Here is a 56064-nt window from a genome sequence, read left to right as displayed (position 1 = left end):
ACCGTGGACGGGCTGGTCGCGATGGGTTTGCGGCGGATCGGGGACCTGCACGCCATCCCCCGCGCCACGCTGGCCGCCCGCTTCGGGCCGGAGCTGCTGCGGCGGCTCGATCAGGCCTACGGGCGGCTGGACGAACCGCTGTCTCCCCGCCTGCCGGTGCCGCCGCACAGCGTCCGCTTCGCCCTGCCCGAGCCGGTTACCACCGCCGAAGCCATCGCCGAGGCGCTGCGCCGCCTGCTGACCCTCCTCTGCGCCGGGCTGGAGCGGAGCGGCGAGGGTGCCCGCCGCCTGCTGCTGGACCTGCACCGGGTGGACCGCCGGCTGGAGGACGCCCCTCAGACGCTGGCCATCGGCACCAGCCGCCCGGTGCGCCGCCCGGACGCGCTGATGCGGCTGTTCGCCCAGACGCTCGACCGGGTGGAGCCCGGCCCCGGTTTGGAACTGATGGTGCTGTCGGCCACCGAGGCCGGGCCGCTCTCCGCCGCGCAAGCCGCGCTGGACGGCGCATCGGTTGGAGGGGCGGGTGGAGGGGCGGACGGGCAGCCGGAGCTGGGCGAGCTGGTGGACCGGCTGGGCAACCGGCTGGGAGAGCGGGCGGTGCTGCGGCTGGTCCCGCGGCAAAGCTGGCTGCCGGAGCGCAGCGTGGCCCCCGCCCCGGCCTTCGCCGATGCACTTGGCGGTTTCCTTGGCGGTTCCCTGTGGCCCGCCGACCGTCCCCGCCCGGTGCGGCTGCTCGCCCCGCCGGAGCCCATCGAGGCGATGGCTCCGGTTCCTGACGACCCGCCGGTGATGTTCCGCTGGCGCGGCGTCCAGCATCGCATCCGCCTCGCCGACGGGCCGGAGCGGATCGAGGCCGAATGGTGGCGGCGCGACGGAAAGCCCCGTGATTATTACCGCGTCGAGGACGAGGCGGGCCGCCGCTTTTGGGTCTTCCGCCAGGGATTGTACCGGCCCGGCGTGAAGGCGCTGTGGTTCCTGCACGGCTTCTTCGGATAACGGGGCCGCCATGACCCCCTACGCCGAACTCCAGGTCTCCACCAGCTTCACCTTCCTGGAGGGCGCGTCCCACCCGGACGAGCTGGCCCTGACCGCCGCGGCGCTCGGCCACGCCGCCATCGCGGTGACCGACCGAAACTCGCTGGCCGGGGTGGTGCAGGCGCACGCCGCCGCCCGCAAGCATGGCCTGCGCCTGATCGTCGGCTGCCGGCTGGACCTGACCGACGCGGACAGCCTGCTCGCCTACCCCACCGACCGGGCGGCCTACGCGCGGCTGTCGCGGCTGCTGACGCTGGGCAAGCGGCGGGCGCCCAAGGGGGCCTGCTTCATCGCGCGCGCGGACGTGCTGGACCACGCGGAGGGGATGCTGTTCCTGCTGGTGCCGCCGGACCGGCGTGACCCCGCCTTCGCCCATGCGCTGCGCGGCTGGCGCAACGATCTGGGGAAGCGCCTGCACCTCGCCGCCAGCCACCGCTACCGCGGGGACGACCAGCGGCGGCTGTCCTGGCTGGCCGGGCTGGCGGAGGCGGAGCGCGTGCCGCTGGTGGCGACCAACGACGTGCTCTACCACTCGCCCGCCCGCCGCCCGCTGGCCGACGTGATGACCTGCATCCGCACCGGCACCACCATCGACGGCACCGGTGGCGAGGGGGCCGGCTGGCGCCTGTCCGCCAACGCGGAGCGGCACCTGAAGGCCGGGGTTGAGATGGCCCGCCTGTTCCGCCGCCACCCCGAGGCCGTCGCCCGCACGGTGGAGATCGCCGGCGCCTGCCGCTTCTCTCTGGAGGAGCTGCGCTACGAGTATCCGGACGAGGTGGCGGAGGACGGGCGCAGCCCGCAGGAGACGCTGACCGGCCTGACCTGGACCGGCGCCGCCCGCCGCTATCCGGACGGCGTGCCGGAGACGGTGACGAAGGCCCTGCACCACGAGCTGTCGCTGATCGGGCAGTTGGGCTACGCGCCCTATTTCCTGACGGTCCACGACATCGTGCGCCACGCCCGCTCGCGGGGCATCCTGTGCCAGGGGCGGGGGTCGGCGGCCAATTCGGCGGTCTGCTACTGCCTGGGCATCACGGAGATCGACCCGGCGCGTTTCGACCTGCTGTTCGAACGCTTCATCTCCGCCGCCCGCAACGAGCCGCCGGACATCGACGTGGATTTCGAGCATGAGCGGCGCGAGGAGGTCATCCAGTACATCTACGGGAAATACGGGCGCGAGCGGGCCGGGCTAACCGCCACCGTCATCCGCTACCGCGCGCGCGGCGCCATCCGCGAGGTCGGCAAGGCCATGGGCCTGTCCGCCGATCTGGTGGCGCGGCTGTCCGGCTCCGTCTGGGGCTGGAGCCGCCACGGCGTGGACGAGGAGCGCGCCCGGCAATACGGCTTCGACCCCGACGACCCGCGGCTCCGCCGGACGCTGGAACTGGCGCAGGAGCTGATCGGCTTTCCCCGCCACCTGTCGCAGCATGTCGGCGGCTTCGTCATCACGCGCGGCCCTTTGAGCGACCTGTGCCCCGTCGCCAACGCCGCGATGGAAGGCCGCACGACCATCGAGTGGGACAAGGACGACATCGACGCGCTGGGCATCCTGAAGGTGGACGTGCTGGCGCTGGGGATGCTGACCTGCCTGCACCGCGGCTTCGATCTGCTGGAGCGGCATTACGGGCGCTCCCTGACGCTGGCGGCGGTGCCGCAAGAGGACCCGGCGACCTACGACATGCTGTGCCGGGCCGACAGTCTGGGCGTCTTCCAGGTGGAAAGCCGGGCGCAGATGTCCATGCTGCCCCGCCTGCGGCCCAAGACCTTCTACGATCTGGTGATCGAGGTCGCCATCGTGCGCCCCGGCCCGATCCAGGGCGACATGGTCCACCCCTACCTGCGCCGCCGCACCGGCGAGGAGCGGGTCACCTACCCGTCTCCCGAACTCGAAAGGGTTCTGAAGAAGACGCTGGGCGTGCCGCTGTTCCAGGAGCAGGCGATGAAGATCGCCATCGTCGGCGCGGGCTTCAGCCCGGAGGACGCCGACCGGCTGCGCCGCGCCATGGCGACCTTCCGCAAGACCGGGCTGGTCCACACCTTCCGCGACCGTTTCATCGAAGGGATGGTCGAGCGGAACTACGACCGCGCCTTCGCCGAGCGCTGCTTCCAGCAGATCGAGGGTTTCGGGGAGTACGGCTTCCCGGAAAGCCACGCGGCGAGCTTCGCCCTGCTGGCTTATGTGTCGGCCTGGATGAAGTGCCATCATCCGGACGTCTTCGCCGCGGCGCTTCTGAACAGCCAGCCCATGGGCTTCTACGCCCCCGCCCAGATCGTCCGCGACGCCCGCGAGCACGGGGTGACCGTGCTGCCCCCGGACGTGAACCGGTCGGATTGGGATTGCACGCTGGAACCCCTTTCCAAAACGGGGACGCATACCCTCTCCCCCCCGGGGAGAGGGGAGGGTGAGGGGGATGCCCTTGTGCCGGACGTTCCAGAGCCGCGAAGCCCCCTCACCCCAACCCTCTCCCCGGGGGGGAGAGGGAGCATCGGGAACATCCGCCACGCCCTGCGGCTCGGCCTGCGGCTCGTCCGGGGGATGGACGAGGAGGACGCCCGGCGGCTCGTGCTGTGCCGCGGAGCGGGCTACCGCGATCCCTACGACCTGTGGCGCCGCGCGCGGATGCCCGTCGCGGGGCTGGAGCGGCTGGCCAGGGCCGACGCCTTCCGCTCCGTCGGGCTGGACCGGCGGGCCGCGCTGTGGGCGGTGAAGGCGCTGGGGGCACAGCCGCTGCCGCTGTTCGCCGGTCTCGCCGACTCCGCCCAGCGGGAGCCGGAAACGCTCCTGCCCACGATGGCCCTGGGCGAGCATGTGGTGATGGATTACGGCAGCCTGTGCCTGTCGCTGAAGGCGCATCCCATGGCCCTGCTGCGGGACGGCTTTGCCGGGGTGGTCCCGGCGGAGCGGCTGGGCTCGGTGCGGGCCGGCACGCGGCTGACCGTGGCGGGGCTGGCGCTGGTGCGTCAGCGGCCCGGCAGCGCCGAGGGCGTGGTCTTCATCACGCTGGAGGACGAGACCGGCATCGCCAACCTCGTCATCATGCCGGACATGTTCGAGACATTCCGCAAGGCGATCCTCGGCGCCCGCCTGATCGCCGCCACCGGGCGGGTGGAGCGCACCGGCAAGCCGAACCCCGAAGGCGGCGAGGTCATCCACCTGCGCGTGGAGCGGCTGACCGACCTGACGCACCGCCTGCGCGACCTGACCGACCCCGACGCCTCCACCGGCCCCTCCACCGCCGCCTCCGCCGCCGCGGTCTTCCCGGAGGGCCGGAATTTCCGGTGAGGGATGGGGGCCCGACCGCTCAGTCGATCAGGTCCGCGACCTCGCGCACACGCCCGTTGTCGATCATGAACTGGACCAGATCGGGCCGCTCCCGGCCATAGCTGGCGTGACGGGCGCGGACGGCGGCGACCAGTTCGCCCCGGCGGTCCAGGATTTCGTCGGCGAACTCGATCATGCGCAGGTTGGGCCACGCCTTGTGGCGGATGCCGACCACGGCGGCCATCGCCTCGGCGGCGGGGCGGTCGGGGCTGGCCTGGGCCAGGATCATGGTCAGGGCAGCGGTCGAACGCGAAATGCCCGCGTGGCAATGGACCAGAAGGCCGCCCACCCCGGTCGGCTCGGTCATCAGGTCGCGCCCGAAGGCGAGGATGCGCTCCACGTCCGCGCGCTGCGGCAGGCTCTGGCCCATGTAGGGGTCGATGATGTCGTGGAAGCGCAGTTCCAGCCGCTTGTGCTCGCCGTAGGCGCCGAAGGCGGTCGGCTCCGGGTGGCCGGGGTCGAGGATCGACAGGACGTGGGTCACACCGGACTCGCAGAAGCCGTTCAGCTCCTCGATGCCGCAAACGGTCAGTCCGAAGGGAACGAAATCGCGGGCCATGGTCCTCGTCTCTTGCCTTTACCGCGCGGAGGGCGGCGCGGTTCGCATGTGGCGCCGCCGGTCCGTGCCGTCAAGCCGATCGGAGGACCCGATCAGAGAACGTTGAACAGATACAGCAGAAGAATGATCGGAATGGGAAGCCCGATAAGCCACAGCAGCACGCCCTTCATGGATCGCTCCCTTGGTTGAGGCCGGAACGGCCGACGCAATCCCCAACAGCGCAAGAGCGCATTGGTGCCGCAGCCGCCCCCGTCGAGAGGGGCTTACCCGGAAAGAGCGATCCCGGAAGAGGCGCGGATTATTCCGTCCCGTCCGATTCCGGTGCCGGTCCCTCCGCCGGGGCGCGGGGCGGCAGCACGGGGCGTGGGCGCGGCGCCCGCAGCTTCTTCAGCAGCAGCGAGAAGGGCTTCAGCGCGCGGTCGAGGATCGCCGGCTCGGCCTCCAGCCGCGACAGCAGGAAGGCGGCGGCCTCCAGCGTCGACACGCTGTCGCGCCGCGGCTCCTTGCGGGCCTGCCCGTAGAGGGAGCGGAAATTCGGGTTCAGCACGATGCGGCGGCACTTCAGAAGCCACGGGTTGCGCCACCACAGCGTCTTGGCCTGGCTCCAGGTGCCGTCCAGGACGATGACGCCCTCCAGATCGGCCAGCACCAGATCGCTGTCCTTCTGGGGATTGCCGCCCTTGTCCACCACGGCGACCTCCGGCTGGGGACCGGCGCCCTGCTTGACCGGGCCGAGATAGAGCACGCCCCAGCGCTTGTAATCGACCTCGCGCCCCAGGATGCGCTTCAGGTTCGACCAGCTCAGCCCCACCTTCAAGGCGGAGTTCCTGAACTGGAGATGGGCGATCTGCGCGGTGCCCAGCGTCTCGCGCTTTTCCTGCGGGTGCTGGAGGATGAGCAGGAAGACGGCGTTGTCGATCGGCTCCACCGCCTCGCAAACGCACAAGTGCACAGGTTTCAGGCAGGTGGGGCAGGGTTCGGCGTGCATGATCGGTCTCGGAGAAGGGAACATCCGCGGAAGACGGGACGGCGGGGACTATGGGCCGCCCGCTTGGAAAAAGGAACCGGCCTGGAAAAAGAAACAGGCGGCATTAAAGTTTGCATAACGGGTGATCTGCATCACTTAGAGGCCTGGACCTTGCATGATAGCGTTCAGGCACACAGGACGGGTTGGGCCGAGGGCGGCCGACAGGACCGCTCCCCAGGCTCTCCCGCCGCTCAGAAGGAGGCTTGCCATGCTGCCCGCTCATCTGGCCGCCCGCTTGCTGGAGCAACGCCGGGCCGAGCAATCGGCGGAATTCGCCCGGCAACTGCCGCTCTATGCGGACGACGCGCCCTTTCCCCTCGACGCCGAACCGGACGGCGAGACCCCGCGCACGGAACCCGACTGGGCCACCAACTACTGACGGGAAAAGCGACGGGCGGTTCCATCACGCAACCCGTCACGCCACCTCGGCCCAGGGCTGTCCGCTTCGCTCCACCGCGACCGGACGCCGGACGGGGGTGGAAACGGCCCGGTCCGTCGCGGCGACGAGGGCGCCGTCGCGCCATTCCAGCAGCCACACCCCCGGACGCCCGCCCCGGCAGCGTTCCAGTTCGGCGCGCCAGCGCGGGTCGCCCACGCCCGGCTCCTCCGGTTGGCTGGGGGCCGGCGCGATCCGCCAGCGGGTGACCGCCGCGCTCGCCGCGGACCGGCGGGCGGCGCTCTGCAACAGGACTCCGGTCACACCCGACGACTCGGCGGCCAGTTGAAGCCGGCGGCTCGCCGTCAGGTCCAGCCCTCCCACCTCCCCCAGCACGGCGGACAGCCGCTTGCAGCGCAAGGCCTCCTCCATCGCCCACAGCGCGTCGGCGTCGCGCGTCGCGCGCACGGCGATCAGCCGGTCCGGCGTCAGCCCATAGGCGGCCAGCCCGGCGGCGTGCAGGTCGCGTCCCCGGACGATCCACAGCGCGGGCGCCGATTCGCTGGCGATGCGGGCCAGAAGATGCGCGGCGAAGGCCGTGCCGGCGCCCGGCTCCTCCCCCGCCACCTCGTGCAGGCAGCCGAGCGGCAGGCCGCCCGCCGGGAAGGCCGAGTCGAGGCCGGGCAGGCCGAAGGGCAGAACGCGCGCGCCCTCCCCGCCCAGACCTTCCAGACCCCGGATGCGGGCGCGCAGGTCGGCCAGCAGAGCCGACCGGTCCGGCGGGGCAACGGGCGGGGCAACCGGCAGGGACGCTTCGGGCATGGGATGATCGGGCGACAGGTCGGGCATGACTCGGGTCCGCTGATCAGGTTTTTGTTCCTGATACGTTCTATCATGCCCGGCCCGTCCAGGGGAGTCCGGAAAGCGAAAGGGGGCGCCCTTTCGGACGCCCCCTCGCAAGACCGGTTGAGGAGTGGAGAACGGATCAGCCGGTCTGTTGGATCGCCGACAGGACCCAGCGTCCGCCGCGCGGACGGGTGAAGGTCCAGATTTCCGTGGCTTCGACCGGACGGTTCGGGTCGCCCTCGACCACGCGGTTGCTGGCGCGGTCCACCGTCACGTCGGTCAGCGAGAAGCGCATCGCCACGGTGGCGTATTCCACGTTGCCCTCGCGCCACGCCTCGGCCAGGTCGCCCTGGAGCAGGCGGACGTCGGACAGACGGTTGACCACGCCGCGGTTGTGGTTGGCCGTCAGTTCCTCGGTGAAGTAGGAGGCCATCTCCGGCGTCACGGCGCCACGCAGCGTCGCCAGATCCTCGTTGCCGTAGGAGGTCTGGACCGTGACCAGGGTCTGCTCGAACGCCTGGTAGTCGGCGGGGGTGATGCCCACGTCGTCGCGGCGCACGCCCGGACGGCTGCCCGCCGGACCCGCGGCAGCACCGCCGCGGCCACCACCAAGCGGGCCACCACCCAGCGGGTTATGGCGCACATCCGCCGCGTCCCGGTTCATGGCGCCGGGATTCATGGCGCCCGGATTCGGGCCGGCATAGGCGGTGTTGGGAGCGCCCATGCCCGCGGGCCGGGCCGCGCCCGCCGAGCGGTTGCGGAAGAAGCGGATGGCCAGCCGCACCAGGAAGACGACCAGCAGGATCTGGAGGATGAAGCCCAGGATGCCGGCGAAGCTGCCCAGCCCGTCGAGGAAGCCGCCGCCGAACAGCATGCCGGCGATGCCGGCGCCGATCAGGCCGCCCATCAGGGCCGGCATGAAGCCGCCGCGCGAGAAGAAGCCGCCGCGCTGCGCCGCCGCCGGGTTCGTCATGCCGGGCTGCTGCATGCCCGGCTGTTGCGCGCCGGGGGCCGGGGTCGGGGTGGCCGTCCGCTCCATCGGAGCGGCGGTGCGCGGCGCGGTGTTGGTCGCAGCCGGCGCTTCAAACGTGCGCGCGCCGCGGCTGCCCGCGGAACTGCTCTTGCCCGCGCGGGCGTCGGCGGTGCCGGCGGTCAGCGCCACGGCCAGCGCCAGAGCGACGGCGCCGAAGGCGCGGGCCGGGCGGCGGCCCGAATTGCGGGTGGCGGTGCGGGGGGATCGCGTGTTCTGGATCATGGCCGTGTTCGGTAAAGCCCTCGGTTCAGGGGGATGCTCATCGTCGTAGCATCCTCCTATATGGTATGGCTGCCCTGCCGTTTTAGAGGGGCGGCGGCCGAACCGGTCAAAAAATGCACAGAATGCGTGTGGCGCCCCTTCAGGCCGCCCCCTCAGGTCGACCCGTCAGGCCGAGGCGCGCTGCCAGACGGCGCCGTCCCGGCCCGTGACGATGGGGGCCGGCGGCGCGGCGGTGGCCCGCTCCGCCAGATCCAGCGACGTCCAGACGCGGCGGCGGACCTCCATCTGCCGGCGGCAGTCGCGCGAGCAGTAGAGCGGCGCCGGTCCGCGCGGCGAGCTGCGGTGGAACGGCTGCCCGCAGCAGGCACAATAAAGAGTGTTCATGGTTATCCTCCCAAGGTCTTTTCCGACTTCCGGCACCGCCCATCGCTCGTGGAACGGCCGCCTGTTCGGTTCTTTTCGGTCTTCATCTCTGGCTTGCACGCACCATTGTTGTCCCCCGACACTCCGCAGACCAGAGGGGCGTTCGGCATATGGCTGCCGCCCTCGCTGCGAAAGCCTGGAGCGGCGGGGAAAACTTTGCGGTCACAAATATTTAGTGGCTGATCATCCCCATTCCGCGCGTCCATTTGCCGCATCTGCCCCGATGCCGCATTATCCGTTCGGATGATGACCCCGCGTCCTCCCGACAATGCGTATGACGACGACCCCGCCGGACATGTGAGCGCGTCCGTGGCACCGAACACCCGATGGAGATAGGCCGGGAACCGCAGGGCGCAGCCGCGGGTTGCTCACCCGACACGCCCGTCCGGCTCCGCCCACGGCTCCACTCCCGGCGGCGCTCCAGGGCGGCACTCCAGCTCCGGTGAAGCCATGAGCGACATCCGCACGCGTCCCGCGCCCGCCTCCACCCTTTCAGGCGGCACCACGGCGCCACCGGTCATCGACATCGACCTGAACCGGCTGGAACGGCTGCGCCGGCTGACGCGGCTGATGGACACGCGCTGGCGCATTCCCGGCACGCGCATTCCCATCGGGCTGGACGGCATCGCCAGCGTCGTCCCGGTCATCGGGGACACGGCGACCGCCGTGGTGTCGGCCTACATCATCCTGGAGGCGGCCCGCTTCGACCTTCCGAAAAGCCTGATCGCGCGCATGGTCGCCAACCTCGCCGTGGACTGGGCCGGCGGGTCGGTCCCCGTGCTGGGGACGATCTTCGACATCGGCTTCAAGGCGAACCGCCGCAACCTCGACCTGCTGCACGAGCATCTGGAGAACCGTCTGGGCGGGATCGCCTAGACAGCCACTCCTTCGACAGCCACTCCTTCGACAGCCGCTTCTCCGCCATCGGCAAAACCCTTGCATGCGTCCGGTCATTCGCCCCTCGAACGGGCGGTGACTGGAGGAACGCATGACCGTCATGTCCATCGCGCGAGGGCTGCGGAGCGCCGCCCCGGCGCACCGTTTCGCTTCCGCAACGCTTCCGGCGGATCAAGGGCTTGCCGACGCTTTTGCCGCCGCCGCCGCCGCACCCGCGCGGGAGGCCGGGACGTTCCGTCCCCGCGCCGGGGCGGGCGGCAAAACTTTCCGGGTGGACGCTTTTGCCGGGGTGCTGGCGCGGAAAACCGCCGCCTTCACCAAGGAACTGGCCGACATCGCGCTGGCCGACATCACGCTCGACATGGATGCGGAGGGGCGCGTCACCGCGGCCGGCGGCCATCCGGGCAAGGCGGCGGTCGAGCGTCTGTTCGCCGGGAACCCGGACTTCGCCAACCGTTACCGCGAGGTCGCCGGGGGGCACGCCTTCCTGGCGCACTGCCGCGTCGCCGCCCGCTTCCAGATCGAGTTGGAGGACAGCAGGACGGAGGAGGAGCGCAAGGCCATCCTGCGGCGCTACGACTCCATGTTCTCCCGGATCGACGGGGTCCGCGGGCGGATGTCCTGGTCCGGCGGGCGGCTCGCCAGCGCCGCGATGGAGATGGCCGCAGGACTGCTATGAAGGGTAACCCCCCGCCGGGCGCCCCGACGCTTGACTTGTGTCAAAGCGGCGGGATGCCGTCTGCACGATCCTCCCCGCCATGAACGCGATCTCCCCCGTGGCCTGCGCCACCGCCGCCCCGACCGCCCCGCTGAACGCCGCCCTGCTCGCCAAGTATGACGGGCTGCGGGTGCCCCGCTACACCAGCTATCCGACGGCGCCGCACTTCACCCCCGCCGTGGGGGCGGAGCGCTACGCGGCCTGGCTGGCGGAGCTGGACACGGCGGCCCACACGGGGTCGCTGTACCTGCATGTGCCCTTCTGCGCGAAGATGTGCTGGTACTGCGGCTGCCACACCAAGATCGTCGCCCGCTACGCCCCCATCGCGGAGTATCTGGGGCACCTGCGGCGCGAGGTGGGCATGGTGGCCGACCGCATCCCCGGACGGCTGCGGGTGCGGCACATCCATTTCGGCGGCGGCACCCCGACCATGATGGCGCCGGACGACTTCGAATCGCTGATCGACCTTCTGCGCGCCCGCTACGACGTGGCGCCGGACGCGGAGATCGCGGTGGAGATCGACCCGCGCACCCTGACCCGCGAGATGGCGGAGGCGCTGGGCCGCGCCGGGGTCAACCGCGCCTCGCTGGGCGTGCAGGACTTCGACGCCGACGTCCAGGCCGCCATCAACCGCATCCAGCCGCGCGAGCAGACCGAGCAGACGCTGGAGTGGCTGCGTGCCAACGGCATCGGCCACATCAACCTGGACCTGATGTACGGCCTGCCCAAGCAGTCGGTGGAGAGCGTCGCGCGGTCCGCCGAGATCGCCCTGACCATGGCGCCGGACCGGCTGTCGGTCTTCGGCTACGCCCATGTGCCGTGGATGAAGACGCATCAGAAGAAGATCGACGAATCGGCGCTCGCCGGCACGCTGGGCCGGTGGGAGCAGTTCGCGGCCATCGCCGACGTGCTGACCGACGCCGGTTTCCGCCCCATCGGGCTGGACCATTTCGCTAAGCCGGACGACGAGCTGTCGGTGCAGCAGGCCGAGGGGCGGCTCAGCCGCAACTTCCAGGGCTACACGACCGACGACGCGGAAGTGCTGCTGGGCTTCGGCGCCTCCTCCATCGGGGCGCTGCCGCAGGGCTATGTGCAGAACGCCGTCCCCTTCGACCAGTACGCCCAGGCCGTCGAGGCCGGGCGCTTCCCGACGGGCAAGGGGCTGGCGCTGACCGCCGACGACCGGCTGCGCCGCGACCTGATCGTGCGGCTGATGTGCGACCTGTCGGTGGATGTCGGCGCGGTGGCCCAGGCCCACGGGCTGGACGCCGGGACCTTCGACGCCGACCTGGAGGCCATGGCCGATCTGGTCGCCGACGGGGTGGCCGTGGTGAATGGGCGCCGCATCGACGTGCCGGAACCCGCCCGCCCGCTGATGCGCATCGTCGCCGCGCGCTTCGACACCTACCTGTCCACCGGGGCCGGGCGGCACAGCCGGGCCGTGTGAGCCGGGCGTGTGATCCGGGCGGCGTGATTTGCCCGGTGTGATTCTGGGCGCGGGGGGCGCGTTTTCCCTGCCTCTGGCCTTCCGCGCGCAAATCGGCGAAACTGGCGCCCATTGAACGCCTTTGCGGACGCGGCAAAGGGACAGGCTCCAGGGACGGGCACCGATGATCACGCTCTACACCTTCGCCTCGCCGAACGGGCAAAAGGCTTCGATCCTGCTGGAGGAGCTGGGCCTCACCTACAGGGTCCACAAGGTCGACATCGTGGCGGGCGACAACCGCCACCCCGACTATCTGGCGATCAGCCCCATCGGCAAGATCCCGGCCGTCGTGGAGGATCTGCCCGGCGGCAAGAAGCGCCGGCTGTTCGGGTCGGGCGCCATCCTGCTGCACTACGCGGAGCGCACGGGCCGCCTGCTGCCCGAAGGGGTGGACGACCGGGCGGAGGCGATGAGCTGGCTGATGCTGGGCGTCAGCGACCTCGGCCCCACCGGCGTCAACAAGTTCCGCTTCTCGGTGATGGCGCCGGAGAAGATCCCCTACGCCATCGACCTTTTCAAAGGCGAGCTTCAGCGCATCTACGCCGCGCTGGAGGAACGGCTTGCCGGGAACGCGTATCTCGCCGGCTCCTACTCGATCGCCGACATCGCCTGCTTCCCCTTCGCCGCCGTGGTGGCCAAGGCGGACGGCAACGTGCTGGAGCGCTATCCCAACGTGAAGCGCTGGCACGACACCGTCGCGGAGCGACCGGCGGTCAAGCGCGGCATGGCGGTGCCGGAGTGAGCCGCCCCATGCGTTTGCCGACCGCCCTTGTCGCCATTGTCGCCCTGGCCGCCGCCCTGCCCCTGCTGGGCGCCTGCCAGACGGTCCCGGACGGGGCGGACCGCGCGTCCCTTCTGCCCACGGACGCCGATCCCGGCACCTATTGGCAGGGCGACCGCAGCCAGGCCTACGAGCGCGCCTATGTGGTCGCCCGCAACCCGCAGGACTGGACCGACCTCTGGGCGCGCGTCGGCGAGGAGGCGCCGGTTCCCCTACCCGGCGACCGCATGGCCGTGGCGGTCTTCCTCGGCCCCCGCGACACCGGCGGCTACGGCGTGTCCATCGACAGCGCGCGGGCGTCCGGCGGGAATATCGTGATCGGCTACCGCGAACGCGTCCCCGGCCCGGCCATGGCGGTCACCCAGATGCAGACCAGCCCTTACGCGGTGCGGTTGATTCCGCTGGCGAATGGGGCGGCGAAGTTTCAAAGGGAGAGGTGAGGGGGAGTGGTTGCGCTGGCCCCCCACCCTTCCCACGGCTTCGCCGCGGGCCCCTTCCCTCCCCCGCCTTCGGCAAGGGAGGGTTAGGGAGGGGGCAATACCTGCCCAAACACCAACGCTCTACCTCTTCCCCACCACCCGCGGGTCCAGCGCGTCCTGAAGCCCGTCGCCCAGCAGGTTGACGGCGATCACCGTCAGGAAGATCAACAGCCCCGGCCACACCGCCAGCAGGGGCGCCGTGCCCACCAGTTCCTGCGCGTTGGTCAGCATGTTGCCCCAGGAGGGCAGCGGCGGCTGAATGCCCAGGCCCAGGAAGCTCAGCACCGACTCCAGCAGGATCACGTTGCCGACCGTCAGCGTCGTCGCCACCACGGCGGGGGCGGCGACGTTCGGCAGGATGTGGGCCAGCATGATGCGGCGGCTGTCCGCCCCCATCGCCACCGCCGCCCGCACATAGTCGCGCCGCCGCGCCGACAGGGTGGCCCCGCGCACCAGCCGCGCCACCGTCGTCCAGCCGAACAGCGCCACCAGCACGACGATGCGCAGCAGGCTGGTGTCCTCCGCCCCCGCCACCTCCGGCGGAACGCCAAGCCGCGTCAGGTCGATGGCGCCCAGCACGATCAGCAGCGGCAGCAGCGGCAGCGCGATCAGCCCATCGGTGACCCGCATCAGCAGATCGTCCAGCCGCCCGCCGAAATAGCCGGCCAGCAGCCCGATCCCCGTGCCGATCACGGCGGAGGCCAGCGCCGCCGCCACCCCCACGAACAGCGACACCCGCCCGCCGTAGAGCAGCCGCACCAGCACGTCGCGCCCCAGCTCGTCCGTGCCCAGCGGGTGCAGGGCCGAAGGCGGGCCGAAGCGGTCGAGCAGGCTGATGCCCGTGGCCTCCACCCCCAGCCAGGACTCCACCCAGGGCGCCGCCGCCGCCGCGACCGCCAGGACCAGCAGCAGCAGGGCGCTGACCACCGCCAGTCGGTGGCGGGCGAAGCGGCGCAGGAAGCGCCCCGCCCTCAAGCCCCGTCCCCCTTGAAGGAGATGCGCGGGTCCAGCCCGGCGTAGGCGGCGTCGGCCAGCAGGTTGCCGGCCAGCGTCGTCAGCGTCGCGAACAGCAGCGCCACCAGCGCCACGTTCAGGTCGTTGCCCATGATGCTGTCGTAGATCAGCTTGCCCATGCCCGGCCAGGCGAACATCGTCTCCGTCACCAGCGCGCCGGAGAAGAGGGCGCCGAACTCCAGCGCCACGATGGTCACGATGGGGATGGTCGCGTTGCGCAGCGCGTGGCGCCAGACCACCCGCCCTTCCCCCAGCCCCTTGGCGCGGGCGGTGCGGACGTAGTCCTGCCGAAGCTCCCCCATCATCGCGGCGCGGACGTAGCGCGTGTAGCCGCCGATGCTCGCCAACGTCAACGAGGCCACCGGCAGCACGAGGTAGGGCAGCCGCTCCCACCAGCCTTCCCCGCCCACCGGACCGAGGCCGGAGGCGGGCAGCCATTGCAGCTCCACCGCGAAGAGCAGGATCAGCAGCAGCGCCAGCCAGAAGGCCGGGACGGAGATGCCGGCGAAGCAGAACAGGTTGATGGCGTTGTCCGCCCAGCCATAGGGCCGCCGCGCTGCGTAGACGCCGAGCGGCAAAGCCACCGCCAGGGTCAGCGCCATGGCCGCCCCCAGCAGAAGCAGCGTGTTGCCCAGCCGCGGAATGAGGATCGTCAGCACCGGCTGTGCGTAGAGCCGCGAGAAGCCGAAATCCCCCGCCAGCGCCGCCTGGAGCCAATGCCAGTAGCGCTCCAGCAACGGCTTGTCGAGGCCGTAGAGCGCCTTCAGCCGCGCCGCGTCGGCGGGCGTGGCGCGCGGGTTGCCGGCCAGCATCATGTCCACCGGGTCGCCCGGCATCAGCGTCATCAGGACGGTGATGACGAAGCTCATCAGCAGCAGGACGACCAGCGCCTGGAGCAGCCGGGAGGCGAGGAAGCGGGTCATGGGCAGGTGATGGGGGTGTTGGAGGGGTGGTTGCGCGGGGCCCCCTCCCTAACCCTCCCCCACCTTCGGCGGGGGAGGGAATCGGAAGCCCTCCCCCGCGAAGTGGGGGAGGGTTGGGTGGGGGCCCGACCCGACACCCTCACTCCTTCGCCTTCCACGTCTCGATCCACAGGGTGCTGGAATCCAGATGCCCGGTCGGCACCACCCCCTCCAGCCAGGGCGGCAGGATGAACGGGTCGGCGCGGAAGAACAGCGGCAGGTTCGGCAGGTCCTGAGCGTAGAGCGTCTGCATCTTCGCCCACAGCGCGCGGTTGGCCTCCGGCTCGCAGACATGCTCCAGGTCTTCCAGAACCTTGTCCATCTCCGGGTTCCGGTAGCCGGTGTAGTTCTGGCCCGCCCAGTTGTTGGCCTCCGTCGGGATCATGCTGGAATGCAGAATGGTGCGCGGGATGTTCTCCGGCGCGCTGATCCAGGCGAACAAAGCCATCGACTTGAAGCGGCGCTTCTCCAGCGTGTCGCCGAACAGGACGCGGGCGGGTTCGTTGACGATGCGCACCTCCACCCCGGCCTGCCGCCACTGGGCCTGGAGCACCTGCTGCAACACCTCGCGGGAGCGGTTGCCGGCGGTCGTCATGATCTCCAGCGACAGCCGCTCCCCCTTGGCGTTGTGGCGCACCCCGGCGCGCCGCTCGCTCCAGCCCGCCTCGTCCAGCAGCTTGCCCGCCAGAGCCGGGTCGAAGGCATAGGTCGGGTAGCCCGGTACGTGCACGCGGTCGAGCGGGCTGATCTCGTTGTGGGCGACCGGCTGGCGCCCGCCATAGAGCTGTTTGGAGATCGCCTCGCGGTCGATGGCGTGCAGCAGCGCCCGGCGCACGCGCACGTCGGCCAGCGCCGGGTTGTCGAGGTTCAGCTCGACATGCTCGAAGAACAGGCCGGGCTTGTAGAAGACGTTGTAGCGGCTGCCGTGCCGCTTCTCGAAGGCGAGCACCTGATCGAGCGGCAAACCGGTCTCCCCCGGCACCATGTCCACCTGACCGGCCAGAAGGTTGGCCTCCAGCGCGGCGGTGTTCTCGATGGCCTTCACGACCACCCGCTTGAAGGCCGGCTTCGCCCCCCACCAGGTCGGGTTCGGCTCCAGCACCACATGGCTTCCCGGCTCGACCTGGGCGATGCGGTAGGGGCCGAACCACAGGCCGGGGTTCGTCGTGTCGGTCTCGTATTTCGAGCGGTTGCGGTAGGTCGCCGGGTCCGCCTCGAACACCGCGCGCTCCAGATGGGCGGGCAGGATCTCGAAGTCGTTGATCTCGGCGTAGCTGCACACCGCCTTGTCGCGGTGGATGGTGAAGGTGCGCTCGTCCTTCGCGTCGATCGCCACGATGTCGCGCGCGAACAGGTCGAAGTTGCTGTAGCCGCTCTGCGGATGCTTGCCGACCGTCCAGGTGAACAGCACGTCCTCGGTCGTCACCGGCGTTCCGTCGCCCCAGGCCGCCTTGGGGTTGATGGTGTAGGTGACCTTGATGCCCTTCTTGCCGTCGGCCCGCGTCTCGTACTCCGCCGTGCCCTTGTCCAGCGCCGGCAATTCGGTGCAGAGCAGGCAGGTCAGCCGCCAGTCGGCGTCGTAGGCGGTGAAGGGCCGGCGCGCCATGGACAGGACGTAGCTCTTGGCCATCATCGCTTCCATGGAGGGGTGCCAGTTCGACGGGAACTGGGTCATGCCGATCACCAGCTCGTCCTTCGCCGCGAAAGCGGGGGCGCCCATCAGGGCGGCGGCCAGGGTAAGGGCGGCTATTCCCGTTCGCATCGCGGCGTCGTCTCCGTCCGGTGAAGTCCCGGCTACGAACTATGGGGACCCGCGGCCCCGCGGTCCAGCGCCGATGCGGCTTTCGCGAAGCCCCAAGGGAAGCCCCAAGGGAAGCCCTTGACGGAACGGGGCCGCGGGTGTTTGTGGTCTGCCCCATACGCAACCGAATGGATGGGGAGCCCGACACGCCATGGCCGGCACCGTGACCCTGACGCGCGACGGCGTCGTCGCCACGCTGACGCTCAGCAACCCCGACAAGCTGAACGCCTTCGACAAGCCGATGTGGCACGCGCTGATCCCGCTGCTGCGCCAGCTCGGTGCCGACGAGACGGTGCGCGCGGTGGTGCTGCGCGGGGCCGGCGGGCGGGCCTTCAGCCCCGGCGCCGACATCTCCGAATTCGAGACGGAGCGCAACAGCCCCGAGCAGGGCGCCGACTATGGCGTGCTGATGGACGAGGGGCTGACCCTGCTGCGCGAATCGCCGCATCCGACGCTGGCGGCGATCCAGGGGGCCTGCTGCGGGATCGGGCTGGCGGTGGCGCTGGCCTGCGACCTGCGGGTCTGCACCGCGGGCAGCCGCTTCGGCGTGCCGGTCAGCCGGCTCGGCATCTCCATGGCGCTGCCTGAGTTGAAGTTGCTTCATGACATCGCGGGCGGGCCGGCGGCTCTGGAAATCCTGCTGGAAGGCCGCGTCTTCGGCGCGGAGGAGGCCAAGGACAAGCGGCTGGTCCACCGCGTTGTGGCCGAAGAGGCGTTCGAGGGCGAGATCGCCGCGACCTGCGAGCGCATCGCCGGTGGCGCCCCGCTGGCCGCCCGGCTGCACAAGCAGTTCGTCCGCCGCCTGTCCGATCCGGCGCCATTGTCCGAGGCGGAGATCGCCGAATGCTACCACTGCTTCGGCACGGAAGACTTCCGCGAGGGCTACCGGGCGTTCCTGGAGAAGCGCAAGCCGGTGTTCAAGGGGCGGTGAGTGGGGGCGGTGAGTGGGGGCGGTGAGTGGGGGCGGTGAGCGCCCGCGCATGCCAGGGTTCACCCCGTAGCGGTGGTTTCCGGACGGCGGAAGTCCAGATTGGGATGACCTCCCCATCGTTCCTTCCGCCGCGTCCACCATGCCCCGCGCCACCCGCTTCATTCCCTTCATCATCGCCTGCGCCCTGTTCATGGAGAATCTGGACGCGACGGTGATCGCCACGGCGCTGCCGGAGATCGCGCGGTCGATGGGCGAGGACCCGCTGCGCCTCAGCCTCGCCATGACTTCCTACATGCTGGCGCTGGCGGTGTTCCTGCCGGTCAGCGGCTGGATGGCCGACCGCTACGGCGCGCGGACGGTCTTCGCGGCGGCCATCGCGGTGTTCACGGTGGGCTCCGTCCTCTGCGGCCAGGCGGACGGGCTGTATGAGCTGGTGGCGGCGCGCATCCTTCAGGGGCTGGGCGGGTCGATGATGGTGCCGGTCGGGCGGCTGATCCTGCTGAAGACCGTGCCGAAGGAAAAGCTGGTCGCCGCCATGGCGCAGATGACCCTGCCGGCGCTGATCGGCCCGGCGCTGGGCCCGCTGGTCGGCGGCTTCATCGCCACCTACGCCTCCTGGCGCTGGATCTTCTACATCAACGTGCCGATCGGGCTGATCGGGATCGCGCTGGTGCTCAGGCTGATCCCCAACGTGCGCGAGACCGGGCGCGACCCCTTCGACGGCCGCGGCTTCGCGTTGAGCGCCCTGGCCCTGGCCGCGCTGATGTTCGGGCTGGAGAATGTGGGCCGCGGGGTGATGCCGCCCGCCGCGGTGGCCGGGGTGCTGGGGCTGGGCTTCGCCGCCGCGTGGCTCTATCTGCGCCACGCCCGCGGGGTGGAGCGGCCGGTGCTCGACCCGTCGCTGCTGCGCCTGCCGACCTACTTCGCCTCCATCATGGGCGGCACGCTGTTCCGCATCGGCATCGGCGCCGTGCCCTTCCTGATGCCGCTGATGCTCCAGGTCGGGTTCGGGCGCACGCCTTTCGAATCCGGGGCGCTGACCTTCGCCGGGGCCGCCGGGGCGCTGACCATGAAGGCGTTGGCCGGACCCATCCTGCGCCGGCTGGGCTTCCGCCGCGTGCTGACCGCCAACGCGGTGCTGAGCGGCCTGATCCTGGCGAGCTACGCCGCCTTCCGGCCCGAGACGGCGCACTGGGTCATCCTGGGCGCGCTTCTGATGGGCGGCTTCTTCCGCTCGCTCCAGTTCACCGGCCTGAACAGCCTGGCCTACGCCGAGGTGCCCAAGGAGCGGCTGAGCCGCGCGAACACGCTGGCCAGCGTGATGCAGCAGGTCTCGCTCAGCCTGGGCGTGGCGATCGGGGCGACGGTCCTGCACCTGACGCAGAGCCTCAACGCCGGCCATGGTGCTCCGCTGACGCCCACCGACTTCGCGCCGGCCTTCCTGACGGTCGGGGCGATGGCCTGCGCGTCGGCCCTGTTCTTCCTGCCGCTGCCGCCCGACGCCGGTTCGGAAATCAGCGGCCACCGCGCCCGCGCGCGGGCCAAGGAGCCGCCGCGCGCCCTGGAGGCCGCGGACTGAAGCCGCCGGCTGGGGGCGGCGGTTACGGCTCGTCCCAATCCGGCTCGTCGGCCTTGATGAGTTCCACGAGCCGGGCCACCCGGCCCGAGGGGGGATGCCGCGTCGCCTCCCCCATGTAATCGTCGGCGCCGGTCCAACTGGCGGCCTCCATCAATTCGGCGGGGCTGGCGCCCGTGCCGATGATGCTGGCGATGCGCATGTCGTCCAGGTGCCCGCAGATATCGATCACCTGATCGCGGGTGAGCGCCGGCTGATGCTGATCGGGCATCGGGACATCCTCCTTCCCAAATTTGCCTTCACAAGTCTGCGTCACCCCGGATTAGCGGCCCTGCGCCCGGCCGGCGCAACGGCGCAAGGGTGGAATCCCCGCCGCAACAAGGGGGATGCCCGGGTCTTGGGTCCCGAGTCTGGCGCTCCCTCTCCGCCCTTCGACGATCGTCCGAGCAATTCCGGCGAGAATCGGTCGTCCCTCGGTTGCGGAAAAGGAGGAAATCCCACAATGCGGGATAAATAATTGTGGGCTCTTCGCAGCACATCGGAAAATTCTTACCAAGCTTGGCTCTTTTTCGTGCCGTCCGCCATTGGTTGGGGGTGCGTTCGCCGCGCGTTCCCGGTATAAATGAGCATGGCGGCCATGCGCCGTCCTCAAGAATGAACGGGAGGCTCCCCGCCAGGGCGCGGGCAGCAAGACAGGCATGATGGACTGGGACAAGCTTCGGGTCTTCCACGCCGTGGCCGAGGCTGGAAGTTTCACGCACGCCGGCGAAACGCTGAATCTCAGCCAGTCGGCGGTCAGCCGCCAGATCAGCGCGCTGGAGGAAAGCCTGGGCGTGCCGCTGTTTCACCGGCACGCGCGCGGCCTGATCCTGACCGAGCAGGGCGAACTGCTTCACCGCACCGCCCGCGACGTCTTCGCCAAGCTGTCGATGACCGAGGCGATGCTGACCGAAAGCCGGGAGCATCCGAAGGGTCCGCTGCGCGTGACCACCACGGTGGCCTTCGGCTCGACATGGCTGACCCCGCGCGTCAACGAATTCCTGTCGATCTACCCGGACATCCAGCTCACCCTGCTGATCGACGACAACGAGCTGGATCTGGCGATGCGCGAGGCGGACATCGCCATCCGCATGAACACGCCGCGCCAGCCGGACCTGATCCAGCGCCACCTCATGTCGGTGCACTTCCACCTCTACGCCCACCAGGAGTATCTGAAGAAGCGCGGCACCCCGAAGATCGCCGCCGACCTGGACGGGCATGACATCGTGGCCTACCCGCCGGACGTCCGCGCCCCCATCGCCAACGTCAACTGGATCAACGAGGTGGGCGACCCGGCCCCGGGCGCGCGCAAGCCGATCCTGCAGGTCAACAGCATCTACGCCATGTACCGCGCGGTGGAGAGCGGCCTGGGCATCGCCGCCCTTCCGGACTTCCTGGTGGACGGCAGCAAGGAATTGGCCCGCGTGCTGCCGGACGTGGACGGCCCGAAGGTGGACGCCTACTTCGTCTATGCGGAAGAATTGCGCCATTCCAAGCGCATCGCCGTGTTCCGCGACTTCCTGGTGAAGAAGGTGGCGGAGTCGGCGTTCTGAGCCAGCCCAACCTTTGTGCAGGCGGAGTTCTTGCCTGTTTTTGATGCAGAGGCGTCCGGCGATCAGCGTCGGGCGCCTTTCTTTTTGTACGGATCGTGCCCGAAACCGCTCCGCATCTTTGCAATCCGGTTGCCGTGTTCGGCCAGGGACCACCTACCCTTTGGCTCCATACATGCCCGTACGCCAAATTTTCGCGCTTATTCAACCCTTTACAAGCTATGCGGTTCTCGCATGGCCGAATTGGATATTTGGGGATGGAATCCTTTGGGCAGAATGGTCAAATCTTGGGCGTTGGATGTTGCGCCGCAACATCCGGCGTTTCGTCCCGGAAGCCCGCTTCCGGGGTTGGGTCCTCGGACCCAGCGTCTCCCAGACGTGAAGCCTCCCTGTTCAACTCGCCGGCTAATCAATGGGTTAGCCGGCAGTTTTTTGTCCGGATATGCTGTGGGGTCCCACAGGGGTCCCAAACCGGTGAGGCTGGAACGGCTCCAGGCGGCTCATTCAAACATCAGCAAGTTAGCGACCCGTACCGGGGACTTTGCTGTTCCTAATGCACGCACGGCTGATGGCCGGAGCGTTCGGTGACGGTCGGGAGGAAGGCAGAACCGCCGCATGGGATAGTCGGCTCCTCCGTGGATTTTTCCCTCACGGTCAGCGCCAGCGAGGCCGGCACGTCCACCGGCACATCTCCCCAGTTGCCGCACTTCGTGGCAGGGCTGGAACGACTCCCTCCACCCCACGCCGAGCATCACACGTGGCAGGGCGGAACGTAGCTCGCCCGGATTGGCCGACCGGCGCAGCCCCCGGCGAGTGCGTGACGGCAGCCCGGTAGCTGGAGCGCGCGGACGCCTGGACTGCCGGGGGTGTGAGCCCCGGCCTCGATGCCGGGGCAAGCCGGGCGATTGCCAATCCGAGGGGAGCGGCGGTCGAGCACGATCATTTCAGGCAGGGTGCCGCCCAGGCGCTTGGCATTGACGCGGCGTTGCCGGCGGCGGGTTCCCTCTGAAATGATCGCTGCGAGTCACCACTGACCGGCGGGAGCGGCTTCACCGTGCTGGTCGCTGTTCGGGAGGTGTGGCCGCTTCCTCTGCCCGGCTGGGAACGCCTGCGCACTGTGCCAGGATCACCACTGCCGCAGACGGAACGATGAAGGCGGCGGGCTGCTGTCGAAGCCGAAGTTCGTGGATGGGCCGGATTGCCGGAACGTCTGCCCCATCAGATCGTCGGGCCGGCTGAGCGGGCTCGGGCGGTAGGTCGTGGTCCCGCCGTCCGAGTCCCGGTGCCTGATGCTGTCGCCCCTCGTGCCGTCCGTGCGGTAGGTGCCGCTGGACCCGTCGCTGCACCGGTAGCTCTGCCCGGTCAGCGAGCCAGGGTCACCCAGCGGGGAGAGGTAGCAGTTCGCCGTTGCGGCGGTTGGAGCGGCAAGGGCCAGAAGGCCGGAGAACGCGACGATCCGAAGCATGGGTGCCTCCATCATGTTCATGGGGAAGCGCCAAGCGTGCCTTGCCCGTGGGGCTGTTCAATCGCAAAGGTGGAGTGGAGGTGTGGTCATGCGGGCGATGGTCGAAGTGACGATCAGAGGTGCGGCCTCGCCCGCAGGGCAATCGGGGTCGCCGCTCCCCATGGTGTCCTCCGCCAGCATGTCCATCAACGAATAGGCCCTGCTCTCCGTCAGGCTGGAGTCTGGGAGTCCGCTAAGTGCAGCCTGAGGGGCGGGGAGCTACTGCCCCAGCGGCCAACGCCTGGGGCGACTCCATGGACTCCCAACGGGCTGCCAGAGGCATGCTTCCGCAGGTTGGATGCCGGCATGCGAATGCACCATCGCGTCGTCTCGGATCTGTGGTCAGGGGGCGGGACGACATGACAGGCGCGCCGGCCCTGTCCGCACTGTGTGCCGGGCCGACAGAAGACCCCCCCCTACCCTTCGACTTGAAGGGGGTGGGGGTCAAAAACCGCGGCTCTGCCGCGGGGGGAGGGATCGCTCACGTAAAATTCCCGCGAAAGGTTCGGTGCCCTCCAACTTTCCCGAAGCACACCCAATAGAAACCATCCGATATCGGATGTTTCCTGGTATAATACCCCCGCTCCCGATCTGGTGCGGGGCGTCGAAGCTGACGGAGGAACGCATGAGCATGCTGCCCGCCAAGCCCGGTTCCGGTCCAGCAAACATGGAACAGGAACGGCCTCGGCACCGCAAAATATCGCCCAAACTGAGCGCTGCACTCGACGCCTTGGTACACGGCGCACGCACCATCACCGACGCAGCCCAAAGCGCTGAAATGCGCCGGGAAGCCCTTTCGCTGGCACTGCGGAAGCCGCACGTTCAAGAGGAACTGGACCGGCGTGTGCGCGACGCGATGAAGCGCAGGGGCGTCAAGGCGCTCGCCAACATCGAATTCCTGGGTGACATGGCGAAGTCGGAGTACGTGCGCTTGGAGGCCAGCAAGGACTTAGCGAACCGGGCCGGCTACATCCCGCCGAAGGAGCAGCCGTCTTCCGATGGCGTGCTGATCGTCAACATCGACCTTGGCGACGGGCGGGGTCCCTTTGTGCTGCATGATGGGCCGCAAGACGGCGCGGGGAGCCACGGCCACCGTCTCGAAGAGCGGGTGTCGCCGTGACGGGGCACCATGATCTGTGGACGGGCGATCTGCTGCCGCAGTTGATCGCGCGGCGCCGGCAGTTGGGCCTTACGCAAGACGAGCTTGGGCACCGCATCGGCGTCACGGATGCCCTGGTCGGCAAGTACGAAGCCAGGATGAGAGCGCCGGGCGCCTTCCTGCTGGCCTGCTGGGTGGAGGCGCTGGACGCGCGTCTGGTGCTGGAGCCCCGGACCGGCATCGTGCAAGGGGTCAAGCCCGGCACCCGCTCCTGATGCCTCGTGCCGGGTCAGCGGGCGGCGTGGCGGTCTGCGTGAGGCGCGGCGTAGGCGCCGAGTGCGTGGCGCCGCGGGCGGGCCGGCAGGGCGTCGAACAGGGCCAGCGCCTCATCTGCGGCCTGGGCATCGCGTTCCAGACAGTGGAGCGCAGCCACCAGCGGGCCAGCGGCGGAGCCGGCGAACACCCGCACCAGCGCGGCCAGCGTACGGGATCGGGCAGCGCGCTCGGCGGGGTCCAGGTTGCGGAGGAAGGGGCCGAAGCCGGCGTCAGCGGTCAGCGGTGATCCCCTCCGGTTCCGCGATCCCAAGGGCGGTCAGCGCGGCAGCAGCTTGGGAGCGCCAGCGCCGGCCATAGACGCCCAGGCAGCGCAGGAAGCGGTCACCGTCATGGACCGGGGCTCCGTCCGGCAGCATGAACACCCTGGTCCCGTCCAGGCGCCCGCCACATCCGGCGCAACGGTGCGGGGTGGGCTTCACGCCATGCCGGCGGTGCCACAGGTCCATGGCGATGCCCCAGGCGCGGCGTTCGGCGGCGGCCATGCCCATGGCCGGGATGCGGGCCGCAACCTCGGCATCGAACCACTCCCGCCAGTTGGCAGGCTCCGCACCGTGCTGCAACGGGTGGCAGGCGTCGGCCACCGTCTCGGCGGTGCTGCGGGGCAGGCCGGCGTCGTGTTCGGCTATGGCGGCGCGCTCGTCCCAATCGTCGTCGGCGTCGGCGGTGGCAGGGGGCTCGGCCAGCAGCGCCAGCAGTTCGGCCTTGCGGGCGCGGATCAGGTCGCGCACCTCCGGTGTGATGCGGTCCTTCGGTCGGACCGTCAGCCGGTCCCCGTCCGCGGTCACCGTCAGACCGGCAGCGGCGATGGTGGCGAGGATGGTGGGGGCCACCATCAGAACACCTCCGCGTCGTCGTCGCGTTCCGGAGCTTTCGGCAGAGGGTGGGGCTTCTCCAGTTCAACCGTGCCGGTTTCGTCGTTCCCGTATTCTGCTCCAGTTGCCGGGACAGGGGGCGGGACACGGGACACCCCTATAGGGGTGTGTCCCTGTCCCGTCCCGGTCGGGACACGGGACAACAGCGGGACATGTCCCCCAGATGTCCCCCGTCCCGGCGCATTGCTAAATTGTTGAGACGTAGTCAACCATATGTAGTCCTTCCAAACCCCGACCATCCGGTTGCCCTGCAAGGATTTGATGGCGCGGGCGAACCTCTTCTTTTTGGTGTCGGGCTTCTCGTCATCCACGGTGCGGTTGTAAAACGACTCCCGAAGAGCGGCGACCGTAACGACACGGGTTCCAGCAGGAATGTGGTCGGACATGGAGCCGGGAGCGGTCATCCCTTCCCTTGCCAGGGTGTCGGTCAACACTTCCATGGCAGAGCGCGCATGATCAGGAAGTTTCCGGCTTTGCACCGGACGGGCCTCCCCCTCCGCCGGTATCGCTACGCACGATGTCAGCGGGTCGCCATCCTCATCCACGCCGAGAGGGACTATTTCCAGCGTGAAGGCGAACTCACCGTCCGCAGGCAGTTCCTTCGCCTTGGTAACCTTCGCCGTGCACACCTTGCTGGCCGGATCGCGGCTCACCTCGATTTCCGTATCGACGGCAGCGCGCAGCAACGAATGACCACGCGCCCCTCTTGCACCGTCCTTGCCGGAGTGGTGCACGAACATGACGTGCGCCCCGGTGGCCTCGCGGATGCGGTCGGCGTTCATCACCAAGGCTCCCATATCCTCGGGGGAGTTCTCGTTGCCGCCGGCCAGCGCGCGGGACAATGTGTCAACCACCACAAGCGCAACCGGCATTCCCAGGCGGGTAGCCGCACTGTTCACCAACGAAATCAGTTCATCGGTGTCGGCCTTGGGGTCGAGCAGGTTCACCGATGCCGGCAGAACGGCGAAGGGTGCCGAGCCAGCGATGCCCTGATGGCTTTTGAAGGCAGCCACCCGGTTGCTGATGCCCGCTGCGCCCTCGGCGGCGACATAGATCACGCCGCCCTGACGGACACGCCGACCGCGCCAGTCTCGCCCCAGCGCGACATGCAGAGCAAGATCAAGGACCCAGAAGGTTTTGCCCGCCCCGGACTCGCCGTAGACCACCGACAAAGCCGCGCTGCCCAGCAGCCCTTTCACGAAGGCGTTGGAATTGGTGCTGGTGCCGATCTGGTCGAACGGAACCAACCGCAGGCGCGATTGCGGGGCAGCGTCGAAGGGCACGGCGTTCTCCAGCATGGCGCGCAAATCGTCCACCGTGACGCCGGGCGGCGGTTCGTCGGCAAGGTCCCAGGCATCCAGCCAGCCGGCGGGCACCTGCACCACGGCAACGCTGGTGGCCCCAGCGGCCAGCGCCAGCCGGGCGACAGCCTCGGCGTAAGAGCGGCCCGGTTCGTCATGGTCGGGCCAGATGACCACCCGGCGCCCGGCCAGCGCGGACCAGTCCGCCTTGTCGGCGGCCTTGCTTCCGCTGGGAGAGGTGACGGCCACATGGCCGGGGAACAGGATTGCGGCGGCGTCGGTGGTCTTCTCCCCTTCCACCACCAGCACCGGGGCACCGGGCCGAGCGGCCAGCCGATCGAGCCCGTACAGCGGGCGGGGCGAGGGGAACGCCTGCCAGCGCCACGCCGCCTCCCCCGTCACGGTGTTGCGGGCGAAGACCAGCGGCAGCACGTCCTTGCCACCGCCGTCACGGTCGAAGCGGCACTTCATTCCCAGCAGGTCGCCGTTGGCATCGCGGTAGGCCCATTCTGCGGAAGGCTTCCCCAGGCGGTGCGACGGAATGGTGCGGGGGGCATCGTCGGGAACGGGTAGGACCGGCTCCCAGATCGCCGTTCCGGCGTCTTTCTGCCCGGCCCGCATGTCGGTGCGCTTCTGCTTGAAGCCGTTGGTCTGTTGCGGCGTCATGCCCTCGATCCCCAGGAAGCAAGCGGCCTCGGCCATGGCCTCCGACAACTCCAGCCGCCGGCCACGGGCGTACAGGTCAAGGTCATCGCCCTGGAACCCGCCTCCGAAGTCCGCGAGGATTTCCCCCTTGCCGGGGTCGAGCGGGATCGGAAGCGAACGGCCAGCATCGCCGTCCGCGTTGCCGATGTAAAAAATGCTGCCCTCCGTCTTGCCGTTGGGGAAGACATTGGGCAGCCATTCGGGCCGCGTCCGCCTCAACCCGGCAGCAGTCTCAGCCGCGGAGGGCATCGCAAACACCTCTGAAATCCAGCGACTCGGCGTCATTAATGAGCGTGTTCAGCCAAGAGGCGTGGGCTTGGGCATCGGGCGGATCGTCCAGCACAGCGCGCTGAAGCTGGCCGAGGCGGACGGCAAGATGGCGCGCAGCCCGGCTGCTGTCGTGGCGGTTGATGAAGTCGATCACGCAACCGAGATTGTCGGCGGCGGCCATCACCTTGTCCGGGTGACCGGACGAGAGAGAGGCCGCCAGCTTCCTCAGCATCGGCGCAACCTGCGCCGGCAAGGCGGGAAGCGCGGGAGCGCTCATCGTCACTCAGCCTTGAGACTGGCGGCAAAGGTGCGGATGCTCTCCACGCCAATCAACGTTTTCGCGCCCAACTTGACGCGCTTCAGCTTCCCTTCGTTGATCAGCTTGTGGAGGGTCGTGTTGCCGATGTTGCCCAGCATGTGGCGGGCGGTGATACGGTCAACAAAGGCCGGCTCGGGAATAGACATATTTCCTCGCAATTCGTGGAAGTCCTTGCGGACTCGGGAACTGCGATTAATGTGCGGCTACGGCAATCATATTGCTAAAGGTAATAGGTAACTTTGTCTGGTAATTACCAATTACCTTTCAGCATTTTATTCGTAACTTGGTCCACTTTGCTCCGTAAGTTTTTGCTGTTGCAAAGGGAATACCAATCGCCTTTGAGCAATCGGCGTACATTCTCTGTTTCTCATTCCGCATTCCCTCAACGTAGTTCGCACTATGAAGATCATACCAAGTGTATGCCTCACCCTCCTTCCCGTTAGGGTAGCTCCCAGTTTTCGACGATGCTGTTGCACACACAGATGCATTAACGTCGCCTCCGAATGCCCGAATGAATGCATCCAGTTCGTTCTTTGAAACGAACAGGTAGTGGTCATTGAGTGCTTTAACCCTGTCGTCGCTGCCGTAATCTTCTTTGATTATTCTTCCCGCGCTCACCTGCCGGTATGGATTGGCGTATTGCAGTACAAAATTGGAGGCTTGTAATATATCTCCATTCGGCGATTTTATCAAAAGGGTGAGGGCGCCGTTCTTAAAGCCATTGTACAGCCGATCACAGGCTTCTCTGGACATCATCTCCTGCTCGCGCTGCTTGGCTTTTGCCGCGTTGACAGCAACAAGATCATCGGCGTCAGGCGGCGTCCAAGATTGTCCGTATGCAGGACCGAAGATGGCGCGCGCCACATTCTGAGCGGCTTCGAACAACGGAACGAGGTAGGCCATAGGGCGTCTCCGCGTGACGCATCCGCATGGATGAGGTGGAGGGGAAGCCGGGTGCGGAGCCCGGCTTGTCGGTCGGCCAACCTATCCCCGCCGAGAGTGATCTTGCTTTGTTCATTGCCGGGGCAAGGCCGGGCGAACGGTCACCCGTGCTTGGCGCGCAGGGTCAGCGCAACCACCTTGGCGGCCCGTGTTGCCGCAGAAGTCGGCCCATCCCTCCATCAGCTTGCGGCGCTTTACCAGCAGGTCGCTGCACCAGTAGGTGGCCTCCACCTTGCTCTCCTGGGCGTAGGCCAGCGCCACTTCCTGAAAGGGGGCATTGTCTCGTCTCCCCAATCGCGGACGCTGGAATGGAACCCATGGGAAATGCAGGCGGCGTCCAGCCGGCGCGGCAGCATGGTCAACGTCACGTCGGATATCGGCCTGCCAGACTTGACACCCTCGAACACCAGGGCATCGGACGGGGCGCGCTTCGCCGATCTTGCGAGACTATCTTTCCGCGCAAGCGCTGTGGCATGAAGGGCGCGCAAATCGCCTGTTCATGAGGATTTTTCATAATGAACCCCGCCCTTGCTCAACTTCTTGAAGAGTTCCGGTCCTATGCCCAGACGGAGCGTGAGAAGGGCGGTTACTTTGAGCGTTTCGCCGTAGCGTTCATCAAAAACGATCCGGGCATGCGGCAAGAATACGAAGACGCATGGCTCTATTCGGAATGGGCTGTTCGGAACGGTCTGAATGCCAAGGACACCGGGATTGATGTGGTCGCCAAGATCAAGGGCGAAGACAGCTTTTGCGCAATCCAGTGCAAATTCTACCGGAACGGCCACCGGATACAGCGAGCGGACCTCGACAGCTTTTTCACCGCATCCGGTGTGCGGAAATTCTCGCGCCGCCTGATCATCGACACCACAGATGCGCCTTGGGGAACCAACGCCGAAGCCGCGTTGGAGGATCAAGACAAGCCGGTATCACGCATCGGGTTGGACCGGCTGAGCGACAGCCCGATTGACTGGTCGGCCTACCTGCTGCGCGATGAAATCAGACTCGCGCCCAAGAAGGAAATCCGCCCCCACCAACAAGAGGCGTTGGAGGCCATCCGCAACGGCTTGGCGGACGCCGACCGTGGCAAGCTCATCATGGCGTGCGGCACCGGCAAGACCTTCACCGGCTTGAAGATCGCCGAGGATTTGGCCGGCATTGGCAAGACCGTGCTGTTTCTGGTCCCGTCGCTGGCCTTGATGAGCCAGACCATCCGCGAATGGACCATCGACGCGGCCTTGCCCTTGCGCGCCTTCGCCGTCTGTTCCGACGTGCAGGTCGGCAAACGCCGCCGCTCCAACAGCGACGTTGCCGAAATCGAAACCCACGATCTGGATTACCCCGCCACCACCGACGCGGCGAAGCTGGCGCGGCGCGCGGCGCAGCCGGCCCCCGACCGCATGACCGTGGTGTTTTCCACCTACCAGTCCATTCAGGTTATTTCCGACGCACAGAGCAAGCATGGCCTGTGCGCGTTCGACCTGATCATCTGCGACGAAGCCCACCGCACTACGGGCGCAACGCTGGACAAGAAAGAGGAAAGCAACTTCGTTAAAATCCACAACCAAGACTTCATCGCGGGGGCCAAGCGGCTCTACATGACCGCGACCCCGCGCGTGTTCGGCGATGCGGTCAAGACCAAGGCCAATGAAGCATCCGCCATCCTGTGTTCGATGGATGACGAGACACTTTATGGGAAAACCCTGTTCACCCGTGGGTTCGGCTGGGCCGTCGAAAACAAGCTGCTGACCGACTATAAGGTTCTTGTGTTGGCGGTTGACGAAACCCTGGTCAGCAGCGGCGTGCAACGGCGTCTGGCCGATGGATCATCTGAACTGAAGCTTGACGACGCTACCAAGATCATCGGCTGTTACAAGGCGCTGACCAAGCACGGCCTGCATGGGGACTTGCCGACCGACATTCAGCCGATGAAACGGGCGCTGGCTTTCTGCAAGGACATCGCCACGTCAAAGCTGGTCCAGCAGGAATTTGCCCAAGTCGTCGCCGAATACCTGGAGTCCGACGAAGGTAAGGCCACTACGGCTGACGACGAGACGCTGGAATGCCAGTTGGAGCATGTGGACGGCACCTTCAACGCCAAAGAGCGCAACCGGCTGTTGGAATGGTTGAAGGAAGACCATGGCGGCAACGCCTGCCGTATCCTGACCAACGCCCGCTGTCTGTCGGAAGGGGTGGACGTTCCGGCACTGGACGCCATCCTCTTCATGCACCCGCGAAAGTCACAGATTGACGTGGTGCAGTCGGTGGGCCGAGTGATGCGCCGCGCCGCCGACAAGAAGCTGGGCTATGTCATTCTCCCCGTGGGTGTTCCCGCCGGGGTGACGCCGGAAGAGGCGTTGAATGACAACGAACGCTACCGCGTTGTCTGGCAAATCCTTAACGCCTTGCGGTCCCACGACGAACGCTTTGACGCCATGATCAACAAGGTTGATCTGGGCGTTGACGTGTCCGACCACATCGAAGTGGTGGCCGTGGTCAAAAACCTGCCTGAAGCCGCCGAAAGGAGCGGGGGCAAGGCTGACGTTGGCGGCAAGCCGTCGTCCGACAGCGACGATGACCGGGGTGAAGACCGGCCGCAGGACACCGGCCCGGCGCAAGCCTCCTTCGTCTTCGATGAGATTTCCCGCGCCATCATGGCGAAGATCGTCAAGAAATGCGGACGCCGGGATTATTGGGAGGATTGGGCGACCGACATCGCCAAGATCGCCCAAACCCACATCACCCGCATCACCGCCCTGGTGGAGAAGCCCGGCACGGCGGAACGCAAGGCGTTCGATACCTTCCTGGCCGAAATCCGCGACGATTTAAACGACAGCGTGACCCCGGCCGAAGCCGTCGAGATGCTGGCGCAACACATCATCACCCGTCCGGTGTTCGATGCGCTGTTCGAGGGCTACAGCTTCGCCAGCAGCAACCCGGTGTCGGTGGCGATGCAGCGCGTGTTGGCCGCCCTGGACGAACACAATCTGGACAAGGAGTCCGCCAGCCTTAAGAAATTCTATGACAGCGTGCGGCGTCGCGCGGCTGGAATTGACAAGGCGGAAGCAAAGCAGAAGATCATTGTCGAACTGTACGACAAATTTTTCCGCAACGCCTTCCCGAAGATGACCGAACGGCTGGGGATTGTTTACACCCCTGTCGAGATTGTTGATTTTATCATCCATTCGGTGAATGAGGTTCTGCAATCGGAATTCGGCCAGACGCTGGGCAGCAAGGACGTTCACATCATCGACCCATTCGTCGGAACCGGAACCTTCATCACCCGCCTGCTGCAATCCGGTCTGATCCGGCGGGAGGAGATGGAACACAAATACCGCCACGAAATCCACGCCAACGAAATGGTATTGCTGGCCTATTACATAGCCGCGATCAACATCGAAGCGGTGTATCACGGCATCATGGACGGGGATTACGTGCCCTTCGATGGTATTTGCCTGACAGATACATTCCAACTTTATGAACAGGAAAAGGATCTGGTCAGTGATTTGATGGCAGACAACAGTAACCGCCGCACCCGCCAAAAGGATTTGGATATTCGGGTGATTGTGGGCAACCCACCTTATTCCGTAGGACAGGGAAATGCCAACGATAACGCCGCAAATATATCTTATCCGAAGCTGGATATTCGCATAGGAGAGACATACGCAAAGCGTTCATCCATGACTTCTTTGAGAAATATATATGATAATTATATTCGCGCCATTCGTTGGGCGAGCGATCGGATCGGCGATGCTGGCGTAATTGGCTTTGTCACTAATGCTGGATTTTTAAGTTCAACGTCCTCAGACGGCTTGAGGAAGTGTTTGGTGGATGAGTTCTCTAATATTTACGTATTCCACCTGAGAGGAAATCAGAGAACATCAGGCGACTTGTCAAAGCGAGAGGGGGGTAAAGTATTTGGCAGTGGCAGCCGTGCCGCAGTCGCAATCACCATACTGGTGAAGAACCCAAATTCTTCCGAACACGGCCGTATCAGCTTTCACGACATCGGCGACTATCTCACCCGTGAAGAGAAGCTTGCTATCGTGTCACGCTTCGGCAGCATCGTAGGGATCGAACGAGCAAATGCTTGGCAAACGATTACGCCCGATGAACATGGGGATTGGCTAAAGCAGAGAGACAGAGGCTTTGAGGCATTTATCGCATTGGGTGATAAAAAAGGAAAAGAAACAAAGATATTTGACAATTTCTCTCTCGGCATCGCTTCGGGCCGCGACAGTTGGGCATACAACCACAGCAGAAATACTGTGGATAATAACATTCGCTCTATGATCGGGTTCTATAATTCGGAGCTTGAGCGCTTCAATACTGCATACTCTCACGCAGACCGCAAGACGCGCACGGAGGCTGTAGACAGCTTCATCAACACCGATCCCAGCAGGATTAGCTGGACACGGGCGCTTAAGGGAGACTTGGCTAAAGATAAGCGATTTTCATTCGATGTGGATTGCCTCTCGCCAAGCCTTTACCGGCCCTTTACACGGCAATGGCTCTACTACAACCGGACCTTCAACGAGATGGTCTATCAGATGCCGCGCATATTCCCGGTAGAAGGAGGGAAGAACCGGGCGATTTGCGTCGCTGGTCCCGGCAGTATCTCGGGCTTTACATCATTGATGGCAGAACTTCCCCCGGAACTTTGTCTGGCAACAATGAAGGGAGGCACGCAAGTATTTCCTCGCTACTTGTATGAAGATGAAAAGCTAATCAGTGATGATGCCCAAGGTGACCTGCTAGCGACCGGATCGAATGGAATGGGTGGCCGCCAGCGTCGCGACGCCATCACCGGCGAAGGTTTGGCCCACTTCCAGGCCGCCTATCCGGGTGAGGCCATCACCAAGGATGACCTGTTCTATTACGTCTATGGCCTGCTTCATTCGGAGGAATACCGCGAGCGTTACGCCGACAACCTGTCCAAACAGTTGCCGCGCATCCCCGCCGTCAAACCTAATTCCAGCTTCCGGGCCTTCGTTGACGCTGGGCGGGCCTTGGGCGCGCTTCACGTCGATTACGAGAGCGTGGAACCCTATCCGCTGACCTTCACCCGCGGCGATGTCAGCTTGGCCCCGCCCGCCGACCCGCAGAGCTTCTATCGGGTGGAACAGATGAAGTTCGCGGGCAAGCGCCCGAAGCTGGACAAAACGACAGTGATCTACAACGCCAACATCACCGTGACCGGCATTCCGTTGGAAGCCTATGACTATGTGGTCAACGGCAAGTCGGCGATTGATTGGGTGATGGAACGCCAATGCGTGAAGACCGACAAGGCCAGCGGCATCGTGAATGACGCCAACCTGTACGCCATCGAAACCGTGGGCGATCCGGCCTATCCGCTGAAGCTGTTGCAGCGGGTGATCACCGTGAGTCTCGAAACCATGAAGATCGTCCGCTCTCTGCCGCCGCTGGGCGATCTGTCGTAGCCGGAACACCCGGCATCCGGTGAATGGGTGGGGCTGGCCTGTTGGTCACCCCATCGGCGGACTTCACGCACCTCACCTCCGTAACCTGCCCTTTCTGCCGGGCGCTTAAAGTGTCGGTCTTCTCCTATCCCCAAGGCACTTGAGCAGACCCTTGGAGATGCCATGCACTGGGTTCTCACCGGAGCGGGAGCCCTTGGCTGCCGCCAAGTCCAGCAGGGCACCGATGCTCTCGGATGCGACGGACCGTCTCCGGCTTCTCCAGCCAGAAGGCCAGTGGGGCACCCGTCACCTTGGGCGAATAGTCGGTGCTGCATGGCACCGGGTGCGAAGCCGGGACTGAGCGGTCACCCGCGCTTGGTGGCGCGTCCAGCCAGCGGAACCACCTTCGCTCCTTCCCCGGTGACAAGGCTATTCACGTGATGAGCCCACGTCTCCAGCGCCACGCGCTTCTCGTCGCGGTACCGGTGGACATTGTAGGTTTTCTCCAGGATGCCGCGCCCATGGTTCAGCACCCGTTCAATCACGTCCTGGGCAACGCCGAGTCGGCCAAGCCCGGTCGCCACCGTGCGACGGATGTCATGAAGGGTCCAATCCCTCACGCCACTCTCCCGGTCCAGGATGATCTTCAAGCGCTTCATGCCGGCATAGGGCTTCTTCCCCTCCGAGTCGCATGAGAAAACGAATGGGCCGGTTCGCGGGGTCTCCTTCAGCAATTCAACCGCGGCGGCGGGGAGCGGGATTTCGTGATCGCGCCGGCCCTTGTTCCGGGCGCCGGGCAGTACCCATAGGTCGGCGCGCAACTCCGCCCACGGCAGGCACCTCACTTCGTCGCGGCGCTGCCCGGTGAGGATCATCAGCTTGACGATCTGTTTGCTCGGATACGTGAGGGAGTCAGCCGCCCGCCAGATCGCGACCAGTTCCGCGTCCTCCAGGACACGCGCCCGCGGCGTTTCAATCTTCTTGCGCTTCTTCACCGTGGCGGCGGGGTTCACGTCGATGAAATCGCGCTCCACCGCCCAGTTGAAGGCAGCCATCACCTGTGACCGCACCCGGTTGACCTGGGCGTTGAGTCCCTTCCTGTTCTGGAGGTCGTCCAGCAGTTCCACGATGTCGGCACGGCGCACCTCATCCAGCGCCTTCGTTCCGATAGCCGGGACAACATGCGCCGTAAAGAGACGGTCGGTCTGCTCCCATCGGCGCTGGTTGGCCTTGCAATAGTCGTTCACATAGCGCGTCAGCAGGTCGGCCACCGTCTTTGGGCGCTGCTCGGCACGTTTGGCCTCCTCATCGTCACGCTTCTCCCGCTCGGGCAGATCGATGCCCTTCTTGGCGGCGCTGGTGATGGCGTGCGCGCGGTCACGGGCATCGGCAAGGGAGAAGGTCGGGTATGGCCCTATCGTCTCGACCTTGCGGCCAGCAACGCCCTTCACGCGATAGCGGACGCGCCACGACCTGGAACCTCCGGCAGAGATACGGAACTCCAAGCCGGGTTCGCGAAGGTCGGTGATCGACAGGCGCCCGGTGGCCGGGGGAGTCAGCGAACGCAACAGGGGATCGGTGAGAAACTTCTGCATGGCATAGCTCTGGGGTCCCAACGGGGTCCCATTCTATCCCGGCTTGGCGCGAACGGTCACGAACCCCAACGAACTACTACCATCACGAATATCAACGAGTTAGCCGATGCTGTGTCATCTTCGTGAACCGCTGCGAACCGCGGAGAATGCAGAGCTTCGCGTCTCCCAGACGTGAAGCCTCCCTGTTCAACTCGCCGCTAGCCCAATGGGTTAGCGGCGGTTTTTTTTGTCCGGAAGGCGAGCGCCCCCACGCGCGTAGATCTGCTGTGGCACGCAATATTCATCGAGTTGCACCACCACGGCTCCGGGCTGGCTGTTCAAGCCCACCCAGGCATCATAGCCGACGATGTCCCCCGGTATGTTCCGATACAGGCCGTAGGCGAGATAACGGACGTCGGACACCGGTATCCGCACTCCGGCGAGGGACGACGCAACGACTTCGTTGCAAGGGTTCGGGCTCAGCCGATCCAGGGCGCTCACCGCGCCGGGTTCGGGAGCGGCCTGCGGCGGCGGGCTCAACCCGGCGCACGCGGCCATGAAGCACGCCGACGCCATGCTCCCGGCCCGAAGCACCGCGCGGCAGCGAGATGCCTTTCCAACCGCCAATCTCATCATCGAACCGTCCTCCCGTGCACCGCTTCCCTGTTCCGTCGGGCAAACAAGCAGGAGGCTGTCCAGGTCCCAGGAGCGTCGGGCTATGGGCTAGGGAGGGAGCATGTCCAAACCCGGCGCGGTCGGCGGCATGCTCCTCTCGATCAATGCCGAAGCATCAATCCACCACCGTGATCCCCTTCGGGCGCCTCGTCTCCGTGGGCAGATGGTCGGCGGAGAGAACGCGCTGGTAGGTGCCGTTCGTCTGGATCATCACACGCTGGCCCGGACCGAAGATCGGTTCGTCGACCGCCTGCTCCTGCACGATGGTGATCGTCCGGCCGTTGGCCAGCGTCACCACATATTCGAGTCCCGTGCGGTCCGAAACCGCCTGCTCCACCGCGGCACCGGCCACGGCGCCCACCAGCGCGCCGCCGAGGATCGCCGCCAGGTTGCCGGAGCCCTTGCCGACGTTGGACATCGCCAGACCGCCCGCCGCGGCGCCGACCAGACCGCCGGCACCCGTGTTCTGGCCCTGGATGTCCACCGGGCGGGTCGCCATCACGGTGCCGAATTCGACCGAGGTCGCGCGCCCCACGTCGCGGTGGCTGTAGCGGTTCTGACTCTGGTTGGCGCAGGCGCCCAGCGACAAGGCCGCCACGGCGAGCAGCGCCGCCGCCATCCGGCGCTTCATGGATTGCCGGAGATTCGTTTCTTGATCGGAGACGGACATCGCACCCTCATGCACGCGCGGCGCGGCGCCCGGACAGGGACGCCACCGGAGCGAGCATGGCCGCGCAGCGGGCCGATGTCCATGCGAGATTGCGTCGCTGCGGTGCGGTTCCCGCGCGTTACCAGCCCCGGCCCGAGGACCATCCGCCGTAGAACTGCACGCTCGGCCCCGGATAAGGGCGCGGACCCCAGTCGTTCCGCCAGGAACGATGATGGTGATGGCGCGGCGGCCCCCAATAGGGGGGAGGAGCGACCACCACGGGCGGCGGCGGGCGGTAGCCCGGCACGACGATCACCCGGCTGCCCGGCGGCGGCACGATCACCGTAGGTCCGCCATACGGAGAACCGCCGTACCAGCGGCCTCGGTCGCGCGGACCATGCGCGTCCGCCGTCGCGGGAAGGACGGAAAGCGCCAGCGCCCCGGCGATGCCCAGCACCGCCAGGCGGACCGCCGGACGGGGCCCCGCGGCCAGGGCGCTGGGCACGGCGCGGGAAAGAATGCGGTGGAGGAACGTGGGGATCAGCGCGCTCATGCCGGACTTCCTTCGCAGGTCCGGCGGCGCCCGTTCGTCGGTGTCCGGCGCCGCCACACTGCGATGAACAGGCGGCAGCACCGGACTATTCCCGGACGAGCGTCAATGGCTCATCAGGACCGGAACCGTCATGTGCTCCAGCATGTAGCGGGTCATGCCGCCCAGAACCTGCTCGCGCAGGCGCGACCGGCCATAGGCCCCCATCACCACCAGATCGCAGGACTCGTCGGCAACCGTGTTCAGCAGCGTGTCGCCCGGGTCGATCTGGTCGGTGACGATGTGGGTGGCCTCCACACGGCACCCATGGCGCGACAGGTGCTTGGCGATGTCCGCGCCCGGCTCGTCGCCGATGCCGGCCAGACCGGGCTTGGGATTGACGGCCATCACGACCACGCGCTTGGCGGTGCTCAGGATGGGCATGGCGTCGGCCACCGCGCGGGCCGCCTCGCGGCTGCCGTTCCAGGCGACCAGCACGCGATCCCCGATGTGGGGGAAGCTGCCGGCGTAGGGCACGACCAGAAGCGGACGCCCGCACTCGAACACCAGATCCTGCGGCATCACGACCGGGCGGTCGCGGTCGCGGTGCGGGTCGGTCTGCCCGACCACCACCACGTCGGCGTAGCGCCCGTGCAGCGCCGCGGTGTCGGTCGGATGCCCGTAGAGGGCCCGCCATTCCGAACGCTCCGTCAGGCCGCAGCGGCGCACGGCGTCGTCGAAGAAGGCCTGCGCCTTGGCGGCCTGATTCTCGGTGTAGCCGCGCTGCATGGCGCGCACCTCGTCCGGCAGCTCGGCTTCGACATAGCCCGGCAGGGTCAACGGGACGATGGGGTAGAGGCCGGTGATGTGGCCGTCGGTGCGCGCGGCCAATTGGGCGGCGGCGGCGATTCGCGCCGACGCGGCGGCCGTGTCGTCCACAACCACCAGCAGATCCTTGAGTGCCATGGCGATTCTCCCTCGCTCGCGCGGGCGGGCGGTCGTCATGCACCACCTCTTCTCGCGCATTGGTCGAAACTATAGCCCGGCGGCGCCCCGTCTGACGATGGTCAGAATGGAGAACGCTGGCATGCCGCTTCTGCGCGTCCGGACCGGCGTCCGGACCGGCGCCCGACCGCGACATCCGACCGCGACATCCGACCGCGGCGACCAGCCGGCAACCTGCCGTGGTTCGCCCCGGGCCGGCACGCAAGCCGCCGGGCGCGGTCGCACGCATTGCTACAAATCGAAACATCGCCAGGGAAACCATCAACCGTGATTTGCATGAATACCCCAGTATGATGGCCAGCTCCGTCCTCCGGCAACTATAGTGCGGCGATGCTTTCCGCGATCTTCGACGGCTTTTGGGCGGCTTTGGTTTTGACGGGCGGGCGTTCTTTCGCGTAAGTGTTGACCGTGGTTTTCCCAACGGTGTCTCGACCATTCCCGCCCATGAAGCCGGACCCTCATCTCGCCTCTCTTGCCGCAGCCCTGTCCGGCACCGATACCGGGGCTCCGGCGCTTGGTACCCTGCGGCAGCTTCTGGACGTCATGCCGGTGATGGTCGGCCTGCTCGACACGCAGCGGCGCCATCTCTACGCCAACCAGGCGTACCTGAACTACATGGGCCGCACGGCGGACTCCATCGTCGGGACGACGGTCGGCGACATCCTGGGGCCGGAAACCATGCGCAACACCAGCGCCGCGGTCGAACGCGCGCTGGACGGCGAGACGGTGCAGGTGGAAGGCTGGCTTCCCCGCGCCGGCGGCGGCAATGACTACGTGACGCGGGTCCACGCGCCCTACCGCAATCCGGACGGCTCCATCGCCGGCTATTTCCTCATCATGCAGAACATGACGGAGCGGCGGCGCACGCAGGACGACCTCTTCAGGCTGGCCTACTACGACCCGGTGACCGGGCTGGCGAACCGGCTCCTGCTGGTCAAGCACATGGCCGACTTCCACGGCATGGGAGAGCCCTTCACGCTGGTCATCGTGGATTTCGACCGCTTCGTGGACGTCCGCACCAGCCTGGGCCAGGGCTTCGCCAACGAGATCCTGACCGACGTCGCCACGCGGCTGAGCCTGCAGGCCGGCTCGGTCGACCTGATCGCCCGAATCAGCGATCACGCCTTCGCGCTGCTGATCGGCGGCACCCAGGACCCGCGGGAGGTGGAGGAGCGGCTGACCACCATCGCCTCGCTCGTCCGCACCGCCAAGACGGCCTCGGGCGCCTCGGTGTTCCTGTCGGCCAGCATCGGCGTGGCCTCTTCCTGCGACACCCACACCCGGCCCGAGGACGTGCTGCGCGACGCGGAGATCGCCACGGGCCGCGCCCGCGAGCAGGGCGGCGGGCGCCATGCCTGGTTCGATCCGGCCATGCACGCCCGCGTCGTGGAGCAGGTGCGGCTGGAGCATGACCTCCGCCGCGCGCTGGAACGGGGCGAGGAGCTGTGGGTCGCCTACCAGCCGATCGTGGAGATGGTCACCGGCGGGCTGGCCGGGTTCGAGGCGCTGGTGCGCTGGAACCACCCGGAGCGCGGCAACATCCCCCCCGGCGTCTTCATCCCGATCGCCGAGAGCACCGGCCTGATCGTCACGCTGGGCGCCTGGGTGCTGCGCGAGGCGTGCCGGCAGATCGCCGAATGGCAGGACAAGCGCCTGCCCGGTTCCGCCAACCTGTTCATGAGCATCAACCTGTCCACCCGCCAGTTGAACGACCCCGATGTCTTCTCGCTGGTGCGCGACGTGCTGCGCGAGACGGGGGCCGAGCCGTCCTGGATCAAGCTGGAGATCACCGAAAGCGCGGTCATGGAAAAGGCCGAGCAGTCGATCCGCCTGCTGCAGAGCCTGCGCGGGCTGGGCATCAAGATGTCCATCGACGATTTCGGCACCGGCTATTCGTCGCTGTCCTACCTGCACAAGCTGCCCATCGACAGCCTGAAGGTGGACCGGTCCTTCGTCATGGCCATGCACCAGTCGGAGGAAAACCGCGCCATCGTCCGGATCATCATGGATCTGGCGCGTCTTCTCGGCTTCGATGTCATCGCCGAGGGAATCGAGACGAGCGCCGACGCCAACCTGCTGCGCGCGCTCGCCTGCGACTATGGGCAGGGCTATCACTTCGCCCGCCCGATGCCCGCCGCCGACGCCGACCGGCTGGTCGGCACCGAGCATCTTCCCTGGCAGATGCCGCGCTGAGCGGCATCCACCACTCACCCGCTCAATAGTAAGGAGCGCCCAGCCCTTCGGCCTCGAACGCCGCCTGCACCGCCGGGCGGGCCAGCACGCGGCCGAGGTAGGGGCCGAGGTTCGGCAGGCTGCGCGCCGGGGTGGTCATGAAGCGGGTCCAGCGCGCCAGCATGAACAGGTACGGGTCGACGGCGCTGTAGCGGTCGCCCAGGAACCAGTCCCGGTCCCCCAGCGCGCGGTCCAGAAGCATGAAGCGTTCCAGCAGCCGGGCCTCCGCCATGGCCTTCACCGAGGCTTGCGCCTCCGTGCCCTCCGCGTGGCGTTCGGGGTAGAAATAGACCAGCATGTCGGCCTGGACGGTGTTGGTCAGGAAGACCAGCCACTGGTAGAAGCGCGCGCGCTCCGCCGTGCCGACCGCGGGGGCCAGCCCGGCCGCCGGGTGCGAGTCGGCCAGATGCAGGCAGATCGCCGCCGACTCGAACAGCACCAGATCGCCGTCCACCAGGGTCGGCACCCGGCCGTTTGGGTTCAGCCGCAGATAATCCGGCGCCTTGTGCGCGGCGACGCTGCGGTCCAGCATGACCATGTCGAACGGCAGCCCGATCTCGCGCAGCAGGATGTGCGGCGCCATCGACGCGGAACTGGGCATTCCATAGAGCGTGAGCATGTTTCCCCTTTCCCTTTGAGCCCCCGAGCCCTGTGCGGCGAGCCCGGGCGCAAGGATGAACCACGGAGACACGGAGGCACAGAGAGATCCGGCCTCCCTGTGCCCATCACTCCGTGCCTCCGTGTCTCTGTGGTGAAAAGACCCGCCACCACGCGGGGCGCCATGCATGGCGGGCATGCCCGCTCCACCAACCGATTCTCCGGCTTTGTCGGGAGAGCGAACCATGCGTATGATCGGGGACGCCGTTTAACATTTTCAACACCGGCGGGCCGGCACCGGCAACGACCGACTCCGGCGGCGAACACAGGGAAAGTGAACATGACCGAACAGGGCACCGCGGCCATCGCACATTCCGGGGCTGGAAATTCCGCAGCCAGCCGCGACAAGGCGTATTTCCTGCACCCCTATACGAACCTGCACGCGCACGAGACCCAGGGACCGCTGATCGTGGAGCGGGGCGAGGGCGTGCGCGTCTTCGACGACAGCGGCAAGGAATACATCGAGGGGCTGGCCAGCCTCTGGTGCGTGTCGCTGGGCTGGGGTGAGGAGCGTCTGGTGGAGGCCGCCACCCGCCAGATGCGCAAGCTGCCGACCTATCACGTCTTCGGCCACAAGAGCCACGAGCCGGGCATCGACCTGGCGGAGCGGCTGATCAAGCTGGCGCCGGTGCCGATGTCCAAGGTGTTCTTCGCCAACTCCGGGTCGGAGGCGAACGACACGGTCATCAAGCTGATCTGGTATTACAACAACGCTCTCGGCCGTCCGGAGAAGAAGAAGATCCTGTCGCGCGTGAAGGCTTATCACGGCGTCACCGTGGCGACGGCCAGCCTGACCGGCCTGCCGAACAACCACCGCGACTTCGACCTGCCCATCGCGCGCATCCACCACGCCGACTGCCCGCACCACTACCGCTTCGCCGAGCCGGGCGAGAGCGAGGAGGACTTCGCGACCCGTCTGGCGGAGAGCCTGGAGAAGCAGATCCTGGCCGAAGGGCCGGAAACCATCGCCGCCATGTTCGCGGAACCGGTGATGGGCGCCGGCGGCGTGATCGTTCCGCCCGCGACCTATTTCGCGAAGATCCAGCCGATCCTGAAGAAGTACGACATCCTTCTGGTCGCCGACGAGGTGATCTGCGGATTCGGGCGCACCGGCAATTTCTGGGGCAGCCAGACCATGGGCATGCAGCCGGACATCCTGAGCTGCGCCAAGCAGCTCTCCTCCGGTTACCTGCCGATCTCCGCCGTCATGGTGTCGGAAAAGATCTATCAGGCCTGCGTGGACGAGAGCAAAAAGATCGGCACCTTCGGCCACGGCTACACCTACTCCGCCCATCCGGTGGCGGCGGCGGTCGCCATCGAGACGCTGAAGATCTACGAGGAGCGCGACATGGTCGGCCATGTCCGCGCCGTGGCCCCGCTGTTCCAGCGCCGGCTGAAGGCCCTGGCCGACCACACGCTGGTCGGCGAGGCGCGCGGCGTAGGCCTGATCGGCGCCATCGAGCTGGTCGCCGACAAGGAGACCAAGGCTCCGTTCGAGCCGGTGGGCCGGGCCGGCGCCGCCGTGAACGCGCTGACCCAGGAGAACGGCCTGATCATCCGCGCCATGGGCGACAGCGTGGCGCTCTGCCCGCCGCTGGTCATCGGCGAGGAGGACATCAACATCATGTTCGACCGCCTGACCACGGCGCTGGACGCCGCGATTCCCGTCCTGCGCGGGTAATACCAGCGGTCATTGATGATGACCGCTGGTATCCCTGCCGACCGGCACGGCGGCGGCCCATGCCGCCGAAGCTTTTGATCCTGACAGGTCAGGATCAAAAGCCGCTGGTATAAGGGCCGGTTCCGCGACGACGAAGGGCCGCCACGCCGAACGGCGCGGGCGGCCTTTTTCGTTGGAAAGCCAACTCAGAAACGCGAGGTGTCGATGACCAGCGTGGACACCGGGATGCCCGCCGCCTCCGCGTCGCGGATCAGCGCCTCGGCGGTCGGCCAGATCATGCGCCCGCCCAACTCCACCAGCGTGTCGTTGCGCACGGCCATATAGCCGCCGACACTCGCCATGCGGATCAGCCGCGCCAGACGCACCGGCTGCGGCGCGGGCTCCTGCACCACCGGTGACGGCGTTTCGGTGCGGGACGGAGGCGGTGCAGCCGGGCGGGACGCCGGACGGAAGGGGATGATCCTGTTTCCACCGGCGGCACCGCGATTCAGCCCCGGATCGGACGTCTGCCGGACCCGCGCGCTGTCGAACGTCAGAACGGCATTCATCATGCAACACTCCTCGTCAACGGCTTACGTAAACTTTCCCACCGTTCCGCTGTCGGCGTCCATACGACCTTGCGCGTAAACTGGTCATGACGAAGGTAATCAGAGCAATCGCAAAGGAAACGATCACCCCATCCTCTCTATTATGCCTGACAAATATTCTCCGAGCTTGGTTGTCAACATTGAAACCTGGAACAGGGGGCGGATTTCCAAACCGTCACCACGCTGCGGAACGCCCCGGCCACGGCACACGTCGCCTGACGGATCATCGGTTCCGGAAACCATTCCGCCCGGCCGGGCCGATGGGATTCGGACTTTCGGAGGACGAACCTATTGACCTCGGTCAATGCCCGGTGGCAACGCGGCGACGATCATGCCATCTTCCTAACGTGCTAGACCCGGTGGCTGAATTGCGCCGGACGGCACCCGCCCCTTCGGATGAACGCGAACGGAACGCGCGATGGATTACGAGAGCTTTTTCCGCACCCAGATCGCCAGCCTGAAGCAGGATGGCCGCTACCGGGTCTTCGCCAACCTCGAACGGCACGCGGGGAACTTTCCGAAAGCCACCTTCCGCGACTCCGCCGGGAAGGAGCGGGAGGTCACCGTCTGGTGCTCCAACGACTATCTGGGCATGGGCCAGAACCCGGTCGTCCTGAAGGCGATGCACGACGCCATCGACGGTGTCGGCGCCGGGGCCGGCGGAACACGCAACATCTCCGGCACCAACATCTACCATGTGCTGCTGGAGCGCGAACTGGCCGACCTCCACCAGAAGGAGGCGGCGCTGCTGTTCACCTCCGGCTACGTGTCCAACGACGCGACGCTGGGGACGCTGGGCAAGCTGCTGCCGAACTGCGTGATCCTGTCGGACGCGCTGAACCACAATTCGATGATCACCGGCATCCGCAACAGCGGCGCCGAGAAGCACATCTTCCGCCACAACGACCCCAAGCACCTGGACGAGCTGCTGTCGCAGATCGCCCCGGACCGCCCGAAGGTCGTGGCGTTCGAGAGCGTCTATTCCATGGACGGCGACGTCGCCCCGATCCACGACCTCTGCGACGTCGCGGAGAAGCACGGCGCCATGACCTACCTGGACGAGGTGCACGCGGTCGGCATGTACGGCCCGCGCGGTGCCGGCGTGGCGGAGCGCGACGGCGCCATGGACCGGCTGACCATCATCGAGGGCACGCTGGGCAAGGCGTTCGGCGTTCAGGGCGGCTACATCACCGGGTCCGCCGCGCTGGTGGACTGCATCCGCAGCTTCGCCGCCGGTTTCATCTTCTCCACCTCCCTGTCGCCGGTCCTGGCCGCCGGGGCGCTGGCCAGCATCCGCTATCTGAAGACCAGCCAGACGGAGCGCGACCGCCACCAGGAGCGCGCCGCCACGCTGAAGCGCCTGATGGCCGACGCCGGCCTGCCGGTGATGCCGTCGGCCAGCCACATCGTCCCGGTGATGGTCGGCGACGCGCACCGCTGCAAGCGCGCCTCGGACGAGCTGCTGGAACGCCACGACATCTACGTCCAGCCGATCAACTACCCGACCGTGCCGCGCGGGGCGGAGCGCCTGCGCTTCACCCCCACCCCGCTGCACGGCGACGCCGAGATGGCGCGCCTCGTCGAGGCGCTGCTCGACGTGTGGAGCCGCCTGGACCTGCGGCTGGCGGCCTGATTCCCGGACATCCCCTTTCCCGAGGCGGAAGGGGGATTCGGTGATCTCCTGTGGTGGCTTCATCGGCGCTCTGGACTTGCGGGCCGGGGCGCCTTACCTTTAGACGTCACTGAGAACGCTTCGCAGCGTCCGCACACGTCTGAAGCCACCGGCCTAAAGCCACCGCCCAGGAGTTCGCCATGTACCGTGACAACTCGCTGATGCCGAAGGAGGCCGTGCGCCTCGCCGTCCTGGGCACGCTGATCCAGAACGGGCCGCAGCGTTACGCCGATCTGGCCGGCGCGCTCCGCCATTTCCTCGACCGCATCGTCGGCCCGTCGCTCGACCTCATGGGCACCTCGCTGGAGATGCTGCGCTACGAGGGGTTGATCGAGGCGCTGGACGGCAGCGGCATGGAGGACAACGCCCTGCTCGGCGCGACCGAGGCCGGACGGGCGGAGTTCGGCACGCTGATGCGCGCCAATGTGCGCGCCCCGTCGGCGGATGGGCTGAACAAGCTGGTGATCGCGCTGAAGCTGCGCTTCCTGCATCTGCTGGACGTCGAGTCGCAGCGCGACCAGATCGACCACCTCGCCTCCCTGTGCGAGACGGAGCTGGCCCGGCTGGGCGATCTGAAGCGGGCGAGTGCCGGAACCGACGGTCATTTCGCCGAATGGCTGGACCACGACATCGCCCAGGCCGAAGAGCGGCTGAACTGGTTCAACGGCCTCCTGTCGCGGTTGTGATCGGCGCGGCGTTTTAGCCGCCTTTCATGCGAGCGTTTGTTTCACGTTAGGGTTCTGGTGTAACTTTCGGGCATAGACTGCCTAACCCGAAAGCATAGTCAGGACCCCGCCATGGCCTCCAACCTGTCGCCCGACGATCTCGAAGACCGCCTGCGCGTCGAATTCATGGACGACGCCCGCGACCGGCTGGAGGTGATGAACGCCGCTCTGGACGGCGTGTCCAAGGGCACGCGGGAGCATGGCGAGGCCATCGGCGTTCTCCGCCTGGAAGCCCACAACTTCAAGGGCATGGGGACCAGCTTCGGCTACCCCACCGTCAGCCTCGTCGCCCACCGCCTGGAAGATTACCTGTCCGGCCTGAAACAGCTCGAGCCGCGCGAACTGAACGACGCGCAGGTCTTCGTGGACCGAATCGCGGAGCTGGTGGACCGCGCCGAGCAGCCGCAGGTTGCCGAAACGAACCGGATCATCCGCGCCCTGCCGGTGCGCTACCAGTTCGAGATCACCGACATCCAGATCAGCAACGTCGAGATCATGCTGGTCACCCCGTCCAAGGTCGTCGCCAAGAAGGTGGGAACGGAGCTGGCGGCCTGCGGCTACCGCACGGTGACGGTCAGCGACCCCATCGAGTCGATCAGCCTCGCCGTGCGTGTCCCGCCGGACATGCTGATCGCATCGATGGTGATGGACGGTCTGTCCGGCCTGGACCTGATCCGCGGCCTGCGCGCGATGAGCATCACGAGCAAGGTGCCGATGGCGCTTCTGACCTCGATGAACCTGGACAACCCGGCCCTGAAGGAAATTCCGCACGGGGTTTCGGTCATCCGTGTCGGCGAGCATTTCGGGGAAGACTTCGCGGCGGTGGTGGCGAAGCACAACCTCGGCTGAGGTTGGGGATTTTCGGGGGGCAACCACCCGCATCAATAAAGATGCTGCCCCCCGGTGATGAACATTTCCGTCCCGGTGACATAGCCCGAGTCGGGGCCGCACAGATAAAAGATCACCGCCGCCACATCCTCCGGCGTCCCCATGCGCTTCAGCGGGATGCGCGGGATCAGCACGTCGTATTCCGGGCCGGTCATGGCGGTTTCGATCTCGCCCGGCGCCACGGCGTTGACCCGCACGCCGATCTCCGCGAACTCCACGGCCATCTCGCGGGTCAGGCCGGACAGCGCCGCCTTGGACGTCGAATAGGCCGACCCCGCGAAGGGGTGCACCGAATGGCCGGCGATGGAGGTGACGTTGACGATCGCCCCCTTCGCCCGCGACAGCGGCGCCGCGAAGCCGCGGGCCAGCACCAGCGGGGCGAAGAAGTTCAGCTCGAACACCCGGTGCCAGCCTTCGATGGCCCCGTTCAGACAGCCGAGACGCTCCTTGATCGGCGTCTTGGGCGAAATGCCGGCGTTGTTGACGAGCGCGTGCAGCGGCCCGCCGTCCAGCGCGCGGTTGGCCTCCTCCAGGAAGTGCGCTCGGCTGTCCGGATCGGACAGGTCCGTCGGTATGTGATGGGTCCAGTTCGGATCGCGCCGGCAATGGTCCGGCACCTCCTCGCGGGAACAGGAGATGACCCGCCAGCCCTCGGCGCTGAAGCGCTGCACGGTGGCGTGGCCGATGCCCCGGCTCGCGCCGGTGAGAATGACGGTTTTACGGTGCGGCATGATGTCCGAGGATAACCCGCTTCGCCGCAGCGCGCCAGCGCGGCCGTTGCCGGACAGCGTCGACACCGTTGACGGGCGCCCCGCACCGCCCAACCTTCAGCATGTCCCGACCGCACCCCCGATCCCTGGAGGACCGCCGACATGCTTCCCCGTTTGATGGCTGTCCTTCTGCTCTCCGGCGGCATCCTGGCCGGCCTGGGGAGCGGCGTGGAGGCGAAGGCCGCCACCTGCGTGCCGCCCGGCGGCTGGTCCGACGCCGCGGCCCGCCCCGTGGACACCGCCGACCTGCTGCGCCGCGCCGCCGCGTCCCCCGCCGTCCTGCTGGGGGAACGGCACGACAGCGCCGACCACCACCGCTGGCAGCTTCATACGCTGGCGGCGCTGCACGCCCTGAATCCCGATCTGGCGGTCGGCATGGAGATGTTCCCGCGCAGCGTCCAGCCGGTCCTGGACCGCTGGAGCGCCGGGCAACTGACCGAGGCGGAGTTGCTGCGCGACACCAACTGGCCGAAGGTCTGGGGCTATGACGCGCGCTTCTACCTGCCGATCCTGCATTTCGCCCGCATGAACCGGCTGCCGGTGATCGCGCTGAACGTGGACCGCGGGCTGGTCAGCCGCACCGCGCGCGAGGGCTGGGCCGCCATTCCCGCCGCCGAGCGGGAGGGCGTGGGCGACCCGGCCCCTCCCCCGCCCTCCTACACCGAGCGGCTGCGCAAGGCGATGGCCGCCCACGGCCCGAACGAGCGCCGCTCCGGCAGCTTCGAGCGCTTCGTGGAGGCCCAATCCGTCTGGGACCGCGCCATGGCGGAGCGGATCGCCGACGTCCGGCGCCACACCAACCGCACCATCGTCGCCATCCTGGGCCAGGGGCACATCGAAGGGCGCGACGGCGTGCCGCACCAGCTCGCCGATCTGGGGATCGCGGACGGCGTCGTCCTGCTGCCCTGGGATTCCGACCGCCCCTGCGAGGAGCTGGACGGACGCATCGCCGACGCGGTCTACGGGCTGGGCGAGAGCGAGCCGCCGGCCGAGGCGCCCCGCCCGCGGCTGGGCGTGGTCCTGGAGCAGGAGCAGGCGGGGGTGCGGGTGCGCTCCGTCGCGGACGGCAGCGTCGCCGCCGCCGCCGGGCTGGCCGCGGGCGACATCGTGGTCGCCGCGGCGGGCGCCCCGGTCCGCGAGGTGTCCAACCTGACGGCGGTTGTGCAGCGCCAGGCCCCCGGCACATGGCTGCCCCTGACGGTGAGGAGGGACCAGGGCACGGCGGAACTGGTGGCGAAATTCCCGGCGGAATGACGGGGGGTTTAGAGCATCCGCTCCCACTGCGCCAGCACGTCCGGCGTCGGGTTCACCGCGGGGGCGAAATCGTTCCGGCCCAGCCGCGACCGGTGCTCCCGCAAGGCCCACTGGACGGTCGGGAAGGCCAGATCGTCCCAGGGGATTTCCTCCCAGCGGAACAGCCCGACCTCCTGGCTTTCCGGACCGGCGGACACGTCGGGCGACAGCAGGCGGGCGCGGAAGATCAGTTGCACCTGGCTGATCCGCGGGATGTCGTAGACGGCCAGCAGCGAATCGATGGCGATCCTGGCCCGCGCCTCCTCCCACGCCTCGCGGGCCGCACCCTCCATGGTGCTTTCGCGTTCCTCCATGAAGCCGGCGGGCAACGTCCAGTAGCCCTTGCGCGGCTCGATGGCGCGGCGGCACAGCAGGATGCGGCCTTCCCACACCGCCACCGACCCGACGACGATCAGCGGATTCTGGTAGGCGATGTAGCCGCAATCCGGACAGGTCAGCCGCTCGCGGTCGTCGCCGGGCGGAATGGCGCGGAGACGGGGGCCTTTCGAGGGGCCTTGGGGGGAGCCGGAGGAGGCGGTCGGATCGTCGGGCATCCGTCGGATATGGCGCAGACGGGCGCGGCGAGCAAGTCCGCAGGCGGATGGTTCGGAGACGACCATGGCCTGCGCCTTTGTTCATTGCCCGTTCTCTTTCCTGATTCGTTCCTGTAGTCTCGGGAATCCTGTAATCTCGGGATTTGCAATCTCGGGATTTGCGGCGTTCTTCGGGGAATTTCATGCAGTTCGCGTTCGATCCGCAGTCGGTGGCACAGTCGGTGGCTCTCGGTGCCCTTGCCGGCGCCCTCCTCGGGGCGATTCTCGCCGGCATGATCGTGCGCCTGTACGCCGCACGCGCCGAGGCCGAGGCCAGCGCCATCCGCGCCGAACTGGTCACCCGGCTCGACGTCGCGGAGCGAATCGAGGATGACCTGCGGGAGGAGGTGGAGGCCCGCGACCACCAGATCGCCCGGCTGAACGCCGAGCTGTCCACCGCCCGCGAACGGCAGGCGGAGCTGTCCACCACGCTGGCCCGCGAACGCGCGTCGGCGGCGGAGAAGCTGGCCCTTCTGGAGCGCGCCCAGGCCACCCTGTCGGACAGCTTCAAGGCCCTGTCGGCGGAGGCCCTGCGCTCCAACAACCAGAGCTTCCTCGACCTCGCCAAGGAGACGCTGGCGACCTTCCAGGAGCAGGCGCGCGGCGACCTGGAGAAGCGGCAGACCGCCATCGCCGACATCGTCGCCCCGGTGCGGCAGTCGCTGGAGCGCATGGACGGCCAGATCCAGGAGATGGAGCGCAGCCGGGCCGGCGCCTACGAGGGGCTGAAACAGCAGGTGCTGTCGCTGGTGGAAACCCAGGCCCAGCTCCGCGCGGAAACCGGCAACCTCGTCCGTGCGCTGCGCAGCCCGGTGGCGCGCGGGCGCTGGGGCGAAATCCAGCTCCGCCGGGTCTGCGAAATGGCCGGGATGCTCGACCACTGCGACTTCGTGGAGCAGATGAGCGTGGAGAGCGCCGGCGGGCGGCTGCGCCCGGACCTCGTGGTCAAGCTGCCCGGCGGCAAGACCATCGTGGTGGACGCCAAGACGCCGCTGGAGGGCTATCTCGATGGGGTGCAGGCCGGCGACGACGCCGCCCGCCGCGACGGACTGTCGCGCCACGCCCGCCATGTGCGGGAGCATATGAAGCAGCTCGGCACCAAGGCCTATTGGGACCAGTTCGAGGAGTCGCCGGAATTCGTCGTGCTGTTCCTGCCCGGCGAGAACTTCTTCTCCGCGGCGCTGGAGCACGACCCCGCGCTGATCGAGGCGGGCATCGACCACCGGGTGATCCTCGCCACCCCGACGACGCTGATCGCGCTGCTGCGCGCCGTCGCCTACGGCTGGCGCCAGGAGCGGCTGACCGACAGCGCCCGCGAAATCAGCACCTTGGGGGCCGAACTCTATAAGCGTCTGCACGATCTGGGCGGCCATATGGAACGGCTGGGGGTGCAGCTCGACCGGGCCGTAGGCTGCTACAACGGGGCGGTCGGCAGCCTGGAATCCCGCGTTCTGGTGACCGCCCGCCGCTTCCGCGACCTGCACGCCACCCCCGACAGCGCGGAGGAAATCCCCCTGCTGGAACCGCTGGACCACGCCCCGCGCCCGCTCCAGGCGCCGGAGCTTCGGGCCGCGGCCCGTGCGTGAGGGTCCCGTGCAACCCTGATTTTCCCCATTCTGTTTCGACTTGCAAAGAACGGGATCGGTCCCAATCTCCCTCCTGTCATTCTGCTTCGGACTGCCGGCCTGCTACGCCTTCGGGTGCCCAGATCGTTGCTATGCCTGGACACAGTCTGATGCGCCGCACCGGTCGATGCGGCGCCATTCATTCAATCGGAGGGCAATCATGCCTGTCGGTACCGTCAAGTGGTTCAACAGCACCAAGGGTTATGGTTTCATTCAGCCGGACAACGGCGGTGCGGACGTGTTCGTCCACATCTCCGCGGTCGAGCGCGCGGGCCTGCGCAGCCTGAACGAGGGCCAGAAGGTTTCCTACGAGGAACAGCGCGATCCGAAGCGCGGCAAGACCTCGGCCGAAAACCTGAAGGCCGTCTGAGCCACGTCTCTTGGCACGGCTTGGAAAGGGCACCGGGAAACCGGTGCCCTTTTCCGTTGCGCGTCTTTCCTCTACAAGCACACCCTGACTTTCGGAGTTCCCCCATGGCCAAGACCAAGAAGAAGCAGCCGGTGGACAGCGCCTTCGTGCTGTTCGACGTTCTGTACGAAGACGGCGCCCGCACCTCCAACCGCAAGGTTCCCGGCACGCTGGTGGGCGGCCTGGACGGCGACGAGCCAGCCCGCGGCTTCCTTGAAGAGCAGGACCGCAAGATCGCCGAGATGTCCGGCAACCCCCGCGGCCCCATCAAGTCGATCACCCGCTCGCCTCTGTGAGGCGCGGCCGGCGAAATGATATTGGCGGGTTGCGCTTTCCGCCTTCCTTGACCTCGTGGCCCGCCCCTCATATTTTGACAGATTGCCGCACCTCCACGCACCGCTGCTGAGTTCCCATGGCCGTTCTGGATATCCTCGTCGCCCCGCATCCCGTCCTGAAGCAGAAGGCGAAGCCCGTCGAGAAGGTCGACGCGCGCATCGCCAAGCTGATGGACGACATGGTCGAAACCATGTACGCCGCGAAGGGCATCGGCCTCGCCGCCCCGCAGATCGGCGTCCTGGAGCGCGTCATCGTCGTGGACGTGCACGAGAAGGACGAGGAGCCGAACCCCATCCGCCTCGCCAATCCGGAAATCGTCTGGAAGTCGGACGACACCTCGGTGTGCGAGGAGGGCTGCCTGTCGGTCCCCGACCAGTATGCCGAGGTCACCCGCCCGGCGGCGGTCCGCGTCCGTTACCTCGACGAGAACAACGAGACCCGCGAGATCGAAGCCGACGGCATGCTGGCGACCTGCATCCAGCACGAGATCGACCATCTGAACGGCGTTCTGTTCGTCGATTACCTGTCGATGCTGAAGCGCAACATGATCCTGCGCAAGGTCCAGAAGATGCAGCGCGCCTAACCTATCGACGTTGGACGATCCTTCATGACGCCGCTCCGCCTCGTTTTCATGGGCACGCCGGATTTCGCCGTGCCCAGCCTCCGCGCGCTGGCCGATGCCGGGCACGAGGTGGTTTGCGTCTACAGCCAGCCGCCCCGCCCCGCCGGGCGCGGGCAGCAGGTGCAGAAGTCTCCGGTCCACCGCTTCGCCGAGGAGCGGGGCATCCCCGTGCGCACGCCCAAATCGCTGCGCAACGCCGAGGCGCAGGCGGAATTCGCCGGGCTGAAGGCCGACGCCGCGGTGGTCGCCGCCTATGGGCTGATCCTGCCGCAGCCGATCCTGGACGCGCCGCGGCTGGGCTGCCTGAATGTGCATGGCTCCCTGCTGCCACGCTGGCGCGGGGCCGCCCCCATCCAGCGCTCGATCCTGGCGGGCGACGCCGAGACCGGCATCACCATCATGCAGATGGACATCGGGCTGGACACCGGCGCCATGCTGCTGAAGGACGCGGTGCCGATCACCGCGGACACCACCGCCAGCAGCCTGCACGACGCCTTGGCCGACATGGGCGCGCGGCTGATCGTGGAGGCGCTCGACGGCCTCGCCGCCGGCCGTCTGACCGCCGAGCCCCAGCCCGAGGAGGGCGTGACCTACGCCGCCAAGCTGACGCGCGAGGATGGCCGGCTCGACTGGACGCGCGACGCCGCCACGGTGGAGCGGCAGGTCCGCGCCCTCACCCCCTGGCCCGGCTGCTGGTTCGACATCCGTGGCGAGCGCATCAAGGTGCTGAAGGCCGAACCCGCGCCCGGCGCGCGCAAGGCCGCGCCCGGCACGCTGCTGGACGACCGACTGACCATCGCCTGCACCGATGGCGCCGTACGCCTCACCCTGGTCCAGCGGCCCGGCAAGGCCCCGGTGGACGGCGCCGCCTTCCTGCGCGGCTTCGCCCTGCCCGCCGGCACCCTTCTCGGCGACGCCGCATGCAGCGCTGGAAACTGACCCTCGAATATGACGGCCGGCCCTTCGTGGGCTGGCAGCGGCAGGACAACGGCCCCTCCGTCCAGCAGACGCTGGAGGAGGCGATCGAACGTCTGTCCGGCGAGACCGTACGCGTCCACACCTCCGGACGTACGGACGCGGGCGTACATGCGCTCGGGCAGGTCTGCCACTTCGACCTTGAAAAGCCATTCACCGGGCTGAAGCTGCGCGACGCGCTGAACTTCCACCTGAGGCCCGCCCCGGTCGCCGTCCTGCTGGCCGAGGCCGTTCCGGAAGACTTCCACGCCCGCATGACCTGCCTGGGACGCAGCTACGTCTACCGCATCGTCAACCGCCGCGCCCCGCTGGCGCTGGAGACGGGCCGCGCCTGGCACGTCATGCGCCCGCTCGACGCGGAGGCGATGCACGAGGCCGCGCAAGTTCTGGTGGGCCAGCATGACTTCACCAGCTTCCGCGCCTCGCTCTGCCAGGCCAACTCCCCCGTCAAGACGCTGGAGCGGCTGGCTGTGGAGCGGATCGGCGACGAAGTGCGCGTGCACGCCGCCGCCCGGTCCTTCCTGCACCATCAGGTGCGCAACATGGTCGGCACGCTGGAGCTGGTCGGGGCCGGCAAATGGAGCGCCGACGACCTGCGCCGGGCGCTGGAGGCGCTCAACCGCTCCGCCGCCGGGCCGACCGCCCCGCCGGACGGGCTGTATTTCGTCGGTGCCCGCTACTGACGCCGCAAGGCGGCGTCTGGCGTTCCACATCGAGAACCGATAGATTCTCCGGCGAACGATCAACCGGCCGGGTTCCCGCCGCCGTGCATCGCCGTCCGCCGCGCCTGTTCCCGCCGCTGTTGCTGCTGCTTGCCGCCCTGCTGCTGACCGGCTGCGGGGTGGACGGCGATCAGGCGGCCCTGTGCCGGAAGCTGATCCCCGCCTTCGAACCCGGCCCCGTCACGGTCTCGGACACGGCGGCGATGGCGGGCGAGGAGCCGACTCTGCGCCTGACCTACCGCGCGGGTGCCGAGACCCACTGGATCGCCTGCCGCTTCGGCGGACGCTTCTTCGATTCGCGCCGGCACGAGCTTGTGGCGGTGGCGACCGACCGCATGGGGTGGCTGACGCCCATGCAATTCACCATGCTGCGCGTCTGGGCCGGCCTTCCCGCGGCGCGCCTCGGCCTGCCGCCGGAGGCGACCGGGCCGGAACGGGGTCCGCGGACGGATTGGGCGCCGGTCCTGTTCTTCCTGCAACAGGTCATCAACGCGGCCACGGTGGCCTGCGTCTACGGGCTGCTGGCTCTGGGCTACACGCTGGTCTACGGCATCCTGGGGCAGATCAATCTGGCGATGGGCGAGTTGACCATGATCGGCGCCATGCTGACCGCGATGGGCGCGGCGGCGCTTGGCATGGCCGGGCTAGGCGGCCTGCCTCTGGCGGTGCTGGGCGTCTTCGCCACGGTGATGGCCTTCACCGCCGTGCAGGGCTGGACCATGGACCGGCTTGTGTTCCGCCGCCTGCGCCGCGCCCACAGCCACACGCCGCTGATCGCCGCCGTCGGCTTATCCATCGCCTGGCAGGAGGGGATGCGGCTTCTGCAGGGAGCCCGTGACTGGTGGCCCGCTCCCTTCCTGGCCGACCGGCACGAGCTGTTCAGCGATGGTGCCTTCACCGTCACCGCCCTGACCTCGCAGGCGGCGATCCTGCTGATGACCGGAGGGCTGTACACCCTGCTGTGGGCCGTCATGCAGCGCACCGCCTATGGCCGCGCCCACCGCGCCTGCGCCGACGACGTGGAGGCGGCGGAGCTGGTCGGGGTGGATGTGGACCGCACGGTCGCCATCACCTTCGCGGTCGGCGGCGCGCTGGCTGCGGCGGCGGGAGCGGTGATCGCGCTCTATTACGGCGGGGTGAATTTCTACACGGGCTATCTGGTGGGCTTCAAGGCGCTGGCCGCCGCGGTGGTCGGCGGCATCGGATCGGTCCCCGGCGCCATGCTGGGCGGCGCTCTGCTGGGGTTGGTCGAGACCTTCTGGTCGGCCTATTTCGCCATCGCCTACAAGGACATCGTGGCCTTCGGCCTGCTCACCCTCTTCCTGATCTTCCGCCCGGACGGGCTGATGGGCCGAAGCCGCGGGCGGGGGGATTGAACAGCCCCCCGGTGCCGGTGGCCGGTCAGGGCAGGGTCGCCCCCATGGCCGCGGCGATGGTGTCCAGGTCGCGGTCGGTCACCGTGAACAGCCCGAAGCGGAACGGATAGCCCCAGTTCCGCACCCCGGCGGAAAAGTCCAGCCGATCGAGCAGGGGCTGGATCGGCGTCTCCCGCCCGTCCAGCCAGCGCACGTCGCGGCGGAAGGGAACGAAGCCCCCGCCCATATCGAACCGGTAGGGGTCGCCGTCCCGCACGATCCCGACGGCGGTGAAGGATTGCAGGCGGTCCTTCCCCTGGAACCGCTCCGTCGGCGAGTAATAGGCGACGCGGTCCCCCGGGAGGATGCGGCGCAATGGCGCCGCCTTGCCGTGGCAGACCTGCATGAAGCCCTCCGCCCGCCCCCGCCGGACATGCTCGGCGGAGGCGATGGCGATCCAACTGCGGCTGGTGGTGGCCTGACTCATGGCGCGCCTCATGCTTCCATCGGGGCGAAGACGCGCAGGCGGTGCCCGTCCGGGTCCAGAGCGACGAAGGTGTGCCCGAAATCCATGGCGGTGGGCGGTTGGGCGATGGTCAGGCAGCGCCGCACCCAGTCGTCGTGAAGGGTCTGCACCGCCTCGGCGTC

The 56064-nt window shown here is 67.6% G+C and carries 54 protein-coding genes (2 of these 54 running past the window's edge); 27 read left to right on the top strand and 27 right to left on the bottom strand.

Annotated features, from left to right (window positions below; all coding sequences use genetic code 11):
* Positions 1-996: the 3' portion of a Y-family DNA polymerase gene (locus tag DS843_RS08945; protein WP_149468538.1), read on the top strand. 663 nt of this gene lie to the left of the window's left edge; only the last 996 of its 1659 coding nucleotides appear in the window; the start codon falls outside the window, past its left edge; it ends in the stop codon at positions 994-996.
* 10 nt (positions 997-1006) lie between these two features.
* Entirely contained in the window at positions 1007-4318 is a 3312-nt protein-coding gene (locus DS843_RS08940) for an error-prone DNA polymerase (protein WP_149468537.1), read from the top strand.
* 19 nt (positions 4319-4337) lie between these two features.
* On the opposite strand, the gene DS843_RS08935 is transcribed toward DS843_RS08940, so the two are convergent.
* Positions 4338-4916: a tyrosine phosphatase family protein gene (locus DS843_RS08935; protein ID WP_149468536.1), complete on the bottom strand. Its 579-nt coding sequence runs from the start codon at positions 4914-4916 to the stop codon at positions 4338-4340.
* Between the two features lie 298 nt (positions 4917-5214).
* Positions 5215-5904 carry a tRNA-uridine aminocarboxypropyltransferase gene (locus DS843_RS08930; RefSeq protein WP_149468535.1) on the bottom strand — a complete coding sequence of 230 codons (690 nt, stop codon included), beginning with the start codon at positions 5902-5904 and terminating at the stop codon, positions 5215-5217.
* A gap of 247 nt (positions 5905-6151) precedes the next feature.
* Between DS843_RS08930 and DS843_RS31115 the strand changes: the two genes are divergently transcribed.
* A complete protein-coding gene (locus DS843_RS31115) occupies positions 6152-6322 on the top strand; it encodes a hypothetical protein (RefSeq protein WP_167525245.1) in 171 nt (56 codons plus the stop codon).
* Positions 6323-6358: 36 nt separating this feature from the next.
* Here DS843_RS31115 and DS843_RS08925 read toward each other — a convergent pair whose 3' ends face one another.
* From DS843_RS08925 to DS843_RS08915, 3 genes are all read right to left on the bottom strand, one after another.
* Positions 6359-7168, bottom strand: coding sequence for an ImuA family protein (locus tag DS843_RS08925; RefSeq protein WP_286192014.1), 810 nt, complete (start codon positions 7166-7168; stop codon positions 6359-6361).
* A 136-nt stretch (positions 7169-7304) separates the two neighbouring features.
* Positions 7305-8420, bottom strand: coding sequence for a Tim44 domain-containing protein (locus DS843_RS08920; protein ID WP_149468534.1), 1116 nt, complete (start codon positions 8418-8420; stop codon positions 7305-7307).
* 165 nt (positions 8421-8585) lie between these two features.
* A complete protein-coding gene (locus DS843_RS08915; RefSeq protein WP_149468533.1) occupies positions 8586-8804 on the bottom strand; it encodes a hypothetical protein in 219 nt (72 codons plus the stop codon).
* Positions 8805-9293: 489 nt separating this feature from the next.
* Here DS843_RS08915 and DS843_RS08910 point away from each other — a divergent pair, with 489 nt between their 5' ends.
* The 5 genes from DS843_RS08910 to DS843_RS08890 all read left to right on the top strand — a co-directional run bounded on the left by DS843_RS08910 (position 9294) and on the right by DS843_RS08890 (position 13165).
* Positions 9294-9719 carry a DUF4112 domain-containing protein gene (locus DS843_RS08910; protein WP_149468532.1) on the top strand — a complete coding sequence of 142 codons (426 nt, stop codon included), beginning with the start codon at positions 9294-9296 and terminating at the stop codon, positions 9717-9719.
* A 112-nt stretch (positions 9720-9831) separates the two neighbouring features.
* The gene (locus tag DS843_RS08905; protein ID WP_149468531.1) at positions 9832-10419 is read left to right on the top strand and encodes a hypothetical protein; all 588 of its coding nucleotides are present in this window, start codon (positions 9832-9834) and stop codon (positions 10417-10419) included.
* 79 nt (positions 10420-10498) lie between these two features.
* Complete coding sequence (gene hemN / locus DS843_RS08900) at positions 10499-11905, top strand: oxygen-independent coproporphyrinogen III oxidase (RefSeq protein ID WP_208852207.1); 1407 nt, start codon at positions 10499-10501, stop codon at positions 11903-11905.
* Positions 11906-12068: 163 nt separating this feature from the next.
* Entirely contained in the window at positions 12069-12686 is a 618-nt protein-coding gene (locus DS843_RS08895) for a glutathione S-transferase family protein (protein ID WP_149468530.1), read from the top strand.
* An 8-nt stretch (positions 12687-12694) separates the two neighbouring features.
* Positions 12695-13165: a protease complex subunit PrcB family protein gene (locus DS843_RS08890; RefSeq protein ID WP_149468529.1), complete on the top strand. Its 471-nt coding sequence runs from the start codon at positions 12695-12697 to the stop codon at positions 13163-13165.
* 120 nt (positions 13166-13285) lie between these two features.
* Here DS843_RS08890 and DS843_RS08885 read toward each other — a convergent pair whose 3' ends face one another.
* From DS843_RS08885 to DS843_RS08875, 3 genes are all read right to left on the bottom strand, one after another.
* Positions 13286-14179 carry an ABC transporter permease gene (locus DS843_RS08885; RefSeq protein WP_149468528.1) on the bottom strand — a complete coding sequence of 298 codons (894 nt, stop codon included), beginning with the start codon at positions 14177-14179 and terminating at the stop codon, positions 13286-13288.
* Positions 14176-15141 carry an ABC transporter permease gene (locus tag DS843_RS08880; protein WP_149468527.1) on the bottom strand — a complete coding sequence of 322 codons (966 nt, stop codon included), beginning with the start codon at positions 15139-15141 and terminating at the stop codon, positions 14176-14178. The genes DS843_RS08885 and DS843_RS08880 overlap by 4 nt, the downstream gene beginning before the upstream one ends.
* A 139-nt stretch (positions 15142-15280) precedes the next feature.
* Positions 15281-16942 (bottom strand): peptide ABC transporter substrate-binding protein, encoded by a 1662-nt coding sequence (locus tag DS843_RS08875; protein ID WP_149468526.1) that lies wholly within the window; start codon positions 16940-16942, stop codon positions 15281-15283.
* Between the two features lie 190 nt (positions 16943-17132).
* Here DS843_RS08875 and DS843_RS08870 point away from each other — a divergent pair, with 190 nt between their 5' ends.
* Both DS843_RS08870 and DS843_RS08865 read left to right on the top strand, forming a co-directional pair.
* Complete coding sequence (locus DS843_RS08870) at positions 17133-17912, top strand: enoyl-CoA hydratase-related protein (protein WP_149468525.1); 780 nt, start codon at positions 17133-17135, stop codon at positions 17910-17912.
* Between the two features lie 139 nt (positions 17913-18051).
* Positions 18052-19491 (top strand): DHA2 family efflux MFS transporter permease subunit, encoded by a 1440-nt coding sequence (locus DS843_RS08865; protein WP_149468524.1) that lies wholly within the window; start codon positions 18052-18054, stop codon positions 19489-19491.
* A gap of 22 nt (positions 19492-19513) precedes the next feature.
* Here DS843_RS08865 and DS843_RS08860 read toward each other — a convergent pair whose 3' ends face one another.
* Positions 19514-19759, bottom strand: coding sequence for a hypothetical protein (locus DS843_RS08860; protein WP_149468523.1), 246 nt, complete (start codon positions 19757-19759; stop codon positions 19514-19516).
* A gap of 430 nt (positions 19760-20189) precedes the next feature.
* Here DS843_RS08860 and DS843_RS08855 point away from each other — a divergent pair, with 430 nt between their 5' ends.
* Positions 20190-21080 carry a LysR family transcriptional regulator gene (locus DS843_RS08855; protein ID WP_149468671.1) on the top strand — a complete coding sequence of 297 codons (891 nt, stop codon included), beginning with the start codon at positions 20190-20192 and terminating at the stop codon, positions 21078-21080.
* A 1123-nt stretch (positions 21081-22203) separates the two neighbouring features.
* Here the strand turns inward: DS843_RS08855 and DS843_RS08850 are convergent.
* Entirely contained in the window at positions 22204-22542 is a 339-nt protein-coding gene (locus tag DS843_RS08850) for a hypothetical protein (protein WP_149468522.1), read from the bottom strand.
* A 664-nt stretch (positions 22543-23206) separates the two neighbouring features.
* On the opposite strand from DS843_RS08850, the gene DS843_RS08845 reads away from it, so the two are divergent.
* A complete protein-coding gene (locus DS843_RS08845) occupies positions 23207-23701 on the top strand; it encodes a hypothetical protein (protein ID WP_149468521.1) in 495 nt (164 codons plus the stop codon).
* Positions 23698-23955 carry a helix-turn-helix domain-containing protein gene (locus DS843_RS08840; RefSeq protein ID WP_208852206.1) on the top strand — a complete coding sequence of 86 codons (258 nt, stop codon included), beginning with the start codon at positions 23698-23700 and terminating at the stop codon, positions 23953-23955. The genes DS843_RS08845 and DS843_RS08840 overlap by 4 nt, the downstream gene beginning before the upstream one ends.
* Positions 23956-23969: 14 nt before the next feature.
* Here the strand turns inward: DS843_RS08840 and DS843_RS08835 are convergent, their stop codons facing one another.
* The 6 genes from DS843_RS08835 to DS843_RS08810 all read right to left on the bottom strand — a co-directional run bounded on the left by DS843_RS08835 (position 23970) and on the right by DS843_RS08810 (position 28386).
* Complete coding sequence (locus DS843_RS08835; protein ID WP_149468520.1) at positions 23970-24266, bottom strand: hypothetical protein; 297 nt, start codon at positions 24264-24266, stop codon at positions 23970-23972.
* Positions 24226-24849, bottom strand: a complete 624-nt coding sequence (locus DS843_RS08830; protein WP_149468519.1) for a TubC N-terminal docking domain-related protein — start codon at positions 24847-24849, stop codon at positions 24226-24228. Before DS843_RS08830 ends, DS843_RS08835 begins: the two co-directional genes overlap by 41 nt.
* Positions 24849-27143 carry an AAA family ATPase gene (locus DS843_RS08825; RefSeq protein WP_167525244.1) on the bottom strand — a complete coding sequence of 765 codons (2295 nt, stop codon included), beginning with the start codon at positions 27141-27143 and terminating at the stop codon, positions 24849-24851. Before DS843_RS08825 ends, DS843_RS08830 begins: the two co-directional genes overlap by 1 nt.
* The gene (locus DS843_RS08820) at positions 27127-27441 is read right to left on the bottom strand and encodes a hypothetical protein (protein ID WP_149468517.1); all 315 of its coding nucleotides are present in this window, start codon (positions 27439-27441) and stop codon (positions 27127-27129) included. The genes DS843_RS08825 and DS843_RS08820 overlap by 17 nt, the downstream gene beginning before the upstream one ends.
* 2 nt (positions 27442-27443) lie before the next feature.
* Complete coding sequence (locus DS843_RS08815; protein ID WP_149468516.1) at positions 27444-27629, bottom strand: helix-turn-helix domain-containing protein; 186 nt, start codon at positions 27627-27629, stop codon at positions 27444-27446.
* 118 nt (positions 27630-27747) lie between these two features.
* On the bottom strand, positions 27748-28386 hold the full coding sequence (locus DS843_RS08810) for a hypothetical protein (RefSeq protein ID WP_149468515.1): 639 nt from the start codon (positions 28384-28386) through the stop codon (positions 27748-27750).
* Positions 28387-28940: 554 nt separating this feature from the next.
* Between DS843_RS08810 and DS843_RS08805 the strand changes: the two genes are divergently transcribed.
* A complete protein-coding gene (locus DS843_RS08805; protein WP_149468514.1) occupies positions 28941-33863 on the top strand; it encodes a DEAD/DEAH box helicase in 4923 nt (1640 codons plus the stop codon).
* Between the two features lie 344 nt (positions 33864-34207).
* Here DS843_RS08805 and DS843_RS08795 read toward each other — a convergent pair whose 3' ends face one another.
* From DS843_RS08795 to DS843_RS08775, 5 genes are all read right to left on the bottom strand, one after another.
* The gene (locus tag DS843_RS08795) at positions 34208-35437 is read right to left on the bottom strand and encodes a tyrosine-type recombinase/integrase (RefSeq protein WP_149468513.1); all 1230 of its coding nucleotides are present in this window, start codon (positions 35435-35437) and stop codon (positions 34208-34210) included.
* 210 nt (positions 35438-35647) lie between these two features.
* Entirely contained in the window at positions 35648-35974 is a 327-nt protein-coding gene (locus tag DS843_RS08790; protein ID WP_149468512.1) for a hypothetical protein, read from the bottom strand.
* 232 nt (positions 35975-36206) lie between these two features.
* Positions 36207-36722, bottom strand: coding sequence for an outer membrane lipoprotein (locus DS843_RS08785; RefSeq protein ID WP_286192013.1), 516 nt, complete (start codon positions 36720-36722; stop codon positions 36207-36209).
* A gap of 157 nt (positions 36723-36879) precedes the next feature.
* Positions 36880-37293: a hypothetical protein gene (locus DS843_RS08780; RefSeq protein WP_149468511.1), complete on the bottom strand. Its 414-nt coding sequence runs from the start codon at positions 37291-37293 to the stop codon at positions 36880-36882.
* A 102-nt stretch (positions 37294-37395) separates the two neighbouring features.
* The gene (locus DS843_RS08775; protein ID WP_149468510.1) at positions 37396-38235 is read right to left on the bottom strand and encodes a universal stress protein; all 840 of its coding nucleotides are present in this window, start codon (positions 38233-38235) and stop codon (positions 37396-37398) included.
* Between the two features lie 483 nt (positions 38236-38718).
* On the opposite strand from DS843_RS08775, the gene DS843_RS08770 reads away from it, so the two are divergent.
* Positions 38719-40467, top strand: coding sequence for a putative bifunctional diguanylate cyclase/phosphodiesterase (locus DS843_RS08770; RefSeq protein ID WP_149468509.1), 1749 nt, complete (start codon positions 38719-38721; stop codon positions 40465-40467).
* Positions 40468-40489: 22 nt separating this feature from the next.
* On the opposite strand, the gene DS843_RS08765 is transcribed toward DS843_RS08770, so the two are convergent.
* On the bottom strand, positions 40490-41125 hold the full coding sequence (locus DS843_RS08765; RefSeq protein ID WP_149468508.1) for a glutathione S-transferase family protein: 636 nt from the start codon (positions 41123-41125) through the stop codon (positions 40490-40492).
* Between the two features lie 318 nt (positions 41126-41443).
* Between DS843_RS08765 and DS843_RS08760 the strand changes: the two genes are divergently transcribed.
* Positions 41444-42844: an aspartate aminotransferase family protein gene (locus DS843_RS08760; protein WP_149468507.1), complete on the top strand. Its 1401-nt coding sequence runs from the start codon at positions 41444-41446 to the stop codon at positions 42842-42844.
* Positions 42845-43029: 185 nt separating this feature from the next.
* On the opposite strand, the gene DS843_RS08755 is transcribed toward DS843_RS08760, so the two are convergent.
* A complete protein-coding gene (locus DS843_RS08755; protein ID WP_149468506.1) occupies positions 43030-43395 on the bottom strand; it encodes a hypothetical protein in 366 nt (121 codons plus the stop codon).
* A gap of 454 nt (positions 43396-43849) precedes the next feature.
* Here DS843_RS08755 and hemA point away from each other — a divergent pair, with 454 nt between their 5' ends.
* The 3 genes from hemA (at position 43850) to DS843_RS08740 (ending at position 46677) form a co-directional block, all read left to right on the top strand.
* Entirely contained in the window at positions 43850-45064 is a 1215-nt protein-coding gene (hemA, locus tag DS843_RS08750; protein WP_149468505.1) for a 5-aminolevulinate synthase, read from the top strand.
* 179 nt (positions 45065-45243) lie between these two features.
* On the top strand, positions 45244-45789 hold the full coding sequence (locus DS843_RS08745; protein ID WP_149468504.1) for a hypothetical protein: 546 nt from the start codon (positions 45244-45246) through the stop codon (positions 45787-45789).
* Between the two features lie 111 nt (positions 45790-45900).
* Positions 45901-46677, top strand: a complete 777-nt coding sequence (locus DS843_RS08740) for a response regulator (protein ID WP_149468503.1) — start codon at positions 45901-45903, stop codon at positions 46675-46677.
* Between the two features lie 32 nt (positions 46678-46709).
* On the opposite strand, the gene DS843_RS08735 is transcribed toward DS843_RS08740, so the two are convergent.
* The gene (locus DS843_RS08735; protein WP_149468502.1) at positions 46710-47447 is read right to left on the bottom strand and encodes an SDR family NAD(P)-dependent oxidoreductase; all 738 of its coding nucleotides are present in this window, start codon (positions 47445-47447) and stop codon (positions 46710-46712) included.
* Positions 47448-47588: 141 nt separating this feature from the next.
* Here DS843_RS08735 and DS843_RS08730 point away from each other — a divergent pair, with 141 nt between their 5' ends.
* Positions 47589-48740, top strand: a complete 1152-nt coding sequence (locus DS843_RS08730; protein ID WP_149468501.1) for a ChaN family lipoprotein — start codon at positions 47589-47591, stop codon at positions 48738-48740.
* Between the two features lie 8 nt (positions 48741-48748).
* Here the strand turns inward: DS843_RS08730 and DS843_RS08725 are convergent, their stop codons facing one another.
* Positions 48749-49333, bottom strand: coding sequence for an NUDIX hydrolase (locus tag DS843_RS08725; RefSeq protein ID WP_149468500.1), 585 nt, complete (start codon positions 49331-49333; stop codon positions 48749-48751).
* A gap of 182 nt (positions 49334-49515) precedes the next feature.
* On the opposite strand from DS843_RS08725, the gene DS843_RS08720 reads away from it, so the two are divergent.
* The 7 genes from DS843_RS08720 to DS843_RS08690 all read left to right on the top strand — a co-directional run bounded on the left by DS843_RS08720 (position 49516) and on the right by DS843_RS08690 (position 55437).
* Positions 49516-50958 (top strand): DNA recombination protein RmuC, encoded by a 1443-nt coding sequence (locus tag DS843_RS08720; RefSeq protein ID WP_149468499.1) that lies wholly within the window; start codon positions 49516-49518, stop codon positions 50956-50958.
* A 199-nt stretch (positions 50959-51157) separates the two neighbouring features.
* Entirely contained in the window at positions 51158-51367 is a 210-nt protein-coding gene (locus tag DS843_RS08715) for a cold-shock protein (protein ID WP_014239340.1), read from the top strand.
* A gap of 104 nt (positions 51368-51471) precedes the next feature.
* Entirely contained in the window at positions 51472-51702 is a 231-nt protein-coding gene (locus DS843_RS08710; protein ID WP_149468498.1) for a hypothetical protein, read from the top strand.
* Between the two features lie 116 nt (positions 51703-51818).
* Positions 51819-52325: a peptide deformylase gene (def, locus tag DS843_RS08705; RefSeq protein ID WP_149468497.1), complete on the top strand. Its 507-nt coding sequence runs from the start codon at positions 51819-51821 to the stop codon at positions 52323-52325.
* 24 nt (positions 52326-52349) lie between these two features.
* Positions 52350-53303, top strand: a complete 954-nt coding sequence (fmt, locus tag DS843_RS08700) for a methionyl-tRNA formyltransferase (RefSeq protein ID WP_149468496.1) — start codon at positions 52350-52352, stop codon at positions 53301-53303.
* Complete coding sequence (gene truA / locus DS843_RS08695) at positions 53285-54022, top strand: tRNA pseudouridine(38-40) synthase TruA (protein WP_149468495.1); 738 nt, start codon at positions 53285-53287, stop codon at positions 54020-54022. The genes fmt and truA overlap by 19 nt, the downstream gene beginning before the upstream one ends.
* A gap of 83 nt (positions 54023-54105) precedes the next feature.
* Positions 54106-55437 (top strand): branched-chain amino acid ABC transporter permease, encoded by a 1332-nt coding sequence (locus tag DS843_RS08690; protein WP_149468494.1) that lies wholly within the window; start codon positions 54106-54108, stop codon positions 55435-55437.
* A gap of 25 nt (positions 55438-55462) precedes the next feature.
* Here DS843_RS08690 and DS843_RS08685 read toward each other — a convergent pair whose 3' ends face one another.
* Both DS843_RS08685 and DS843_RS08680 read right to left on the bottom strand, forming a co-directional pair.
* Complete coding sequence (locus tag DS843_RS08685; RefSeq protein WP_149468493.1) at positions 55463-55903, bottom strand: EVE domain-containing protein; 441 nt, start codon at positions 55901-55903, stop codon at positions 55463-55465.
* An 8-nt stretch (positions 55904-55911) separates the two neighbouring features.
* Positions 55912-56064, bottom strand: the 3' portion of a protein-coding gene (locus DS843_RS08680) for a VOC family protein (protein WP_149468492.1). The gene runs 225 nt beyond the window's last position; only the last 153 of its 378 coding nucleotides appear in the window; its start codon lies beyond the right edge, outside the window; the stop codon is at positions 55912-55914.

Origin of the sequence: Roseomonas genomospecies 6, from assembly GCF_008365375.1 — a bacterium.
Lineage (GTDB): Bacteria > Pseudomonadota > Alphaproteobacteria > Azospirillales > Azospirillaceae > Azospirillum.
Note: the sequence above shows the minus strand (reverse complement) of the source record. Positions and strands in the feature narration are given on the sequence as shown.

Bases quoted from the DNA above. Each gene is read 5' to 3' on its own strand.
- DS843_RS08940 (WP_149468537.1), top strand. From the start codon at position 1,007: ATGACCCCCTACGCCGAACTCCAGGTCTCCACCAGCTTCACCTTCCTG.
- DS843_RS08935 (WP_149468536.1), bottom strand. From the start codon at position 4,916: ATGGCCCGCGATTTCGTTCCCTTCGGACTGACCGTTTGCGGCATCGAG.
- DS843_RS08930 (WP_149468535.1), bottom strand. From the start codon at position 5,904: ATGCACGCCGAACCCTGCCCCACCTGCCTGAAACCTGTGCACTTGTGC.
- DS843_RS31115 (WP_167525245.1), top strand. From the start codon at position 6,152: ATGCTGCCCGCTCATCTGGCCGCCCGCTTGCTGGAGCAACGCCGGGCC.
- DS843_RS08925 (WP_286192014.1), bottom strand. From the start codon at position 7,168: ATGCCCGACCTGTCGCCCGATCATCCCATGCCCGAAGCGTCCCTGCCG.
- DS843_RS08920 (WP_149468534.1), bottom strand. From the start codon at position 8,420: ATGATCCAGAACACGCGATCCCCCCGCACCGCCACCCGCAATTCGGGC.
- DS843_RS08915 (WP_149468533.1), bottom strand. From the start codon at position 8,804: ATGAACACTCTTTATTGTGCCTGCTGCGGGCAGCCGTTCCACCGCAGC.
- DS843_RS08910 (WP_149468532.1), top strand. From the start codon at position 9,294: ATGAGCGACATCCGCACGCGTCCCGCGCCCGCCTCCACCCTTTCAGGC.
- DS843_RS08905 (WP_149468531.1), top strand. From the start codon at position 9,832: ATGACCGTCATGTCCATCGCGCGAGGGCTGCGGAGCGCCGCCCCGGCG.
- hemN (WP_208852207.1), top strand. From the start codon at position 10,499: ATGAACGCGATCTCCCCCGTGGCCTGCGCCACCGCCGCCCCGACCGCC.
- DS843_RS08895 (WP_149468530.1), top strand. From the start codon at position 12,069: ATGATCACGCTCTACACCTTCGCCTCGCCGAACGGGCAAAAGGCTTCG.
- DS843_RS08890 (WP_149468529.1), top strand. From the start codon at position 12,695: ATGCGTTTGCCGACCGCCCTTGTCGCCATTGTCGCCCTGGCCGCCGCC.
- DS843_RS08880 (WP_149468527.1), bottom strand. From the start codon at position 15,141: ATGACCCGCTTCCTCGCCTCCCGGCTGCTCCAGGCGCTGGTCGTCCTG.
- DS843_RS08875 (WP_149468526.1), bottom strand. From the start codon at position 16,942: ATGCGAACGGGAATAGCCGCCCTTACCCTGGCCGCCGCCCTGATGGGC.
- DS843_RS08870 (WP_149468525.1), top strand. From the start codon at position 17,133: ATGGCCGGCACCGTGACCCTGACGCGCGACGGCGTCGTCGCCACGCTG.
- DS843_RS08865 (WP_149468524.1), top strand. From the start codon at position 18,052: ATGCCCCGCGCCACCCGCTTCATTCCCTTCATCATCGCCTGCGCCCTG.
- DS843_RS08860 (WP_149468523.1), bottom strand. From the start codon at position 19,759: ATGCCCGATCAGCATCAGCCGGCGCTCACCCGCGATCAGGTGATCGAT.
- DS843_RS08855 (WP_149468671.1), top strand. From the start codon at position 20,190: ATGGACTGGGACAAGCTTCGGGTCTTCCACGCCGTGGCCGAGGCTGGA.
- DS843_RS08850 (WP_149468522.1), bottom strand. From the start codon at position 22,542: ATGCTTCGGATCGTCGCGTTCTCCGGCCTTCTGGCCCTTGCCGCTCCA.
- DS843_RS08845 (WP_149468521.1), top strand. From the start codon at position 23,207: ATGAGCATGCTGCCCGCCAAGCCCGGTTCCGGTCCAGCAAACATGGAA.
- DS843_RS08830 (WP_149468519.1), bottom strand. From the start codon at position 24,849: ATGGTGGCCCCCACCATCCTCGCCACCATCGCCGCTGCCGGTCTGACG.
- DS843_RS08825 (WP_167525244.1), bottom strand. From the start codon at position 27,143: ATGCCCTCCGCGGCTGAGACTGCTGCCGGGTTGAGGCGGACGCGGCCC.
- DS843_RS08820 (WP_149468517.1), bottom strand. From the start codon at position 27,441: ATGAGCGCTCCCGCGCTTCCCGCCTTGCCGGCGCAGGTTGCGCCGATG.
- DS843_RS08815 (WP_149468516.1), bottom strand. From the start codon at position 27,629: ATGTCTATTCCCGAGCCGGCCTTTGTTGACCGTATCACCGCCCGCCAC.
- DS843_RS08810 (WP_149468515.1), bottom strand. From the start codon at position 28,386: ATGGCCTACCTCGTTCCGTTGTTCGAAGCCGCTCAGAATGTGGCGCGC.
- DS843_RS08805 (WP_149468514.1), top strand. From the start codon at position 28,941: ATGAACCCCGCCCTTGCTCAACTTCTTGAAGAGTTCCGGTCCTATGCC.
- DS843_RS08795 (WP_149468513.1), bottom strand. From the start codon at position 35,437: ATGCAGAAGTTTCTCACCGATCCCCTGTTGCGTTCGCTGACTCCCCCG.
- DS843_RS08790 (WP_149468512.1), bottom strand. From the start codon at position 35,974: ATGGCCGCGTGCGCCGGGTTGAGCCCGCCGCCGCAGGCCGCTCCCGAA.
- DS843_RS08785 (WP_286192013.1), bottom strand. From the start codon at position 36,722: ATGAAGCGCCGGATGGCGGCGGCGCTGCTCGCCGTGGCGGCCTTGTCG.
- DS843_RS08780 (WP_149468511.1), bottom strand. From the start codon at position 37,293: ATGAGCGCGCTGATCCCCACGTTCCTCCACCGCATTCTTTCCCGCGCC.
- DS843_RS08775 (WP_149468510.1), bottom strand. From the start codon at position 38,235: ATGGCACTCAAGGATCTGCTGGTGGTTGTGGACGACACGGCCGCCGCG.
- DS843_RS08770 (WP_149468509.1), top strand. From the start codon at position 38,719: ATGAAGCCGGACCCTCATCTCGCCTCTCTTGCCGCAGCCCTGTCCGGC.
- DS843_RS08765 (WP_149468508.1), bottom strand. From the start codon at position 41,125: ATGCTCACGCTCTATGGAATGCCCAGTTCCGCGTCGATGGCGCCGCAC.
- DS843_RS08760 (WP_149468507.1), top strand. From the start codon at position 41,444: ATGACCGAACAGGGCACCGCGGCCATCGCACATTCCGGGGCTGGAAAT.
- DS843_RS08755 (WP_149468506.1), bottom strand. From the start codon at position 43,395: ATGATGAATGCCGTTCTGACGTTCGACAGCGCGCGGGTCCGGCAGACG.
- hemA (WP_149468505.1), top strand. From the start codon at position 43,850: ATGGATTACGAGAGCTTTTTCCGCACCCAGATCGCCAGCCTGAAGCAG.
- DS843_RS08745 (WP_149468504.1), top strand. From the start codon at position 45,244: ATGTACCGTGACAACTCGCTGATGCCGAAGGAGGCCGTGCGCCTCGCC.
- DS843_RS08740 (WP_149468503.1), top strand. From the start codon at position 45,901: ATGGCCTCCAACCTGTCGCCCGACGATCTCGAAGACCGCCTGCGCGTC.
- DS843_RS08735 (WP_149468502.1), bottom strand. From the start codon at position 47,447: ATGCCGCACCGTAAAACCGTCATTCTCACCGGCGCGAGCCGGGGCATC.
- DS843_RS08730 (WP_149468501.1), top strand. From the start codon at position 47,589: ATGCTTCCCCGTTTGATGGCTGTCCTTCTGCTCTCCGGCGGCATCCTG.
- DS843_RS08725 (WP_149468500.1), bottom strand. From the start codon at position 49,333: ATGCCCGACGATCCGACCGCCTCCTCCGGCTCCCCCCAAGGCCCCTCG.
- DS843_RS08720 (WP_149468499.1), top strand. From the start codon at position 49,516: ATGCAGTTCGCGTTCGATCCGCAGTCGGTGGCACAGTCGGTGGCTCTC.
- DS843_RS08715 (WP_014239340.1), top strand. From the start codon at position 51,158: ATGCCTGTCGGTACCGTCAAGTGGTTCAACAGCACCAAGGGTTATGGT.
- DS843_RS08710 (WP_149468498.1), top strand. From the start codon at position 51,472: ATGGCCAAGACCAAGAAGAAGCAGCCGGTGGACAGCGCCTTCGTGCTG.
- def (WP_149468497.1), top strand. From the start codon at position 51,819: ATGGCCGTTCTGGATATCCTCGTCGCCCCGCATCCCGTCCTGAAGCAG.
- fmt (WP_149468496.1), top strand. From the start codon at position 52,350: ATGACGCCGCTCCGCCTCGTTTTCATGGGCACGCCGGATTTCGCCGTG.
- truA (WP_149468495.1), top strand. From the start codon at position 53,285: ATGCAGCGCTGGAAACTGACCCTCGAATATGACGGCCGGCCCTTCGTG.
- DS843_RS08685 (WP_149468493.1), bottom strand. From the start codon at position 55,903: ATGAGTCAGGCCACCACCAGCCGCAGTTGGATCGCCATCGCCTCCGCC.